Annotated in this window: 40 protein-coding genes, 1 tRNA gene, 1 rRNA gene and 2 pseudogenes (1 of these 44 running past the window's edge); 11 read left to right on the top strand and 33 right to left on the bottom strand. The window is 72.4% G+C overall.

The window, feature by feature from the left end:
* The 4 genes from ABZX65_RS14335 to ABZX65_RS14320 all read right to left on the bottom strand — a co-directional run.
* Window positions 1-1,237, bottom strand: the 5' portion of a protein-coding gene (locus tag ABZX65_RS14335; protein WP_355338212.1) for an IucA/IucC family siderophore biosynthesis protein. It extends 530 nt beyond the left edge of the window; the window shows 1,237 of its 1,767 coding nt (coding positions 1-1,237); its start codon is at window positions 1,235-1,237; its stop codon lies off the left edge, out of view.
* A gap of 123 nt (window positions 1,238-1,360) precedes the next feature.
* Window positions 1,361-2,065 (bottom strand): GNAT family N-acetyltransferase, encoded by a 705-nt coding sequence (locus tag ABZX65_RS14330; RefSeq protein WP_355338209.1) that lies wholly within the window; start codon window positions 2,063-2,065, stop codon window positions 1,361-1,363.
* Between the two features lie 124 nt (window positions 2,066-2,189).
* A complete protein-coding gene (locus ABZX65_RS14325) occupies window positions 2,190-4,025 on the bottom strand; it encodes an IucA/IucC family protein (protein ID WP_355338206.1) in 1,836 nt (611 codons plus the stop codon).
* Window positions 4,026-4,087: 62 nt separating this feature from the next.
* Window positions 4,088-5,437, bottom strand: coding sequence for a diaminobutyrate--2-oxoglutarate transaminase (locus ABZX65_RS14320; RefSeq protein ID WP_355338789.1), 1,350 nt, complete (start codon window positions 5,435-5,437; stop codon window positions 4,088-4,090).
* Between the two features lie 292 nt (window positions 5,438-5,729).
* Between ABZX65_RS14320 and ABZX65_RS14315 the strand changes: the two genes are divergently transcribed.
* Window positions 5,730-6,893 (top strand): hypothetical protein, encoded by a 1,164-nt coding sequence (locus ABZX65_RS14315; protein WP_355338203.1) that lies wholly within the window; start codon window positions 5,730-5,732, stop codon window positions 6,891-6,893.
* 105 nt (window positions 6,894-6,998) lie between these two features.
* On the opposite strand, the gene hflX is transcribed toward ABZX65_RS14315, so the two are convergent.
* The 5 genes from hflX to miaA all read right to left on the bottom strand — a co-directional run bounded on the left by hflX (window position 6,999) and on the right by miaA (window position 13,705).
* Window positions 6,999-8,495 (bottom strand): GTPase HflX, encoded by a 1,497-nt coding sequence (gene hflX / locus ABZX65_RS14310; RefSeq protein WP_355338200.1) that lies wholly within the window; start codon window positions 8,493-8,495, stop codon window positions 6,999-7,001.
* A gap of 344 nt (window positions 8,496-8,839) precedes the next feature.
* Window positions 8,840-11,011 carry an HD domain-containing protein gene (locus ABZX65_RS14305; protein WP_355338197.1) on the bottom strand — a complete coding sequence of 724 codons (2,172 nt, stop codon included), beginning with the start codon at window positions 11,009-11,011 and terminating at the stop codon, window positions 8,840-8,842.
* 185 nt (window positions 11,012-11,196) lie between these two features.
* Window positions 11,197-12,114, bottom strand: coding sequence for a diaminopimelate epimerase (gene dapF, locus ABZX65_RS14300; protein WP_355338194.1), 918 nt, complete (start codon window positions 12,112-12,114; stop codon window positions 11,197-11,199).
* Window positions 12,115-12,166: 52 nt separating this feature from the next.
* Window positions 12,167-12,685 (bottom strand): hypothetical protein, encoded by a 519-nt coding sequence (locus ABZX65_RS14295; protein WP_355338786.1) that lies wholly within the window; start codon window positions 12,683-12,685, stop codon window positions 12,167-12,169.
* A gap of 105 nt (window positions 12,686-12,790) precedes the next feature.
* On the bottom strand, window positions 12,791-13,705 hold the full coding sequence (miaA, locus tag ABZX65_RS14290; protein WP_355338191.1) for a tRNA (adenosine(37)-N6)-dimethylallyltransferase MiaA: 915 nt from the start codon (window positions 13,703-13,705) through the stop codon (window positions 12,791-12,793).
* Window positions 13,706-13,825: 120 nt separating this feature from the next.
* Between miaA and ABZX65_RS14285 the strand changes: the two genes are divergently transcribed.
* Complete coding sequence (locus tag ABZX65_RS14285) at window positions 13,826-14,062, top strand: antitoxin (RefSeq protein WP_355338188.1); 237 nt, start codon at window positions 13,826-13,828, stop codon at window positions 14,060-14,062.
* Window positions 14,063-14,148: 86 nt separating this feature from the next.
* On the opposite strand, the gene ABZX65_RS14280 is transcribed toward ABZX65_RS14285, so the two are convergent.
* Entirely contained in the window at window positions 14,149-14,898 is a 750-nt protein-coding gene (locus ABZX65_RS14280; protein WP_355338185.1) for a class III extradiol dioxygenase subunit B-like domain-containing protein, read from the bottom strand.
* Between the two features lie 99 nt (window positions 14,899-14,997).
* Window positions 14,998-16,485, bottom strand: coding sequence for a tRNA (N6-isopentenyl adenosine(37)-C2)-methylthiotransferase MiaB (gene miaB, locus ABZX65_RS14275; protein ID WP_355338182.1), 1,488 nt, complete (start codon window positions 16,483-16,485; stop codon window positions 14,998-15,000).
* Window positions 16,486-16,597: 112 nt separating this feature from the next.
* Between miaB and ABZX65_RS14270 the strand changes: the two genes are divergently transcribed.
* Window positions 16,598-17,614 carry a TAXI family TRAP transporter solute-binding subunit gene (locus ABZX65_RS14270; RefSeq protein ID WP_355338179.1) on the top strand — a complete coding sequence of 339 codons (1,017 nt, stop codon included), beginning with the start codon at window positions 16,598-16,600 and terminating at the stop codon, window positions 17,612-17,614.
* Window positions 17,615-17,711: 97 nt separating this feature from the next.
* Here the strand turns inward: ABZX65_RS14270 and ABZX65_RS14265 are convergent, their stop codons facing one another.
* The gene (locus ABZX65_RS14265; protein ID WP_355338176.1) at window positions 17,712-19,202 is read right to left on the bottom strand and encodes a HAMP domain-containing sensor histidine kinase; all 1,491 of its coding nucleotides are present in this window, start codon (window positions 19,200-19,202) and stop codon (window positions 17,712-17,714) included.
* An 18-nt stretch (window positions 19,203-19,220) separates the two neighbouring features.
* Complete coding sequence (locus ABZX65_RS14260; RefSeq protein ID WP_355338173.1) at window positions 19,221-19,988, bottom strand: response regulator transcription factor; 768 nt, start codon at window positions 19,986-19,988, stop codon at window positions 19,221-19,223.
* A gap of 299 nt (window positions 19,989-20,287) precedes the next feature.
* Here ABZX65_RS14260 and ABZX65_RS14255 point away from each other — a divergent pair, with 299 nt between their 5' ends.
* The gene (locus ABZX65_RS14255; RefSeq protein ID WP_355338170.1) at window positions 20,288-22,000 is read left to right on the top strand and encodes an FAD-dependent monooxygenase; all 1,713 of its coding nucleotides are present in this window, start codon (window positions 20,288-20,290) and stop codon (window positions 21,998-22,000) included.
* A gap of 273 nt (window positions 22,001-22,273) precedes the next feature.
* Here ABZX65_RS14255 and recX read toward each other — a convergent pair.
* The 3 genes and pseudogenes from recX to ABZX65_RS14240 form a co-directional block, all read right to left on the bottom strand.
* Window positions 22,274-22,858: pseudogene (gene recX, locus ABZX65_RS14250) on the bottom strand (recombination regulator RecX); the annotation flags it as partial.
* Complete coding sequence (recA, locus tag ABZX65_RS14245; RefSeq protein ID WP_355338167.1) at window positions 22,767-23,900, bottom strand: recombinase RecA; 1,134 nt, start codon at window positions 23,898-23,900, stop codon at window positions 22,767-22,769. The pseudogene recX and the gene recA, both read right to left, overlap by 92 nt.
* Window positions 23,901-24,137: 237 nt before the next feature.
* Complete coding sequence (locus tag ABZX65_RS14240) at window positions 24,138-24,332, bottom strand: DUF3046 domain-containing protein (RefSeq protein WP_188286122.1); 195 nt, start codon at window positions 24,330-24,332, stop codon at window positions 24,138-24,140.
* A gap of 100 nt (window positions 24,333-24,432) precedes the next feature.
* Here ABZX65_RS14240 and ABZX65_RS14235 point away from each other — a divergent pair, with 100 nt between their 5' ends.
* On the top strand, window positions 24,433-25,341 hold the full coding sequence (locus tag ABZX65_RS14235) for a hypothetical protein (protein ID WP_355338164.1): 909 nt from the start codon (window positions 24,433-24,435) through the stop codon (window positions 25,339-25,341).
* 94 nt (window positions 25,342-25,435) lie between these two features.
* Here the strand turns inward: ABZX65_RS14235 and ABZX65_RS14230 are convergent, their stop codons facing one another.
* The 3 genes from ABZX65_RS14230 to ABZX65_RS14220 are packed head-to-tail and all read right to left on the bottom strand — an operon-like array spanning window position 25,436 to window position 27,499.
* A complete protein-coding gene (locus ABZX65_RS14230; RefSeq protein ID WP_355338161.1) occupies window positions 25,436-25,762 on the bottom strand; it encodes an AzlD domain-containing protein in 327 nt (108 codons plus the stop codon).
* On the bottom strand, window positions 25,759-26,646 hold the full coding sequence (locus ABZX65_RS14225; RefSeq protein ID WP_355338158.1) for an AzlC family ABC transporter permease: 888 nt from the start codon (window positions 26,644-26,646) through the stop codon (window positions 25,759-25,761). Before ABZX65_RS14225 ends, ABZX65_RS14230 begins: the two co-directional genes overlap by 4 nt.
* Window positions 26,647-26,650: 4 nt before the next feature.
* Window positions 26,651-27,499 carry an AraC family transcriptional regulator gene (locus ABZX65_RS14220; protein WP_355338155.1) on the bottom strand — a complete coding sequence of 283 codons (849 nt, stop codon included), beginning with the start codon at window positions 27,497-27,499 and terminating at the stop codon, window positions 26,651-26,653.
* A gap of 96 nt (window positions 27,500-27,595) precedes the next feature.
* On the opposite strand from ABZX65_RS14220, the gene ABZX65_RS14215 reads away from it, so the two are divergent.
* Window positions 27,596-32,248 (top strand): ATP-dependent helicase, encoded by a 4,653-nt coding sequence (locus ABZX65_RS14215; RefSeq protein ID WP_355338152.1) that lies wholly within the window; start codon window positions 27,596-27,598, stop codon window positions 32,246-32,248.
* A 235-nt stretch (window positions 32,249-32,483) separates the two neighbouring features.
* Here ABZX65_RS14215 and ABZX65_RS14210 read toward each other — a convergent pair whose 3' ends face one another.
* Window positions 32,484-33,080 carry an ankyrin repeat domain-containing protein gene (locus ABZX65_RS14210; protein WP_355338149.1) on the bottom strand — a complete coding sequence of 199 codons (597 nt, stop codon included), beginning with the start codon at window positions 33,078-33,080 and terminating at the stop codon, window positions 32,484-32,486.
* Window positions 33,081-33,239: 159 nt separating this feature from the next.
* Window positions 33,240-33,806 (bottom strand): heme-binding protein, encoded by a 567-nt coding sequence (locus ABZX65_RS14205; protein ID WP_355338146.1) that lies wholly within the window; start codon window positions 33,804-33,806, stop codon window positions 33,240-33,242.
* 254 nt (window positions 33,807-34,060) lie between these two features.
* Here ABZX65_RS14205 and ABZX65_RS14200 point away from each other — a divergent pair, with 254 nt between their 5' ends.
* The 4 genes from ABZX65_RS14200 (at window position 34,061) to ABZX65_RS14185 (ending at window position 37,942) form a co-directional block, all read left to right on the top strand.
* Window positions 34,061-35,482, top strand: a complete 1,422-nt coding sequence (locus ABZX65_RS14200) for a histidine kinase (RefSeq protein ID WP_355338143.1) — start codon at window positions 34,061-34,063, stop codon at window positions 35,480-35,482.
* Window positions 35,483-35,544: 62 nt separating this feature from the next.
* Window positions 35,545-36,207, top strand: a complete 663-nt coding sequence (locus tag ABZX65_RS14195; protein WP_355338783.1) for a response regulator transcription factor — start codon at window positions 35,545-35,547, stop codon at window positions 36,205-36,207.
* A gap of 100 nt (window positions 36,208-36,307) precedes the next feature.
* Complete coding sequence (locus tag ABZX65_RS14190) at window positions 36,308-37,111, top strand: DNA-formamidopyrimidine glycosylase family protein (protein WP_355338141.1); 804 nt, start codon at window positions 36,308-36,310, stop codon at window positions 37,109-37,111.
* 33 nt (window positions 37,112-37,144) lie between these two features.
* Entirely contained in the window at window positions 37,145-37,942 is a 798-nt protein-coding gene (locus ABZX65_RS14185; RefSeq protein WP_355338138.1) for an SDR family NAD(P)-dependent oxidoreductase, read from the top strand.
* Between the two features lie 683 nt (window positions 37,943-38,625).
* On the opposite strand, the gene ABZX65_RS14180 is transcribed toward ABZX65_RS14185, so the two are convergent.
* The 9 genes and pseudogenes from ABZX65_RS14180 to ABZX65_RS14140 all read right to left on the bottom strand — a co-directional run bounded on the left by ABZX65_RS14180 (window position 38,626) and on the right by ABZX65_RS14140 (window position 53,434).
* A complete protein-coding gene (locus ABZX65_RS14180; RefSeq protein WP_355338135.1) occupies window positions 38,626-39,096 on the bottom strand; it encodes a DNA starvation/stationary phase protection protein in 471 nt (156 codons plus the stop codon).
* Between the two features lie 279 nt (window positions 39,097-39,375).
* Window positions 39,376-39,768: a helix-turn-helix transcriptional regulator gene (locus ABZX65_RS14175; protein ID WP_355338132.1), complete on the bottom strand. Its 393-nt coding sequence runs from the start codon at window positions 39,766-39,768 to the stop codon at window positions 39,376-39,378.
* Between the two features lie 94 nt (window positions 39,769-39,862).
* On the bottom strand, window positions 39,863-40,414 hold the full coding sequence (locus tag ABZX65_RS14170; RefSeq protein WP_355338129.1) for a CinA family protein: 552 nt from the start codon (window positions 40,412-40,414) through the stop codon (window positions 39,863-39,865).
* On the bottom strand, window positions 40,411-41,199 hold the full coding sequence (gene pgsA / locus ABZX65_RS14165; RefSeq protein ID WP_355338126.1) for a CDP-diacylglycerol--glycerol-3-phosphate 3-phosphatidyltransferase: 789 nt from the start codon (window positions 41,197-41,199) through the stop codon (window positions 40,411-40,413). Before pgsA ends, ABZX65_RS14170 begins: the two co-directional genes overlap by 4 nt.
* 155 nt (window positions 41,200-41,354) lie before the next feature.
* Window positions 41,355-42,878 (bottom strand): annotated as a pseudogene (rimO, locus tag ABZX65_RS14160) (30S ribosomal protein S12 methylthiotransferase RimO); the annotation flags it as partial.
* A gap of 83 nt (window positions 42,879-42,961) precedes the next feature.
* A complete protein-coding gene (locus tag ABZX65_RS14155) occupies window positions 42,962-43,771 on the bottom strand; it encodes a helix-turn-helix domain-containing protein (RefSeq protein WP_188286150.1) in 810 nt (269 codons plus the stop codon).
* Window positions 43,772-44,090: 319 nt separating this feature from the next.
* A complete protein-coding gene (locus ABZX65_RS14150) occupies window positions 44,091-46,871 on the bottom strand; it encodes a DNA translocase FtsK (protein ID WP_355338123.1) in 2,781 nt (926 codons plus the stop codon).
* Window positions 46,872-46,998: 127 nt separating this feature from the next.
* Complete coding sequence (locus ABZX65_RS14145; protein ID WP_355338120.1) at window positions 46,999-47,697, bottom strand: response regulator; 699 nt, start codon at window positions 47,695-47,697, stop codon at window positions 46,999-47,001.
* Window positions 47,698-47,950: 253 nt separating this feature from the next.
* On the bottom strand, window positions 47,951-53,434 hold the full coding sequence (locus tag ABZX65_RS14140) for a HAMP domain-containing protein (protein WP_355338118.1): 5,484 nt from the start codon (window positions 53,432-53,434) through the stop codon (window positions 47,951-47,953).
* 325 nt (window positions 53,435-53,759) lie between these two features.
* Here ABZX65_RS14140 and ABZX65_RS14135 point away from each other — a divergent pair, with 325 nt between their 5' ends.
* Entirely contained in the window at window positions 53,760-56,432 is a 2,673-nt protein-coding gene (locus ABZX65_RS14135; protein ID WP_355338115.1) for a SpoIIE family protein phosphatase, read from the top strand.
* Between the two features lie 129 nt (window positions 56,433-56,561).
* Here the strand turns inward: ABZX65_RS14135 and ABZX65_RS14130 are convergent.
* From ABZX65_RS14130 to rrf, 3 genes are all read right to left on the bottom strand, one after another.
* Window positions 56,562-56,634: transfer RNA gene (locus tag ABZX65_RS14130), tRNA-Thr, on the bottom strand.
* A gap of 89 nt (window positions 56,635-56,723) precedes the next feature.
* Window positions 56,724-57,452, bottom strand: a complete 729-nt coding sequence (locus ABZX65_RS14125; protein ID WP_355338780.1) for a DegT/DnrJ/EryC1/StrS family aminotransferase — start codon at window positions 57,450-57,452, stop codon at window positions 56,724-56,726.
* A gap of 133 nt (window positions 57,453-57,585) precedes the next feature.
* Window positions 57,586-57,671 (bottom strand): 5S ribosomal RNA (rrf, locus tag ABZX65_RS14120); the annotation flags it as partial.

The following is a 57,671-nucleotide window of genomic DNA, read 5'->3' as shown; positions in this document are numbered from 1 at the left end:
GCGCCGCGAAGAGGTGGCGCAGCCATACGCGGGGCGCGAGACCGGACCGGTCGACGAGTTCGGCGGTGAAAGATCGCCCGTTCGGGTCGGTGTGCAGCAGCGCGGCGAGGGTACGGGCGTGCTCTCCCGGTTCCAGGTGGGCGGCCAGCGGCTCGCGCCAGATGCAGCCGAGCAGTTCGCGGTACTGGTACGGGACGGTGGGCAGCCGGTCGTACTGCGGGTGTTCGACGGTGACGGAGGCGACCTCGCCGAGCAGGATCACCCGCGTCTCGTCCCGCAGGAAGGGGTCGGCGTCCCGCAGTCCCCGCACCCAGGCGGTGACGGCCGGGGCGGCCAGCGTGCGTTCGGTCGGCAGGCCGCGCCAGACCAGGGTGTTGAGGACGGACAGCGGGAGCTTGACGGTGCGCCGGTGCGGGCGGCTGGTGTTGAGGAAGGTGCGGATCGACTGCTGGGGCAGCCGCAGGTCGTTGTCAGTGGTGAGGTGGAGGATGGATCCGTCGCTGATCGCGGGGGCGAAGAGCGGCGCGATCACCTGGTCCCACTGCCAGGGGTGGACGGGCAGCAGCAGGTAGTCGGCGGGGTCGCGGTTCCGGTCGGCGATGGTGTGCCGGAAGGTGTCGAGGGTGCCGGGGGTGAGTTCTTCGGCGTAGAGGAGATCGGGGGTGGCGAGCGTGGAGATACCGCGGTATTGGGCGAGGTCGCGGTGTACGGCGATCCAGGGCAGGCGCTCCGGCTTGCGCGCCTCGGGTGCCCAGCGGGCGGTGTCGGCGGCGGAGAAGCCGATACGTCCCTTGTTGGCGACCAGCCAGGGGTGGCCGGTCTGGTGGCCTTCGAGGTCGGCGTAGTCCAGGTCGGCGAGTTCGGCCGCCGTCAGCGCGGTGCTGTCGAGCCGCACGTCGGCGCGGAGCGTCGCGAGGAGTTCCTGGATCAGGTGCCCTGTGGTGTCGCCGCTCAGGCCGAGCACGCTCTCGTGGCCGTGCAGCAGGAAGTGCAGCGGGTCACCGGTCGGCGTGACGCTGTCCGCGTCCACGTACCAACTGCCGTACGCGCCGCGCCGGGCGCGGAAGCGGTAGGTCACGTCCGGGCTGAGCCATAGCCGGTACGCGGTCGGGCCCTCGGCGGGCTCCGGTTCGGGGACGATCACCTCCTCGTACGCGAACTCGGCGAGCATCTTGGCCAGCAGGCGCCTGGCCGCGTGCTGCCAGGCGGCGGAGTCGGATACGGAGGGGGTGAGCACAGTGGGGCTCCTGCGGTGGGGACCTGGTGACCTGGAAGGCAGGGGTGAGGAGGGTTCGGGGAACCGCCGTCGAGGCAGCGCCCGAAGGACGCGGTGTCGGGGCGCAGGCGTTGCCGGCCGGGCTCAGAGCCGGTGGCGCAGCGAACGGTCGCGGATCATGAGGGCCGCCCGCTTGCCGGGCAGTTCGAGTTCCGCGGACAGGCGGAAGCCCGCGGTGAGGAAGGCGGCGACGGAGGGAGTGTTGCGCAGGTCGGGTTCCGCGATCACTCGTGGGCAGCCGGGGCGGTGGTCCAGAACGATGTCGCACACGGCGCGCAGCAGCGTGCCGCCGAGGCCGCGTGCCCGGTCGGCGACGCCGCCGATGAGCAGGTGGACGCCGATGTCGTGCGGCCGGGCCGGATAGAAACGGGCGACCGGGTCCAGATCGGCGCGGTAGATCTCCCAGTAGCTCATCGGCGTGCCGTCCAGCACGCCGAGGCAGGGCACGCTGCGTCCGTCACCCTCGGTCTGGCCGCGCAGGTGCCGCTCGGTGACGCGCTCGTCGCCGGCCAGTTCCCAGAATTCGGCGACGGCCGGGTCGTTCATCCAGCGAGTGAGCAGCGGCAGGTCGCGGTCGACGCGGACCGGCACCAGCCGGAAGGAGCCTGCGGGGGTCTCGACGGCCGGCCAGGAGGCGGCCGCGCCGAGGAGTCCTGGCCTCGCGGCGCCCGCCGGGTCCTCGGTGTCCGGTTCGGCGGCGTCGAACGCCGTCGCGGCGAAGAGGGCCAGGACCTCGGGCGGCAGCTTCAGGTCGAGGGTGTCCTCGGTACTGGAGTCGGCGGGTGTCACGGGAGCTCCTTCCTCTCCTGAGCGGGGTCCGGTCCTCGTCGGGGATCCGGGCCGGTTCCCGGCGGGGATCCGGTGCGGGTCCGAGGGCGAGGACCGGGGACGGGCGCGCGGCCGGACGGTCCGCTCAGACGGTCAGCGGGTTGGGCATGGTGATGTAGACCGACTGGGTGTCGACCGGTCCGACGAGTTCGTCCATTCCGTGCAGCCTGGTCAGCAGATTGGCCTTGCTGCGCAGTTCCGGGGCGTCCAGCAGCCGGGCGGGAAGGCTGCTGCGGCCTCCCGCGGCGGCGGCCAGGAAGCGGCGGAACGCGGCGAGCAGCACCTGCTCGTCCGCGAGCCGCTGGGAGCCGAAGGCGCCGATGAGGCCGAGGACGTTGTTGACGCCGAGGTAGTAGGCGATCCGCTCGTCCGCGATCTCGTCGGCGACGAAGGTGTCGCTGTCGGCCCCGATGCCCGGCTGCTGGCGTTCCAGCTCCGCGCGGTGCGACTCGCGGAAGTAGTACCCCTGGTTGTCTCGGTAGCGCCCGCCGCAGGGCCAGCCGGAGGCGTCGAGCAGGACGAGAGTGTTCTGCTGATGCGCTTCCAAGGCGATGCCCGCCTCGCCGTCGAGCCACAGCACCGGCCGTACGACGGCGTCGAGGTAGCGCAGGAACCACTCGGTGGCGACCGCCGTCGCGGGCCTTCCGGTGCGCTCCGCGAGGCGGGTGACGAGCATGGCCAGCCGGGAGCGCAGCGCGGGCGCGGGAACGCCGGGCCACGGGCGCGGCGAGGTGAGTCCCGCCACGCAGTGCGCCTGGTCGCCGGGGCCGAACGGGCTGTGCCTGAGCACGACGTCAAGGCCGGGCACCGGTGTGCCGTCCGGCGTGTCCACGCCCAGCCAGGCCGGGTCGCGGACGATGTCGAAGCCCGGGTGGGCGGCGTGCCAGCGCGCGACGAGCCCGCTGCGCAGCAGCCGGTGCACCTCGGTGCCGCGCCTCAGCTCCTTGCGGAGATTCTCCCTGCGGGAGTTGGTGATGCGCAGCGCCAGGGAGAGCTTGAGCATCGCGGGCGCGTCGGGACGGTAGACGGTCCGCACGGAAGAGGTGGCGTACCACGGGTCGCCGACCGGGCCCAGGTCACGCAGCAGCCCGGCGTCCAACAGCCGCTGGACGGCGGGCCGGTGCAGGATGTCGCGCGCCTGCCAGGGGTGCAGCGGGAGCGGCGCGGTGCCTGCGGGGCACGCGAGTTCTGGCCCGGCCATCGCGGTCAGCAAATCGGCGGCCGGTACGGGTCGGCCGCGGTCGGTCCACGCGGAGTCGGTGGCGAGGACGGCGGCGTCCACGGCGAGCCAGTGCAGCGCGAAGGAGCCGCGCGTCTCGGGCGAGTACGCGGCGCTCTCGCTCTCGCTGAGCCCTTCGCGGGCCTTGGGCGCGGGATGCGTCGGGTGACCGAGGAGCAGGGCCTGTTCCGACTCCAGGAAGGGCAGCTCCGGCTCGGGCCTGCCGGGCCGCGCACGCCGCTCGCTGACGAATACGGCGGTCCTGCGTACCGAATCGGCCACCCTCGCCACCAGGTCGTCGCCCTCGGCCGCCGCACCGCCGCCTTCACGGGCCAGCAGCGCGGCGAGCGCGACCGCGGTCAGCGGGCGGCTCGGGGCGGTTGTGAGGCGGACCGGTCCGAAGCGGTGGTGACCGGTGGCCGACCAGTGCAGAACAACCGCCTGGGCCTGCGTGCCGCTGGCGGGCAGAGAGATCCGCAGCAGGCTGTCGGCGGGCTCCGTGAGGACCGTCTCGCGGACCCAGCAGCGCAGCAGATTCTCGGCGCCCGCCGCGTCGGCGACGCGGTACGGGTCCGGGTGCTCCAACGGGTCCGGATCCTGGTCGGCCGCGGCGGCGCGCGGTCGCTGCACCGGTACGGCGGCGGCCAGCGGCACCGCCGCGCCGGGCGGCATGGGGGTGCCGGGGTCCACGGGTGCGGTCATGCCAGGGCTCCACTCGTCGGTACCGCGCGGCGGCACGGCTTCTCGCGGTCGGTCCGCCGGGGTCATGCCGGGCCGCCTCGCGTCGCGGTCCGCGCGGCGTCGATGGCGGCGGCCAGCCGGTCGAGCACGGCTTCGGCCTGTTCGTCGGTGATGGTCAGCGGCGGCAGCAGCCGGATCACGGCGCCGTGCCGTCCGCCCAGTTCGACGATGAGTCCGCGGCGCAGGGCCTCCTGCTGGACGCGGGCGGCGAGCCGGGGCGCGGCGGGAAGCGCTCCGTAGTCGTCGGGCTCGGCTTCGGTGTCGACGAGTTCGACGCCGATCATCAGACCGCGTCCTCGGACGTCGCCGATGCAGTCGTGGTGCGCGGCGAGTCCGCGCAGGCGGCTGAGCATGCGCGCGCCGACGGTCTCCGCGCGCTCGTGCAGCGCGTGCTGCCGTACGAATCGGAGCGTGGCCGTGCCGGCGGCCATGGCCAGTTGATTGCCGCGGAAGGTGCCCGCGTGGGCGCCCGGCTGCCAGGCGTCGAGCTCTTCGCGGTAGACGATCACGGCCAGCGGGAGGCTGCCGCCGATGGCCTTGGACAGCACCATGACGTCGGGCACGATTCCGCTGCGCTCGACGGCCCAGAAGGTGCCGGTACGGCCGACGCCGGTCTGCACCTCGTCGACCACCAGCGGGATGCCGCGCGCTGCCGTGATCTCACGCATCCTGCGCAGCCAGGTGTCGGGTGCCGGGATGACGCCGCCTTCGCCCTGCACCGGTTCGAGGAGCATCGCGGCGGGCGGCTGCACCCCGCCCTTGGGGTCGTCGAGGAGATGCGCGGTCCAGCGCGCCGAGAGCTCGGCCCCCCGGTCGCCGCCGATGCCGAACGGGCAGCGGTAGTCGTACGGGTACGGCAGACGGGTGATCCGCGCGTCCGCTTCGCCGACGGCGCCGCGGACCGCCGTGTCACCCGTAGCGGCGAGCGCGCCGGCCGTCATGCCGTGGTAGGCGCCGGAAAAGGCGAGGAGTCCGCCGCGCCCGGTGGCGATACGGGCGAGCTTGATGGCCGCCTCCACCGCGTCGGTCCCGGCGGGCCCGCAGAACTGGATACGGCCGTGCTCGGCGAGTTGAGGCGGCAGTGTCTCGAACAGCTCGGTGGTGAAGGCGTCCTTGACCGGGGTCGCGAGGTCCAGGACGTGCAAAGGAGCGCCCGAGTCCAGGACGCCCCTGATGGCTTCCAGGACGACGGGGTGATTGTGGCCGAGAGCGAGGGTTCCCGCACCGGACAGGCAGTCGAGATACCGGCGGCCGTCGGCGCCCTCCACGGTCATCCCGCGGGCGCGGACGGGTACCACCGGCAGGGACCGCGCATAGGTGCGCGCGGCCGATTCGCGCTGCGCCTGCCTGCGGAGAATCGCCTCCCCCGTCATGGATTCGTCGGCCGGTCCCTCGGCGGACACCTCGGCCGATGCCGCCAGTCGTTGTCCCGGCGCGCTCGAAATGGCGGCCACGTGCTCACTCCTCCGGGTCGGCGTCCAGGCAGTCGTCCCCCGTCCGTACTAACGACTGGGTGACGGCTCGATCACGGGCGGCCCGGAGACTTTCGGCGCGGAACCGGCGAACACCCCCGGCCGTCCCTCACACCAGCGGCATAGTGGTGGCCACCGCGCATCGGGGACGGCAACTGCCGTACAGCCGAAGACATCTCAGGGGGAGCAGTCCATGTCATCCATACGAAGGCCCTTGGTGGCCGCGGCGGCGGCAGCCGTTCTCCTCGCGGGCACCGCCACCGCGTGCGGGTCGTCCGGTGACTCCGCGGACGCCAAGCCCAGTTCGTCGGTGACGGCGGGCAACAACCTCGGTCTGCCGACGTCCTTCCCAACCAGCCTCGACGACCTGAAGAAGTGGGAGCAGGCGTACAAGAAGGGCGGCTGGAAGAACTGGGACAAGGCGAAGTGGCTGCGCAAGGCGGCGGATTTCGTCAACCCGGTGATCAACGGGCTGTGGAGCGACGACCGCATGAAGGGCGCGGACCAGAGCGACAAGAAGGTGCCCACCAACGTGTCGGCCGACCAGGGCGAGAGCGACCCTGCGCCGGATCCGGTGCAGGCGAGCCGGGTCACGGCGCCGTACCACGAGGCCGCACCTGGTGTCGGAAAACTCTTCTTCGACGGGCCCAAGGGCTCGATGGTCTGCTCGGCGACGGTGGTCCGGGATCCGGCGCATCCGGGAAAGTCGAATCTGGTGTGGACGGCGGGCCACTGCGTGCACGCGGGTGCCTCCGGCGGCTGGTACCGCAACATCGCCTTCGTCCCCGCCTACAACGACACGGGCAAGAGCGCCGCGGCCCTGGAGGGCGCCTCGCGTGACGTGCTGGCGCCGTACGGCGTGTTCTGGGCCGACTGGGCCAGCACCTCCGACCAGTGGATCAGCACGGGCGCCGAGTCCGGCGGCAGCGGTTCGCCGTACGACTTCGCCGTGCTGCATGTGAAGCCGGAGGAGGGCGCGGGCGGCAAGTCGCTGGAGGAGACGGTCGGTACGGCGATGCCGGTGTGGTTCGACGCGCCGTCCGCGACGCGGATCGGGACGATGGGCGCCTGGGGCTATCCCGCGGCGCCCCCCTTCAACGGGCAGCAGATGTACGACTGCGTGGGCAAGCCGGGCCGGCTGTCGCTGAACGCCCAGGCGCCGACGGAGTACCGGATCGGCTGCACGATGACGGGTGGTTCGTCGGGCGGCGGCTGGTTCGCCAAGCGGCCGGACGGGACGACGGCGCTGGTCAGCAATACGTCGATCGGGCCGGTGACGAACACCTGGCTGGCGGGGCCGCACTTGGGTTCCGAGGCGAAGAAGGTCTTCGACGGGGTGAGCCAGAAGTTCAGCTAGCGGACGACGCATGGGTAAGGGGCCACCTCCAGGAGGCGGCCCCTTACCCATATCAGTGCGCGCGGCGGCGACCCGGCGTCGAACTGCCGTAGCGCCTCAGCCCTGTCAGGTCCTGGCGACGAGCGTGAACGGGGCCAGTTCCGCGGCCAGTTCCTCGTGCACCCGCACCTTGAGCAGCGTGCCGTCGCCGGTGTGCTCCTCGGAGAGGACCTCACCCGCGGCGTGCACCCGGGAGACGAGACCGCCGTGCGTGTACGGCACCAGCGCCTCGACTTCCACGTCGGGCCGCGGCAGTTCCTGGTCGATGATCTCCAGCAACTCGTCGATGCCCATGCCGCTGCGGGCGGAGACCGCGATGGCGTGCTTCTCGTTGCGCAGCAGACGCTGGAGGACCAGCGGGTCCGCGGCGTCCGCCTTGTTGACGACCACGATCTCGGGCACGTCCAGCGCGCCGACATCGCGGAACACCTCGCGTACTGCCGCGAGCTGCTCCTCGGGCACCGGGTGCGAGCCGTCCACCACGTGCAGGATCAGGTCGGCGTCGCCGACCTCCTCCATCGTGGACCGGAAGGCCTCGACCAGGTGGTGCGGCAGGTGCCGCACGAACCCGACGGTGTCCACCAGGGTGTAGAGCCGTCCGCTGGGGGTCTCCGCGCGGCGCACGGTCGGGTCCAGGGTGGCGAACAGCGCGTTCTCCACCAGGACGCCCGCGCCGGTGAGCCGGTTGAGCAGCGAGGACTTGCCCGCGTTGGTGTATCCGGCGATGGCGACCGACGGCACCTTGTGCCGCTTGCGCTCCTGACGCTTGAGGTCGCGGCTGGTCTTCATCTCCGCGATCTCCCGGCGCATCTTGGCCATCTTCTCGCGGATACGCCGACGGTCGGTCTCGATCTTGGTCTCACCGGGACCACGCGTCGCCATGCCGCCGCCGGACGAACCGGCGCCACCGCCACCCATCTGCCGGGACAACGACTGACCCCAGCCGCGCAGCCTCGGCAGCATGTACTGCATCTGTGCCAGCGAGACCTGCGCCTTGCCCTCACGGGACTTGGCGTGCTGAGCGAAGATGTCGAGGATCAGCGCGGTCCTGTCGACCACCTTGACCTTGACGACGTCTTCCAGATGGATGAGCTGGCCGGGGCTCAGCTCACCGTCGCAGACGACGGTGTCGGCGCCGGTCTCCACGACGATGTCGCGCAGCTCCAGTGCCTTGCCGGATCCGATGTACGTGGCCGGGTCCGGCTTGTCGCGGCGCTGGATGACGCCGTCGAGGACGAGTGCTCCGGCGGTCTCGGCGAGCGCCGCCAGCTCGGCCAGCGAATTCTCGGCGTCGTCGACGGTCCCCGTGGTCCAGACGCCCACGAGCACCACGCGCTCCAGTCGGAGCTGCCGGTACTCGACCTCGGTGACGTCCTCGAGTTCGGTGGAGAGTCCGGCGACCCGGCGGAGCGACGCACGCTCGGAGCGGTCGAATTGGTCGCCGTCCCGGTCCTCGTCGATCTCATGACTCCAGGCGACGTCCTCTTCCATCAGGGCGTCGGCCCGAAGGCTCTCGGGGAGGCGCTGGCGGTTGTTCGAAGAGGAAGAAGAAGAGGAGGTCATTGGATCCTTTGGTCGAGCGGTCAACGAATCGGCGGTGTTTCTGCCGTTACTACGATGGTCGCACGCCGGACACTCGCGGTCACGCGAGTTTCGCCGCGGATACCCGCGCGGGCTGTCCGCCGGCCGACAGGACCGGATCTCCTGCGGCCGTCGCCGGAATCACTCGTGTGGGTGACGATCACCCCGGAACCTACGATCTGCCACCAGGCGTTCACTGGGAGTAATGATCGAAGGAGACAGTGATGACCTACTTCCCGAAGTCCCCGCAGGTGCGCACCCGGGCTTCCGCGCCCGCGTCCTCACGAGAGTCCTCGCACGCGTCCAAGCGTGTGTACGCCCTGGTCTCAGGGCTGCGCCGCCGTGACGGCCAGTCGCGCGCGGTACACGTCATAGACACCCGGCACCGACCGCATCGCCCGCATCAGGACCGCCAGCGCCTGGGGGTCGGGCAGCTCCACCGTGTACGTGTGCCGCACCCGGTGCTCCTGCGGGGGCTCCACCGCGGCCGAGACGATCCCGACGCCCTGGGCCGCGATGGCCTCGGTGAGGTCGGCGAGCAGGCGCGGGCGGCTCAGCGCCTCGGCGAGGATCGTGGCCCGGAAGCCGTTGGCGGGGCCGTCGTCGCGCCAGCGGACGGGTACGGGCGCCCGTCCCGCCGTGACCATCCGGGCGGTGCTCGGACACTCGACGCGGTGGACGGCGACGGTGCCGCCGCGGATGACGAATCCGGTGAGGCCGTCCGGAGGCACCGGCGTACAACAGCGGGCCAGCCGTACGGTCGCGTGCGGCAGGTCGGTGACCGCCACCGGTTCGGCGGCGCGCGCCTGGCCCGCGGCGTGGGTCGGGCGTACCGCAGGGGCCGACGCCGGCTTGTCCTCGTCTGCCGTCGCCGGGTTCTGGGTCAGCCACCTGGTGATGGCGATCCGGGCGGCCGGGGTGATGGCGTGCTCCAGCCAGTCGGCGTCGGGGCCGGAGGTGGCGGAGTCGTCCATCAGGAGCTGGAGGGTGTCGCCGTCGCGCAGCCGGGTCCCCAGCGGCGCCAGCCGCCCGTTGACGCGGGCGCCGACGCACTGGTGACCGGCCTCGCCGTGCACCGCGTAGGCGGCGTCCACGCAGCTCGCCCCGGCGGCCAGCCGCATCGTGCCGATGGACTCGCCGGACTCGGTGGCGAAGACGGTGATCTCGCGGTCCTGGGCGAGGTCGTCCCGCAGAGCGGACCAGAAGGTGTCGGGGTCGGGGGCGTCGCGCTGCCACTCCAACAGCCGGGCGAGCCAGCCGGGTTGGGTCGGGTCCACCCTCCCCCAGGTCTCCGCCGCGCTCGCCCCCTGCTCGGCCTCGGCGGCCTGCGGAGTCTCCTCCACGGCGTGCGGGTCGCCGAGCGCGATCACCCCGGCCTCCGCGACCCGGTGCATCCGCCGGGTGCGGACGAGGACTTCGGCGATCCGGCCGCGCTCGTCGGCGACGGCGGTGTGCAGCGACTGGTACAGGTTGAACTTGGGGGCGGCGATGAAGTCCTTGAACTCCGCGATCACCGGGGTGAAACAGGTGTGCAGCTCACCGAGCACGGCATAGCAGTCGGCGTCCTCGGCGACCACGACGAGCAGGCGGCCGAAGTCGCAACTGCCGAGTTCCGCGCCGCCGCGCTTGAGCAGGACGCGGTGGACGGAGACCGCGTGCCGCGGGCGGATGGCGACCTCGGCGGCGATGTCCGCCTCGCGCAGCACCTTGCGCAGGTCCTCGGCGACAGCCGCGAGGAGGTCGGGTCCGGCGGCGTTCGCGGCGATCATGGCCCGGGTCCTGGCGTGCTCCTCGGGGTGGAGGATCGCGAAGACCAGGTCTTCGAGCTCGGTCTTCAGTGCCTGCACGCCGAGGCGTTCGGCGAGCGGGATCAGCACATCGCGGGTGACCTTGGCGATCCGCACCTGCTTCTCGGGGCGCATCACCCCGAGGGTGCGCATGTTGTGCAGCCGGTCGGCGAGCTTGATCGACATCACGCGTACGTCGTTGCCGGTGGCGACGAGCATCTTGCGGAAGGTCTCCGGCTCCGCGGCGGCGCCGTAGTCGACCTTCTCCAGCTTGGTGACGCCGTCGACGAGATAGCTGACCTCCTGGCCGAACTCCTCCCGTACCTGATCGAGCGTCACATCGGTGTCCTCGACGGTGTCGTGGAGGAGGGAGGCGGTCAGGGTGGTGGTCTCCGCGCCCAGTTCGGCAAGGATCAGCGTGACCGCCAGCGGGTGGGTGATGTACGGCTCGCCGCTCTTGCGCATCTGACCGCGGTGCGAGGACTCCGCGAGCACATACGCCCGCCGCAGCGTCTCGATCGCTTCGGGGCCCGCTTCGGGGTGGCGCGCGCGGTGCACCTTGGTGAGGTGCTCGATGGCGTCGGGCACGCGATCCCGGCCGCTGGGGCCGAGCAGCGCCGCGCGGCCGAGCCTGAGCAGGTCGATCCGGCGCAGTCCACGGCGCGGGGCCCCGGCACTGCGGTCGGCGTCCACCGCGTTGTCTGCGCTCATCGGGCACCTCCAGCAGCCTGAACCGGCTGCGGACGCTCTCCACGCCCCGTGGGGCCGCGCCGGTGATTGATGCTACCGAGCCCACCACGTGCGGCAGTCACGCTCTCGCCGAGAGTGATCCCCATCACCCGTTCGAGGGAACGTGTGCGGGAATCCCGGTCGGATACCGCCGGAAAGGTGGTGGTTCAGGCACCGGGGTCGGCGGAGGGACCGCCGCGCCAGGCCGGGTCGATGACGCCCTCGGCGACGATCACCGCGGGTCCGGTCATCTCGATCTGTCCGTCGGCGGTCTCGGTGATCACCAGCCGGCCGCCGGGGACGTCGACGGTGTACGTGACCGGGCGGCCGGTGACGGCCGGGGCGGCACCGTCGCGGCGGGCCGCGGCGACCATCACGGCGCAGGCGCCCGTGCCGCAGGAGCGGGTCTCGCCGGAACCGCGCTCGTGGACGCGCAGAGCCACGTGGCGCGGCCCGCGGTCGACGACGAATTCGACGTTGGTGCCCGCCGGGTAGGCGTCGGCGGGGGCGACCTCGGGGGCACGGAGGAGGTCACCGGCGTGGTCGAGGGTGTCGACGAAGGCGACGGCGTGCGGGTTGCCCATGTCGACGTGGAGCGCGGGCCAACTGCGGTCGCCCACGGTGACGGTGACGGCGCCCTCGGGAAGCGTGGCGCGGCCCATGCGGACCGTGATGTCGCCGGGAGTGCCGTCGTCGGCGTCCTTGGCGATGTGGACGTCGCGGACGCCGGCGCGGGTGGCGACGGACAGGTCGCCCGCGTCGGTGAGGCCGGTGCGCTGGAGGTAGCGGGCGAAGACGCGGACGCCGTTGCCGCACATCTCGGCGATGCTGCCGTCGCTGTTGCGGTAGTCCATGAACCACTCGGCCCGGTCGGAGAGTGCCGCGGCCTCGGGGTGGCAGGCGGAGCGGACCACGCGCAGCAGGCCGTCACCGCCGATTCCGGCGCGCCGGTCGCACAGGCGGGTGACGTCGGCCGGGGACAGGTCGAGCAGACCGTCCGGGTCGGGGACGATCACGAAGTCGTTCTCGGTGCCGTGGCCCTTGAGGAAGGCGAGCGGTGCGGTGTCGTGGCGCGCGTCAGTCACGTCATCGATCGTACGCGGGCGACGGAGGAGGACGGGCTGGTGGGCGGGGCCGTCAGCGCAGCCGGGCGACGCGCCAGACGGCGAGCACCGCCAGCAGGGCGATCAGCGCGGTGTATCCGGCCACGTAGCGCCAGTCGACACGGGCGCCGGAGCCGCGGGCGGGCAGGCCGGGCCAGGTGTAGCCGACCCGGCGGGCGGCCATCAGGCCCCACCCGGCGGAGCAGCAGCACAGCAGCAGGCCGAGCATGGCGACGACAGGTCCCGCGTCGCCGGATTCGAAGGCGAGGGGGAAGGCGAACATCAGCGATCCGCTCACCGCGAGGGCGATGATCGGGGCGAGTTGCCAGATCCGCAGTCGCCGCTGGGGGCGCAGCTCGCGGAAGGACTGGCCCTCCTCCATCGGCGGAAGGGGCTCGATCGCTTCCAGGGAGCCGAGGGAGTCCAGGGGCTCGAAGGGCTCCAGGGTGTTCCTCGACTCGGGGATCGCGCCATTGCGCGGAAACTCCGGGGGAATCTGGGCTTCCGCCGCGGGGTCGCGCCCGGCTGGGGTGTCGCGTGGGCCGGCTTCCATCGCCACGCGCCCTCCCGATTCTCCGACACCGTAGCTAGATGCTCGATGATGGCACGGTCGACCGGCAGGTCCGGGACGCCGGAGCGTCCCGATGCCATCACGTGATCAGGCTGTAACCGCTTCTTGGAGCAACGTCAGCGCCTGGTGCGCGAGTTCCGTGCCGCGGGCCGTGAGCCAGTGCACACGCGGGTCGCGGCGGAACCACGAGTCCTGACGGCGTGCGAAGCGCTTGGTGGCGCGTACGGTCGTGGCGCGGGCCTCGTCCTCGGTGCACTCACCGGCCAGTGCGGCGAGCACCTGTTGGTAGCCGAGCGCGCGGGAGGCCGTACGTCCTTCGCGCAGCCCCGCGGCCTCCAGGGCGCGGACCTCGTCGACCAGACCGGCCTCCCACATGCGGTCGACGCGCAGGGCGATGCGTTCGTCGAGTTCGGGCCGGGGGACGTCGACGCCGATCTGGACGGTGTCGTAGACGCCCTCGGGGCCGGGGAGGTTGGCGGCGAAGGGGCGGCCGGTGATCTCCACGACTTCGAGGGCGCGGACGATCCGGCGGCCGTTGCTGGGCAGGATGGCGCGGGCGGCCTCGGGGTCGACCGCGGCCAGCCGGGCGTGCAGGGCGCCGGAGCCGCGCATGTCGAGTTCGGCCTCCAGGCGGGCCCGGACGGCCGCGTCCGTGCCGGGGAACTCCAGGGCGTCGATCGCGGCGCGTACGTACAGGCCGGAGCCGCCGACGAGCACCGGGACCCGGCCCTCGGCGTGCAGCCGGTCGATCTCGACGCGGGCGAGGCGCTGGTAGTCGGCAACGTTGGCGGCCTGTGTCACGTCCCAGATGTCCAGCAGGTGGTGCGGCACGCCCTGGCGTTCGTCCGGGCTGAGCTTGGCGGTGCCGATGTCCATACCGCGGTAGAGCTGCATGGAGTCGGCGTTGATCACCTCGCCGTCCAGGATCCGGGCCAGGGCCACGCCCAGATCGGACTTCCCGGCTGCGGTCGGGCCGACGACGGCGATCACACGGTTCTTCACGTGGCCAGTCTCGCAAACATTGGCCGCTGACCTCGATCGATTGGCGTGAAGCAGGCCAGGGCGGGCACAGGTATGGTCGGAAACAGGGCGGAGGATTCACGATGCTTGGGAAGGTGCCGCATGGGCCTCAAGGACACGTTCAAGGACAAGCTGGGCTTGGCGAAGAGCAAGGCCGGCGACTTGGCGCAGCAGCACGGCGGCAAGATCGAGTCGGGGCTGGAGAAGGCGGCGCACACTGTCGACTCCAAGACCGGCGGCAAGTACAGCGACAAGATCGGCACCGGGGTGGACAAGGCCAAGGGCGCCTTGGGCAACCTCAAGGACAAGAGCGGCAAGGACGGCGACGCGACCGTCTGAGCGCTCGCGCGGCGCCCTGCCGTAGGACGTCCGAGTCGCGCGTCCGGACGGGGGCTCCGGGTCAGGTATCCGCGTAGCCCTCCGGCTCAGGTCCAGGTCGCCACGGCGTAGCCCACGCCGTATGGCGCCGCCTCGTACAGCAGCTCCCCCGCCAGGCCCGCGCCCTGTGCCGCGCCCGCGAGCACCTGCCACGGCGCCCGGCCGGACACCTTCAGCGCATCGGCCAACCCCGCGTCCAGCGCGGTGAGCGCGTCGGTGTCGGCCGCCGCCAGGGCCGCGGTCACGGCCACGTCGAAGGGCTCGGCGCGCTCGTCCAGGTAGCCGGGCGCCTTGACCGTACGGCAGGCGCTGCCGTCCCCCATCACGAGCAGGGCGACGCGTCCCGCGGCCTCGGCGACAGCGCGGCCCGCGGCGGCGCAGCGCGGCTGTTCCAGTTGCTCGCCGACACCCAGCCCCTCGACGGGTGCGGCGTGCCAGCCGCGCAGCAGCCAGGCGGCCACGGCAAGCGAGGGCGGCAATGTGCGTGCGGGCTCAGCGGCGGCCTCAGCAGCGGGCTCGGCCGTGACGTCGGCCTCCGCGCTGGGTTCCGATCCGAGGCGGACGTCCAGCGCGACACCGAACGGCCGGAAAGAGCCTGTGGCGCCCTCGGCGAAAGCACCGCGGTGCGGCCGGTCCGCCGGACCGATCACGACCAGCCGGTCGGGCCGGGAAGCGGCCAGGACGCCGATCGCGTCGGCGCAGGAGGCCCGCAGAGCGTCGAGTTCGGGTGCGGCGCCTGCCGCCACCTCCGGGACCAGCAGCGGCGGGCAGGGACAGACGGCAGCGGCGACCAGCATGATCGAAACCTTACCGGCGCGGCCTCACGGATAGACGGCCGTCGCCGGACAACGGCGTCGGCACGTTCGGCCGCGCACCGGTGTCCGGGACCGCGCGCGTCACTGGACGCTGCATCCGCCCAGCGACGCCGGCTCCGTCACGGCGGGCGCGCCGATCGTCGGCAGACCCAGCATCACGCCCGTGCCGGTTGCGGCCGGGGCCGCGTTGCGCCGCTCCCACGCGTCGCCCGCCCGCGTACGGCGTACGGCGGCGGCGGGCTTCTCCGCGAGCAGATGGTGCGGCGCGGCGTAGGTGATCTCGACGGTCACCATGTCTCCGGGCCTGACCGGCTCGGCCGGGCGCTCGAAGTGCACGAGGCGGTTGTCGGGCGCGCGGCCGGACAGCCGCCGGGTGGCGTCGTCCTTGCGGCCCTCGCCCTCGGCGACCAGCACCTCGATGGTGCGGCCGACCTGCTTCTTGTTCTCCTCCCAGGAGATCTCCTCCTGGAGCGCGACCAGCCGCTCGTACCGCTGCTGGACGACGGCCTTCGGGATCTGGCCGTCCATCTCGGCGGCGGGGGTGCCGGGCCGCTTGGAGTACTGGAAGGTGAAGGCCTGCGCGAAGCGCGCCTCGCGCACCACGTGCAGGGTCTGCTCGAAGTCCTCCTCGGTCTCGCCGGGAAAGCCCACGATGATGTCGGTGGTGATGGCGGCGTCCGGCATCGCGGCGCGCACCTTCTCGATGATCCCGAGGTAACGATCCTGCCGGTACGACCGGCGCATCGCCTTCAGCACCGTGTCGGAGCCGGACTGGAGCGGCATGTGGAGCTGGTGCATCACATTGGGCGTCTCGGCCATGGCGGCGATGACGTCGTCGGTGAAGTCGCGCGGGTGCGGCGAGGTGAAGCGGATCCGCTCCAGGCCGTCGATGGTGCCCGCGGCGCGCAGCAGCTTGCCGAACGCCTCGCGGTCGCCGATGTCGGAGCCGTACGCGTTCACGTTCTGGCCGAGCAGGGTGACCTCGACGACGCCCTCGGAGACCAGGGCCTCGACCTCGGCGAGCACGTCGCCGGGCCTGCGGTCCTTCTCCTTGCCGCGCAGGGCGGGGACGATGCAGAAGGTGCAGGTGTTGTTGCAGCCGACGGAGACCGCGACCCAGGCGGCGTACGCGGACTCGCGGCGCGAGGGCAGCGTCGAGGGGAAGGTCTCCAGCGACTCGACGATCTCGACCTGGGCCTCTTCGGCGATCCTGGCCCGCTCCAACAGCACCGGGAGCTGCCCGATGTTGTGGGTGCCGAAGACGACGTCGACCCAGGGGGCCCGCTTCACGATGGTGTCGCGGTCCTTCTGCGCCAGGCAGCCGCCGACGGCGATCTGCATGCCGGGCCTGGCGGCCTTCTTCGGTACGAGCTGGCCGAGGTTGCCGTACAGCCGGTTGTCGGCGTTCTCCCGCACCGCGCAGGTGTTGAAGACGACGACATCCGCGCCGTCGGCGTCGGAAGGCGCGCGGACATACCCCGCGTCCTCCAGAAGGCCGGACAGCCGCTCGGAGTCGTGGACGTTCATCTGGCACCCGTAGGTGCGGACCTCGTAAGTACGCGCGCTCATAACAATCACCCAGAGTACGTGGTCGCCGGGGCCCGGCGCCCCCGCCTTCCCGGGACCGGCCGCCGCCGACCGCCCTTCCCCGATTCCCGCCCGGCTGGCAGGATCCCCATGCATGGACCTCCCCCGCCCCGTCGTACGCCTGCGCGATGCCGCGCTGGGCAGGCGGCGGCGCGTGCTCCAGGCGCTGCTGGCCGGGGTCTCCGTGCTCGCCCTCCTGCTGTGGTGGCTGCTGCCGAACGCGGGGCCTTCGTATCCGCGGGCGCCGATGTCGCTGGCCACCGGGGTCGCCAGCGGGGTGTACGAGAAGTACGGGCTGCTCCTCAAGGGCGATCTGCACACCGCGCTGCCGGGAGTGCGGGTCAATCTCGTGCACACCGAGGGCTCGGTCGACAACATCAAGCGGGTGGCGTCAGGACGGGCGGACTTCACCATCGCCGCGGCCGACGCCGTCGCCGATTACGACGGTCCCGGCAAGGACCAGTTGCGCGCCTGCGCCCGGCTCTACGACGACTACATGCAGCTTGTCGTACCGAGCGATTCCACGGTGCGGTCCGCGCGCGATCTGCGCGGGCTGCGGGTCGGGGTCGGCCAGGCGGACTCCGGGGTCAATCTGATCACCAGGCGGCTGTTCGCGGCGGCGGGCCTGGACATCACCAAGGATGTGGACGCGATACCGGTCGGCATCGACCAGGCGCCCGCGATGCTGCGCGACAAGCAACTGGACGCGTTCTTCTGGTCGGGCGGGCTGCCGACCGCCGCCGTGGCCGAGATGGCGCACTCCTCGCCGGGCATCAAGCTCGTCCAACTCGGCGACCTGGTGGCGAAGCTGCATTCCATGGGACCGCAGATGGCGTACTACCGGCAGGCCGTGATGCCCGCCGACGCGTATCCGCAGGCGCAGAAGGGGCAGGCGATCGCCACCATCGCCGTCGCCAATCTGCTGGTCACCACGGACCGCGCGAACACCGGCCTGGTCGAACGGCTCACCCGTGCGGTGATCGACAGCCGGGACGCGATCGGCAAGGAGGTGCACGCCGCGCAATTGGTGGACCTGCGGACCGCGGTGTTCACCGATCCGCTGCCGCTGCACGTCGGCGCGGAGCGGTACTACCGGTCGGTGAAGCCGTAGCGGGTGCTCCGCCGCGACCTCGGCCGCGCCGCGCGCTCACCCCGCCGCGCACTCCGTGGTCATGATCAGACGGTCGTACGATCCGACAACCGGACGGTCACACCCCGACCGGCGCCGTCCTCGGCACCGTCAGGATGACCTCCAGGCCGTGCGGGTCGCGCCGCCCGTAACTGATGGCGCCGCCGCCCTGGCTCAGCAGGGCGCGGGCGATGGACAGGCCGAGGCCGGAGCCGTGCACATTCTGGTGGCGGGCGCTGCGCCAGAAACGATCGCCGATCCTGGCGAGTTCCTCGTCCGTCAGACCGGGGCCGCTGTCGGCGACGGAGATCGCGGTGCGCTGGTCGTCCGCCGCCACGCGCACATGGACGGCCTCGCCGCGCGGGGTGAATTTGATCGCGTTGTCGATCACCGCGTCCAAGGCGCTGGACAGCGCGACCGCGTCGGCCCACCCGGTCACCTTGAGCGCCGCCCGCTCCCCCGGGCTCTCGCCCGCCCGCTCCCCCGCGCTCTCACCTCCCCGGTCCTCCGAGTCCTCCCCCTCCACTGTGAACTCCACGGAGATTCCCGCCTGGTCGGCGACGGGTCGCCAGGCCGCCGAGCGGGTACGGGCGAGCGCGGCGAGATCGGTGACGGCCAGATGACTGCCGGAGCGTTCGGCGAGCGCCAGGCCCAGCAGGTCGTCGAGCACCTGGGCGAGCCGGTGCCCCTCCTCCTTCACCGCCTCGGCCTCGTCGTGGCCGTCAGGCAGTTCCAGGCCGAGCAATTCGATCCGCAGCAGCAGTGCGGCGAGCGGATTGCGCAACTGATGCGACGCGTCCGCCACGAAGGCCCGCTGCTGGTCGAGGACTTCCTCGACGTTGTCGGCCATCTCGTTGAACGAACGGACCAGGCGGCGGAGTTCCGGCGGGCCGCCCGCCGTTCCGACACGCGACTTCATCCGGCCGGTCGCGATGTCGTGGGTGACGCGGTCCAAGGTGGCGACCGGAAGCAGCACCCAGGCGGTCAGTCGGACGGCGAAGAGCACGGCGATGGCCATCGCCGCCAGCTCCCCGGCCGCCAGCAGCAGCCAGCCGTGCAGGATGCGGGAGCGCAGCGCGCCGGTCGGCGAATCGGTCACGACGACGGCGACGACGTCCCCGTCCCGGACGATCGGCGAGGCGATGGCGAGTTTGCGGGTCTGCCACGGCCACACCTGGCGGGGGTCGTGGGTGCGGCGGCCGAGCAGCGCCGAGTTGTAGGCGTCGAACAGCTCGCCCTCGTCCGGCACCTTCCAGTCGCCGGGCGCGGCCGCCATCGCGGTGCGGTCGCGGTAGAAGACTCCGGCGTCGATGCCGTACAGCTCTTTGTAGCGGGTGAGTTCGGTGCGCAGGGTGTGCAGCCGCTCGTCGTCGGCGCTGTCCACGGCGGTCTGTTCGTCCCGCGCGGTGACGTACTGCGCGAGCGCCGCGAAGCGCGTGGTGTCGTCGATGCGGTCGACCACGACGCGCTGCTGCTGGGACGCGGCCTGGCTGGCGGCCAGCGGGAAGCCGAGGGCCAGCAGGACACCGGCCATCAGCACGATGAGCAGCGGGAGCAGGCGGGAGCGCAAGGTGGTGGCCTCGACGGGTCAGCCGACGGGGACGACGAGCCGGTATCCGACCCCGCGCACCGTCTCGATCATCGCCGGGGTCCGCAGCTTGGAGCGCAGGGACGCCACATGGACCTCAAGGGTGCGACCCGTACCCTCCCACGCGGTGCGCCACACCTCGCTGATGATCTGCTCCCTGCGGAAGACGACACCCGGCCGCTTGGCGAGCAGCGACAGCAGATCGAACTCCTTGCGGGTGAGGGCGATCAGATCGCCCTCCACGGTGACGCGGCGGGTGGACAGTTCGATGGTGACCGTGCCGAGCAGCAGTTTGGCGCTCTCCTGCGGGCCGGTCTCGCCGGTCCGCGCGGCGGCCAGCACTCCGGTGCCCGCGACGGTCGCGCCGGTGGCCGTCGGCCCGGCGGCGCCTTGCGCGTTCAGCGGCGGGCGGCGGCTCACGGCGTGGATCCGCGCCAGCAGCTCGCCCGTGTCGTACGGCTTCACCACGTAGTCGTCCGCGCCCAGGTTGAGGCCGTGGATCCGGGAGCGTACGTCGGCCCGCGCGGTCACCATGATCACCGGGGTCGCGGTACGGCGGCGTATCCGGCTGCACACCTCGAAACCGTCCTGGTCGGGCAGCCCCAGGTCGAGCAGGACACAGTCGTACGCGGGGCCGTCGCCGGGCAGCAGCGCCTGGATCGCCTCCTCGCCGCTGCGGGCGTGCCGCACGTCGAAGCCGTGCTTGCCGAGGACCGCGGAGAGGGCGGAGGCGACCCTGTCGTCGTCCTCCACGAGGAGCAGTCGCATCGTCAACCTCCCTGTTCATCCGGTCTTATGATCATTTCGGCTGATCGTGTTGTTCGTGTGCGGTAGCGGTACCTGTGGACCGAATCCACGCCGATCGGCACGGGGTGCGTCAAGGCCCTACCGGCTCGCGCGGTGGACCGTTACCGACCCGGTACGCACCGGAGGTGCCCGAGGGCGCGCACGGGGCACGGAGGGCGCGTGGAGCGGCGCACCGCGCCGAGGCGGGACCGTCGCTTGACGTGGGAAGGCGCAGTGGGTTGCATACGCTTTGTGACCGCACTTCTTCCGGGGGCCTCTCCATGGACCCGGTGATCGTCGCGGGGGCGGGTCCCGTGGGCCTGGCCCTCGCCCTCGCTCTGGCCCGCCGCGACGTCCCCGTCATCGTCCTCGACGAGGCGGAGGCGCTGACCGATGCCGACGGGTTACGGCGCCCACGCACCGCGGTCCTCGGCCCCGACACGGTCGCGTTCGTCGAACGGCTCGGCTACGCCGGTGTCCGCGGCGACGGAGCCTCCTGGTCGGCCTGGCGCACATTGCGCCGTCGTACGGAAGTGCTGCGCGTCGAATTCGGACCGCAGGACTCCCCCACGCACATCGCGCAGCACCAATTGGAGCGCGGCCTGCGCGACGCGCTGCTCGCCTGCGGGTCGGTGCGAATCGTGCCGGGCTGCCGGGTGGACGCCTTCGAGCAGGACGGTCTCGGGATCACCGTGCACACCCGCGGGTCGCACGACACCTGGTGGCGCGGCAGTTTCCTGGTCGGCTGCGACGGTCCCCGTTCGACGGTCCGCAAGCTGACGGGCGTACGTTTCCCCGGCCGCACCGCCGTCGACCGGCACGCGGTGGCGGTGATCCGCGCGGAACTCCCCGAACCGGGTGTGGCGTTGCTGCACCGCGACCCGCCGGGGGCGCCCGCGGGCCAGGAGGTGACGGCCCGTCCGTTGCCGGACGGCCTGTGGCGGCTGGACTGGCTGCTGCCCCCGCAGGGACGGCTGCTCACGTCCGACGCGCTGGTGGAACGGCTTCGGTCCACGCTCACCGCCTGGTGCGGCAGCGTCGTCCCGTACGAACTCGTCGGCTCGGCCGACTACCCGGTGCACCAGCGGCTGGCCAGGCGCTGGCGCAGGGGGCGGGTCTTCCTCGCCGGGGACGCCGCACACCTGATGGGCGCGCTCGGCGCGCAGAGCGTCGAGGAGGGGCTGCGGGACGCGGAGAATCTGTCCTGGAAGCTCTCGCTGGCCTGGCACGACGGCGCGTCGAAGATACTGCTGAACAGCTACGAGGCGGAGCGGCGCGGGGCGGTCGGCGCCCGGTTGCGCGCCACCGACCAGGCGCTTCCGCTGCTGCGGGCCAGTGGCGCGTGGCAGACGGTACGGCACGCGGTGCTGTCGGGCTCGGCGCGCGGCCAGGCGGAGCTGCTGACCGACAGCCATCTCGGCCGGGGGTCCGCCGCCGCGTCCTCGGTCTACGGGCGCTCGCCGCTCGCGCTGCCCGCGCCGCGCTCCGGAGGCGGCAAGTCCGGGCCGTCGCCGCTGGTCGCCGGGTGCGACACGCCGCCGGGCGGTGCGGTGACCGATGTGTCGGTGACCGCGCTCGACGGCACCGTCGGACGGCTGCGGGACCGGCTCGGCCGGGGGTTGATCGTGGTGCTGATCGCGCCCGGTACGGGGGTGTGGGACAGCCGTCACTGGCTGACCGCCGGGCTCATGCCCCGGCTCGCCTCCGCGGTCGCCGCGCTGCCGACCCGCGCGGAGCTGGTCGTCGCCGAGACGTATCCGGGGGCGACCGCGCACAGTGTGCTGCTGATCCGGCCGGACGGGCGCCTGGTCACGGCGATGGTGGGCTGCCGCCCCGCGGAGCTGTACTCGTACGCCGACCTGGCCCGCGGCGGTCCGCCGGTGCCGGCGGGCAGCGAAGGTACGGAGCCGGACTCCGACGACGGTGACGGTGACGGTGAAGGCGGCGGGCCCGGCGGCGCGGCGGGCACGCGGGTCAGCGGGCACACCCGGTAGCAGCCGGGCCGGGCACGCCCTGCCGGACGGTCACCGTCAGCCCGCCGGGGCTGCCGGTCACCGGCACCGTCTCCCTTGGCGGATGGTCCCGGTGCCGGACGGCGGGGCGGTTTTCGGAGGCCCTGGCGGCAGGGCGACGTCCGGTGGCGGGGCCTTCGTACTCCCTCGCCTTCCAGGATTCCGCCGTCCTCGCCGCCGTCACTCCCACGGCTCCTCTTCGAGCTCCTCCTCGACGCCCTCGGCGGCGAGCGCTTCCCGCACCACCCGGAGGGCCAGGCCCTCGGAGTAGCCCTTGCGGGCGAGCATGCCCGCGACGCGGCGGATCCGCTTGTCGCGGTCCAGCCCGCGGGTGCCCGGCAGCCTGCGGCGTACCAGCTCGCGGGCGGTCTGCTCCTCCTGGTCGTGGTCGAGCAGTCCGACCGCTTCGTTCACCAGCTCCGCGTCCACTCCGCGGTGGCGGAGCTCCTGTGCGAGGGCACGGCGGGCGAGACCCCGGCCGCGGTGCCGGGACTCCACCCAGGAGTTGGCGAACGCCTGGTCGTCGATCAGCCCCACGTCCTGGAAGCGTTCCAGGACGTGCTCGGCGACCTCGTCCGGGATCTCGCGCTTGCGCAGGGCGTCGGCGAGCTGCCTGCGGGTGCGGGGCGTCCCGGTGAGCAGGCGCAGGCACAGCGCCCGCGCCTGCTCCTCGGGATCGAGCGGCGGCTCTCGCGAGGCCCTCGACTCGGAAGAGCCGCCGCGCTCAGGGGACCTGCGCGCCACGGCGTCAGGCCTTGGCGGCGGTCGCCTTGGTCGCCTTCGCGCCCTTGGGCGCGGGGACCTCGGCCTTGGGCGCGTCGGTCTTGGCCACGGCCGCGGGCCCTGCCGCGTCCGCCCCGGGCTGTGCGCCCGGCGCCTCGACCTTCGGCACGCCGACGCCGAGCTTCTCCTTGATCTTCTTCTCGATCTCGTCCGACAGGTCGGGGTTGTCCTTCAGGAAATTGCGCGCGTTTTCCTTGCCCTGACCGAGCTGGTCGCCCTCGTACGTGTACCAGGCGCCGGACTTGCGGACGAAGCCGTGCTCCACGCCCATGTCGATCAGGCCGCCCTCACGGCTGATGCCGTGGCCGTAGAGGATGTCGAACTCGGCCTGCTTGAAGGGCGGCGCGACCTTGTTCTTGACGACCTTGACGCGGGTACGGTTGCCGACCGCCTCGGTGCCGTCCTTGAGGGTCTCGATCCGGCGGATGTCGAGCCGGACGGAGGCGTAGAACTTCAGCGCGCGGCCACCGGTGGTGGTCTCCGGCGAGCCGAACATCACACCGATCTTCTCGCGGAGCTGGTTGATGAAGATGCAGGTGGTCTTGGTCTGGTTGAGCGCGCTGGTGATCTTGCGGAGGGCCTGGCTCATCAGGCGGGCCTGGAGACCCACGTGCGAGTCGCCCATCTCGCCCTCGATCTCGGCCCGTGGCACGAGGGCTGCCACGGAGTCGACCACGATGAGGTCGAGAGCGCCGGAGCGGACCAGCATGTCCACGATCTCCAGCGCCTGCTCGCCGGTGTCCGGCTGGGACAGGATCAGATTGTCCGTGTCGACGCCGAGCGCCTTGGCGTAGTCGGGGTCCAGCGCGTGCTCGGCGTCCACGAACGCCACCGTGCCGCCCGCCCGCTGGGCGTTGGCCACCGCGTGCAGGGTGAGGGTCGTCTTACCGGAGGACTCCGGGCCGTAGACCTCCACCACTCGGCCGCGCGGCAGTCCGCCGACGCCGAGTGCCACGTCAAGAGCGGTCGATCCGGTGGGGATGACTTCGATGGGTTCGTTCGGCCGGTCGCCCAGGCGCATGACCGCGCCCTTGCCGAACTGCCGTTCAATCTGCGCGAGCGCGGCGTCGAGCGCCTTCTCGCGGTCGTTTCCTGCCATGGGCTCCACCCGGGATGTCTGGTTCGATCGCTTCACGTCCACGACGCTAGCGCCTGGCACTGACAACGCGCCCGGCCGTCGCCCCGTGCTGTGGATAACTCCGGCGGAAACACGCTTCGTCACCACGGAAATCCACCCGGCACAAGCCATAAGAATGGATGTTCGAATTTGATGTCAAGCGACCCGCCGGGGGTGTCGGGCCACTCCTGAATCCGTCGCTCCGCTCGCGACGCCGCGTCAGCGCTTGGCGGCGGGCACGTCCATCGAGGCGCACACCGCGCGCCAGACGTCCTTGGCCTCCCAGCCGTCGTCCAGCGCCTGATGCACCGTACGGCCGCCCAATTCGGCCATCACATGGTCCCGCGCGAAGGAATCGGCGTACGCGTCGCCGAAGTGCGCGCGCATCCGCTCCCAGAAAATCGTCAACCGCATGACTGCCAGTATCCCGCGCCCGCACGCGTACCGTCACACAGCCGGGTGGCTCCTCGGCTCAGCCGTGTTCAGGCCGCCGCGCACGCCCTAGGGTGCGCGCATGCCAGCAACCCCGCTAGGTCGCGCCGAGCAGTTCGTGTGGCTCACCGCCCGTGTGCTCGAGCAGCGCAGGTTCGCCTTCCACTTCCTCGACGGCGACGGCGACGGCGACGCGGTCGAGACCGCGCTCGACGCGTACCGCAATGACGACGCCGGATACGGCCACGCGCTGGAGCCCGACCTGCGCGGCCCGGTGAGCCAGCCGCTGCACGTGGCGTACGCGCTGCGGGTGCTGGACGAGATCGACCGGTGCAGGGGCGGCAGGGCCGAGCGCATCTGCCGCTATCTGACGGCGTGCTCGACGGCGGAGGGCGCGCTGCCCGCGGTCGACGCGTCCTTGCGCGGCTATCCGTACGCGCCCTGGATGCGGATCTCCGACGACCCGCCCGGTGACCTGCTCGCCACCGGGCCCGTGGTGGGGCTGCTGCGCCGCAACGAGGTGTGGCACGCGTGGCTGTTCAGGTCGACGGACTTCTGCTGGGCGGCGATCGACGCCCTGGACCGGACGCATCCCTACGAGGTGCTGGCCTCGCTGGCGTTCCTGGCCTCGGCGCAGGACCGGCCGCGTGCGCAGGGCGCGGTGGAGCGGCTGGGACGACTGGTGCGAGAGCAGGGTCTGGCGCTGCTGGAGCCCGAGCGCGCCGGGCGGGTCGCGCCGCCGACCGGATACGCGCCGGGCGAACACCACTTCGCCCACGACTTCGCGCCCTCCCCCGACTCGGCCGCCCGGTCGTGGTTCACCGACACCGAGATGGAACGGTCGCTGGACCATCTCGCGGGGCAGCAGGGCGACGACGGCGGCTGGCCGATCACCTGGCGCGAGTGGGCGCCGGGCTCCGCCCTCGAAGGGCGGCCCATGGTGACGATCGAGGCGCTGCGGACGCTGCGCGCGTACGGCCGTCTGGGCTGACGGCGAGGCCGCGCGGGTAAGGGGCGCTGATCCAGGTGCCCGGTCCTTACGCCGGTGACCGGGCACCGGATGTCGCGGAGGACCGGCCCGTGGCTCACATGCCGGAAACGGCCCGTACGGCCGCGGTCACGACGACGGCCGCGGCCACCACCACGAGGAAGGGCGCCCGCAGCAGGAGGGCGACGGCCGCTGCCGCGAGCCCGGCCGAGCGCGCGTCCACGGCCAGCCGCAGTCCGCTGGTGCCGAAGGTCTGGAGGGCGGTGAGCGCGGCGAGGAGCGCGATGGGCACGAGCGCGGCGAGGCGCTTGACCACGGGGCGTTCCAGCAATCCCGCCGGTACGGACAGGCCCAGCAGTTTGACCGCGTAGCAGCCGAGGGCCGTCACGATGACGGCGATCCAGGTACTCGCTCCTGTGCTCATTCCGCTGTCTCTCCCTCTTCGCGTGCCGGTGCCGATGCCGATGCCCGTGCTGGTGCCTTTGTTGGTGCCTTTGCTGGTGCCTGTGCTGGTGCCCGTTCCGGCTTCCGTACGGTTCCTGACGCGTCCTTTCCGGTGCGCTTCGCGCGGGTGACGGCCAGGACGAGGGGCGCTGCCAGGGCGGCGACCAGGACCGGGACTCCGGCAGGCAGGAGTGGCAGGCAGACAAGGCCGAGGAGGACGGCGACCGCGGCGACCGCCCGTTCGGCGCGCCCCTTGACCATGGGGGCGAGGAGCGCGAGGAAGACGGCGGGGCCTGCCGCGTCCAGCCCCCAGGAAGCGGGGTCGCCGAGCGCCGAGGCGCCCAGGGCGCCGATGAGGGTGGTCAGATTCCACAGGGCGTAGAGGCTGCCTCCGGTGACGGTGAAGCCCAGCCGCGCGGAGGCGCGGTCCTTCTGCGCCAGCGCGACCGCGGAGGTCTCGTCGATGACCCACTGCGCGGCCAGCGGCCGTATCGCGGCGGGCAGGCGGAGGAGCTGGGAGAGCCGGAGCCCGTAGAAGGCGTTGCGGGTGCCGAGGAAGAAGGCTCCCGCGGCTGCCGCGAAGGGGTTGCCACCCGCCCCCAGGGCGCTGACCAGGGCGAATTGCGACGCTCCGGTGAACACCAGCAGGGACAGGGCGCAGGTCTGGGCGAGTGCGAGCCCGGCTCCGGCGGAGGTCACGCCGAAGGCGAAGCCGGAGAGCCCGACGGCGACGCCCACCCCGAGGGCGTCGCGGACGACCTGGGCGCGCGCGGAGCGTGGCTGCCGGTCCGCCGGCCCGGTGGATTCTCTGCGGTCGGCGGATTCCGCGGGTTCTGTGGCTATCGGATGTCCCGTCACCCGCATGAGGCTAGGGACGGCGGGACGGCGGGTCTTGTACGTTCTTGCGCTCGCGTTGGTAGGCGCCGGGCGGGACGCCGACGATCCGGGCGAAGTGCCGGTTGAGGTGGGGCTGGTCGGTGAAGCCGACGGCGGCGGCCGTGTCGGCCGGGCTGACGCCTGTGTCGAGCAGGCGGCGGGCGGCCCTGACCCGCTCGCTGGTCAGCCAGGCGTGCGGCGGCAGCCCGTAGGCGGCCTTGAAGGCGCGCAGCAGGGCGAAGGGGCCGGTGCCGACCTCACGGGCCAGTTCCTCCAGGCTCGGCGGGGCCGCCAGGCGGGTGGCCAGCAGGTCGCGGGCGCGGGCCGCGACGCCCGCGCCCGCGACGGGCGCGGGTCCGAGGGCCGCGGAGTTCGCGTGGCGGGCGAGCATCCGGGCGACGACGAGGCGCAGCTGCGTGTCGGCGGCGAGCGCGTTGTCCCCTTCGGCGGCGCGGTGGACGTCGGCGATCATGCGGGCGGTCACGGGGTCGTCGAGCACCGAGGCGTTGAAGGAGGGGGTGCCGCGCAGCGCCGTGGTCTCCGCAGCGACGGCGGCGACCACGGCGGGCGAGGGGTAGAGGACCCGGTAGCTCCAGCCCTCCTCGACGCCCGCGTAGGCGGTGTGCGGGGTCTCGGGGTTGATCAGGACGACTCCGCCCGCGCCCGCCCGCTCGGCTCCGCCGGGCAGCCCGATGCCCTCGACGCCTCCGGTGACCGCCGCGATCACGTAGCTGTCGTGGGCGTGCCGGGTGAAGGTGTGCCGGACATAGCGGGCACGCAGCAGGTCGACTCCGGGCAGTCCGGGGTGTTCCCAGTACCTGGCCTGCTCTCGCACCGTCACACGGCCATTGTGGACCGGTGGCGGGCCGGGGCGTCCAGCGAGTTATCCACAGGCTGAGGGGTCGGCCGCCGCGCGGTGTCGGTGCGGCGAGGCAGGATGGATGCCATGTCCAGTCGCAGCAGTCTCGACGCGTTCTCCCCGGCCACCCGCGCGTGGTTCACGGGGGCGTTCAGCGAGCCCACCGACGCCCAGGCCGGGGCGTGGTCGGCCATCGCCGAGGGCTCCGACGTGCTGGTCGTCGCGCCGACCGGCTCCGGCAAGACGCTGGCGGCCTTCCTCGCCGCCCTGGACCGGCTGGCCAGCACCCCGCCGCCCGCCGAGGCCCGCCGCAGGTGCCGGGTGCTGTACGTGTCGCCGCTGAAGGCGCTCGCGGTGGACGTCGAGCGAAATCTGCGCAGCCCGCTCGCCGGGCTGCGGCAGGAGTCGGTACGGCTGGGACTGCCGGAGCCCGAGGTCCGGGTCGGCATCCGCTCGGGCGACACGCCTCCGGCGGAGCGGCGGGCGCTGGTGACCAGACCGCCGGACATTTTGATCACCACCCCCGAATCGCTGTTCCTGATGCTCACCTCCGCCGCGCGGGAGGCGCTGAGCGGGGTCGAGACGGTGATCCTGGACGAGGTGCACGCGGTCGCGGGCACCAAGCGCGGGGCGCATCTGGCGCTCTCCCTGGAGCGGCTGGACGAGTTCCTTGACCGGCCCGCCCGCCGGATCGGGCTGTCGGCGACCGTCCGGCCGGTGGACGAGATCGCCCGCTATCTGTCGCCGCGCCGCAAGGTGACGATCGTCCAGCCGCCGTCGCAGAAGCGGTTCGACCTGTCGGTGGTCGTGCCGGTGGAGGATCTGGGCGAGCTGGGCGGCTCCCCGGTGGCCGAGCACACCGGGCCGGCGGCGGGTCCCGCCGAGCGGGCCTCGATCTGGCCGCATGTGGAGGAGCGGATCGCCGACCTGGTGCAGGCGCACCGCTCCACGATCGTCTTCGCCAATTCGCGCCGTCTGGCGGAGCGGCTGTGCAATCGGCTCAATGAGATCGCCTACGAGCGGGCCGAGGGCGAGGCCCTGCCCGAGGCGCATTCCCCCGCCGAGATCATGGCCCAGTCCGGCGCGGCCAAGGGCACGCCGCCGGTGCTGGCCAGGGCACACCACGGCTCGGTGTCCAAGGAGCAGCGGGCCCTGGTGGAAGAGGATCTGAAGGCGGGGCGGCTGCCGGCGGTCGTCGCGACCTCCAGCCTTGAGCTGGGGATCGACATGGGCGCGGTCGATCTGGTGGTGCAGGTGGAGTCGCCGCCCTCGGTCGCCTCCGGTCTGCAACGGGTCGGGCGCGCGGGGCACCAGGTGGGAGCGGTCTCCACCGGGGTGGTCTTCCCCAAGTACCGCGGTGACCTGGTGCAGTCCGCCGTGGTGACCGAGCGGATGCGGCAGGGCGCGATCGAGTCGCTGCGGGTGCCCGCGAATCCGCTGGACGTGCTGGCCCAGCAGATCGTGGCGATGACCGCGCTCGACACCTGGGACGTGGACGACCTGCTGGCCCTGGTGCGGCGTGCGGCGCCGTTCTCGGCGCTGCCCCACTCCGCCTACATCGCGGTCCTCGACATGCTGGCCGGGCGCTACCCCTCGGACGCCTTCGCCGAGCTGCGCCCGCGCCTGGTGTGGGACCGGGTGGCGAACACGGTGACCGGACGCCCCGGCACCCAGCGGCTCGCCGTCACCTCCGGCGGCACGATCCCCGACCGCGGGCTGTTCGGGGTGTTCCTGGCGGGCTCCGACCCGAAGAAGGGCGGCGGCCGGGTCGGGGAACTGGACGAGGAGATGGTGTACGAGTCCCGGGTCGGGGACGTCTTCACCCTGGGCACCACCTCGTGGCGCATCGAGGACATCACTCGCGACCGGGTCCTGGTCTCGCCCGCGCCGGGAGTGCCGGGACGGCTGCCGTTCTGGAAGGGCGACCAGCTCGGCCGCCCGCTCGAACTCGGCCGTGCGCTGGGCGCGTTCCTGCGCGAGGTGGGCGCGCTGGCACCGGAGCGGGCCAGGGAGCGGCTGACGGCGGCCGGTCTCGACACCTGGGCGACGGACAATGTGCTGTCGTATCTGGCCGAGCAGCGGCAGGCGTGCGGTCATGTGCCGGACGACCGGACGATCGTGGTCGAGCGGTTCCGCGACGAGTTGGGCGACTGGCGGGTCGTCATCCACTCCCCCTTCGGCGCGCAGGTGCACGCGCCGTGGGCGCTGGCGCTCGGCGCGCGGCTCCAGGAGCGCTACGGCCTGGACGCCCAGGCGATGCACGCCGACGACGGGATCGTGCTGCGGCTGCCGGACGCCGACTTGATGGGCCTGGACCTGCTGGACTCCGATCCGGTGCTGCGCGGAGCGGAGTTCGACCCCGAGCAGTCGCCGGTGGGCGCGGCGGATGTCGCCTTCGACAAGGGCGAGGTCGAACAGCTCGTCACCGATCAGGTGGGCGGCTCGGCCCTGTTCGCCTCCCGGTTCCGCGAGTGCGCCGCACGCGCCCTGCTGTTGCCGCGCCGCGACCCCGGAAAGCGCACCCCGCTGTGGCAGCAGCGCCAGCGCGCCTCGCAACTGCTCCAGGTCGCCTCGGAGTTCGGCTCCTTCCCGATCGTCCTCGAGGCGGTCCGCGAATGCCTTCAGGACGTCTTCGACGTGCCGGGTCTGGTGGAGCTGATGGGCGACATCGAGGCCCGCAGGGTGCGGCTGGTCGAGGTGACCACACCCGAGCCCTCGCCCTTCGCCCGCTCGCTGCTGTTCGGCTATGTGGCGCAGTTCCTCTACGAGGGCGACTCGCCGCTGGCGGAGCGGCGGGCCGCGGCGCTGTCGCTGGACTCGCGGCTGTTGGCGGAACTGCTGGGCCAGGCGGAGCTGCGCGAGTTGCTGGACGCCGATGTCCTGGCCGAGTTGGACACCGAATTGCAGTGGCTGACCGAGGACCGGCGGGTGAAGAGCGCCGAGGGGGTCGCGGATCTGCTGCGGGTGCTCGGACCGCTGACCGGCGCGGAGTTGGCCGCGCGGGGCGCGGAGCCGGGGTGGGCGGAGGAGCTGGAGACGGCAAGGCGGGCGATCCGGGTGCGGATCGCCGGGGCGGAGCACTGGGCGGCGGTCGAGGACGCGGGGCGGTTGCGGGACGCGCTCGGTACGGCGCTGCCGGTGGGCGTGCCGGTGGCGTTCACCGAGCCGGTGAAGGACCCGCTGGGGGATCTGCTCGCCCGGTACGCGCGCACGCACGGGCCGTTCACGACCAAGGAGGCGGCCGGGAGATTCGGCCTGGGCGCCGCGGTGGCGGACGGGACGCTGCAACGGCTGACGGCGGCGGGCCGTACGGTGCAGGGCGAATTCCGGCCGGGCGGCGCGGGCCAGGAGTGGTGCGACGCGACGGTGCTGCGGCGGTTGCGGCGCCGCTCGCTGGCCGCGCTGCGGCAGGAGTTGGAGCCCGTGCCGCCCGCCACGCTCGGCGTCTTCCTCCCGCAGTGGCAGCACGTGGGCACGCACAGCCTGCGCGGTCCGGACGGGCTGGTGCGGGCCGTGGAGCAGTTGCAGGGCGCGTCCGTACCCGCGTCGGCGCTGGAGAAGCTGGTGCTGCCGTCCCGGGTGACGGGCTACAACCCGGCGATGCTGGACGAGTTGACGGCCTCCGGCGAGATCCTGTGGGCCGGGGCGGGCGCCCTGCCGGGCAAGGACGGCTGGGTGTCGCTCTACCTCGCCGACAGCGCCCCCCTGCTGCTGCCCGCCCCGCAGCCGTCGGAGCTGTCCCCGCTGCACGAGGCGGTGCTGGCCGCGCTGTCCGGCGGCTACGGTCTCTTCTTCCGGCAGATCGCCGAGCAGGTGCGCGCCGCGGGGCAGGACACCACCGATCCCCAACTGGCCGACGCCGTCTGGGACCTGGCCTGGTCGGGACGGCTCACCAACGACACCCTGTCGCCGCTCAGGGCGCTCCTCGGCTCGGGCCGCACGGCGGGTTCCACCGCGCACCGGGCACCGCGCTCCGTGCCGCGCGGTCGGTACAGCTCGCTGGCGACCCGCGCCCCGCGTGCGACGGCGTCCCGTTCCGGTCCGCCGACCACCGCGGGCCGCTGGTCCCTCGTACCGTCCGCCGAGCCCGACCCGACGCTGCGGGCGCACGCCCTCACCCACACGCTGCTCGACCGGCACGGCGTGGTCACCCGGGGCGCGGTGGCCGCCGAGGGCGTCGCGGGCGGCTTCTCCGCGGCCTACCGGGTGCTCGCGGCCTTCGAGGAGACCGGGCAGGCCCGGCGCGGCTATGTGGTGGAGGGACTGGGGGCGGCCCAATTCGCCATGGACGGCGCCGTCGACCGGCTGCGCGCCCTGAGCACGGCGCGCGACCGCGAGGAGGAGCACGCCTCCCGCGCCCGTACGGTGGTGCTCGCCGCCGCCGACCCCGCGAACGCCTATGGCGCGGCCCTTCCCTGGCCCGAGCAGCCTGCGGGCGTCACCCACAAACCGGGCCGCAAGGCCGGCGCCCTGGTCGTTCTCATCGACGGAGAGCCCGCCCTCTACGTCGAGCGCGGCGGCAAGACGCTGCTGGCGTGGCCCGACGACGAGATACGTCTCCAGGCCGCCGCGGACGCGCTGGCGCTGGCTGTCCGCGAGGGCGCGCTGGGCCGCCTCACGGTGGAGCGGACCAACGGTGAGTCGGCCCTCACCTCGCCGCTCGGCCGTGCTCTGGAAGCCGCGGGCTTCCACGCCACTCCGCGGGGCCTGCGCCTGCGGGACGGCGGATAGAGCCCGGTCGGACGCAGGGCGGCGGAAGCAGCGGGCAACTGGGAGGGGCAGTCGTGGCGGGCCGGGACCTCGACCTGGCCCCCCAGGGAGTCGCCCCGGTCTGCGGGCCGCCCGGACGCACCCGCCGTCGGGTGCGTCTCGCCCCGCCCTGGGCGACCGGTCGCGGGCTCGCCTCAGCCGGTCGCCCGCCCCGGCGGGGCGGGGACCGGCGAGGGGGCTGGGGCCGGGGCCTGCGTCAGGTCGCGGCGCGGAGTTGTTGGGCGATGGCGTCGAAGCCACGGCGTTCGGCGTGCTGGAGAGGGGTGACGCCGTCGGTGTCGGGGAGGGAGGGGGAAGCGTGGGCGGCGAGGAGGAGTCGGACGATTTCCTGGTGGTCGGCCCCGCCGTCGCCGAGGATGACTGCTTCGAGGAGGGCGGTCCAGCCGAGGCGGTTGACGTGGTTGACGTCGATGTCGGTCTCGGCGAGGACGGCGCGGACGTAGGCGACGTGGCCGCGTTCGGAGGCGGGGATGACGGAGACGCCGCCGTAGCGGTTGGTGAGGGTCAGGTCGGGGTGCGCGGGCAGCAGGGCGCGCATCATCTCGACGCTGCCGGTCACGCCGGTGACCAGCCAGGGGGTGTCCTGGCGGTAGTCCCGCGCGTTGGGATCGGCTCCGGCGGCGACCAGCCTGCGGGCCGCTTCGGGGTGGTCGGCGAGTGCGGCGAGCAGCAGCGGGGTGCGCCGTTGGTCGTCGCGGGTCTCGATGTCCGCGCCCGCGTCGAGCAGGGCGGTCACCTGCTCCGCGTCGCCGCAGTGGGCGGCGTCCAGCAGCCTGGTGTTCAGGTCGGCCATGCCGGTGTCTCCTCCTTCTCCGGAAAGCTTCTCCGGGTTTTCCGGGTTTTCCCGCTTCTCCGGGTTCTCCGGCTTCTCCGGCTTCTCCGGTGCTTCGGGCTTCCCGCACGTCTCATGTCTGTCGGGCGCCGGGGTGAGTGTCCCCCCGCCCGTCGGCCTTCAATGGCCGAGCGTTGCCGCTCCCGCCCGGGCGAACTGCTCGTCCTGGTCCCCGCTGGGCGCGCCCGCGACGCCGACGGCCGCGACGGGCCCGCTCGTGGCCGTGACCGGAACGGCGCCCGCGAGGAAGAGCGTGCCGGGGATGTCCTTGAGCTGCGGAGTCTGCTGGAGGCGCTGGGAGAGTTCGGAGGTGGAGGCGTTCCAGGACACGGCGGTGTACGCCTTGCGCTCGGCGGACTCGTACGACTGCGGTCCCGCGCCGTCGCCGCGCAGGGTGACGACGATGTTGCCGTCCCGGTCGACGACGGCGACGGTGACGTGCTGGCCGGCGCGGTTCGCGGCGTCGAGGGCCGCCTGCGCGGCCTTCGTCGCGGCGGCGGTGGTGAGCCGGTCGACCTGACGGGTGTCCTTGCTGTTCGCGGCGGCGCTCGCCGAGGCGGGGGCGGCCTTGCCGGACGCGGCCGGGGCGGCGGCGGTCGCAGAGACGGCGCCGAAGGTGGCCGCGCCGACGGCTGCGACGGCCACGGCACCGGTCAGGACGCGGGTACGGGAGGACATCTTCTTCATGGACGTTCCAACTCCTCGGGTCTGCGGGACCGCCTTCGCGTTCCCGCCTCTGCCTTCGATCCTCGGGCCGGACCGGGGCCGCGCCGGTCCGCGATACGGCTCGCCCGCACGGGCATGATGGAGGACAGGCGGGTCATCCGATCGGTCGATGCGCGGGCCGTTCCGGCAGGTCACGCTGCGAATGGCGGCCGGTCACCGGGTCGCCTCCCGCACCGCTCGCAGCGCACCGACCCCGCCCTCGACCAGGAGCCCCGATGCACAGCTCGCCGCCGCCCGGCCAGGACCGGGACGCGCCCCCGGTCCCGAGCCCAGAGCCGAACCGGACGCCGGAGCCGAACCGGCGGCCGGAGCCGCAGCCGGAGCCGGAATCGGAATGGGAGCTGAGGCCGGAGCCCGCATCGGAGCGGGACCCGGAGCCGAGCCCCGATCCGGACGGCTGGTGGCTGGCGGCGGTCATGAACGGCGCCTTCGTCGTCCTCCTCGCGGGCGCCCTCATCCGCTTCGTCGACCGGCACCCGGACAGCGGTCGCCTGCCGTGGGTGATCGGGCTGAGCGTGGCGCTCACGGTCCTCCAGTTCGCGGGCCGTCGGCCCGGACGGCGACGCGAACCGCTCCCCCGCAGGTGGGAGCTGGCACGCCTCGCCGCCCTGGTCGCCTGCTGGACCGTCGTCGTCCTGCTGGCGCCGAGCTTCGCCTGGTGCGCCGTCCCGCTCATCTACACGGGCCTGCGGTCGCTGCCGACCCGGGCGGCCGTGGCGCTCGTGGCGGTGCTCGCCGTACTCGTCGTCATCGCGGAGTTGCGGCTGGCGGACGGGACGGACCCCAATCTGGTGCTGCTGCCACCCGCCGTCGCCACCCTCGCCACCGCCGTCTTCGTCCACATGCGGCGGCAGACCGGCCGTCAGCAGGCCCTCATCGACGACCTGGTGCGCACCCGCCGCGAACTGGCGGCCACCGAACGGCGCGAGGGCACCCTCGCGGAACGGCAGCGGCTGTCGATGGAGATCCACGACAGCCTCGCGCAGGGCCTGTCCAGCCAGCGGATGCTGCTCCAGGCCGCGGACCGGGTCTGGGAGACGGCACCGGACGCCGCCCGCGGCCACGTCCGTACCGCCACCGCCGTGGCTGAGCAGAATCTCGCCGAAGCACGCCGCTTCGTGCACAACCTCGCGCCCGCCGCGCTCGTCGGACAGGACCTGGACAACGCCCTGCGCGCGCTCGCCGCGCAGCACTCCGAAGACTCTGACCGCTCCGGAGACTCCGACCGCTCCGAAGGCTCTCACGACTCCGAGCACTCTCCGCGCTCCCGGCCGTCGGCCCTCACGGTCCGCTGCCACGTGGAGGGCGCGCCCGTACCGCTCCCGGACCGTACGCGGTCGGCGCTGCTGCGGATCGCGCAGGGCGCGCTCGCCAACACCGCGGAGCACGCCGGGGCCGCCCACGCCACGCTCACGCTGACGTACCTCGACGACCAGGTGCTGCTCGACGTCTCCGACGACGGGCGCGGCTTCGATCCGGCCGCCGTCGCCGCCACCGGGGTACGCGGCCACGGGCTGCCCGCGATCCGCGCGCGGGTGGGCCAGCTCGGCGGCACCCTGAGCATCGAGTCAGCCCCCGGCGAGGGCACCGTGCTGTCCGTCGCCGTCCCCCTCGAAGCCCTGGAGGCCGCGCCGTGACCGAGATCCGACCCGTCCGTCTCGTGGTCTGCGACGACCACGCCGTGGTGCGTGCCGGACTGATGGCGCTGCTGGCCAGCGCGGACGGCATCGAGGTGGTGGGCGAGGCGGGCAGCGGCGAGGAGGCCGTCGCGATGGCCGCGAAGACGCGGCCGGACGTGGTCCTCATGGACCTCCAGCTCGGTCCGGGCATCGACGGCGTCGAGGCCACCCGCCGGATCGCCGCCGCAGCGGCCCACGCACCGGCCGAATCCGTTCGGCCGGAGACGCCCGGAGCAGCCGCCACGCCCGGGACAGGCACGGCGCCCGGAACAGGCACGGCGCACGGCGGCCCGTACGTCCTCGTCCTCACCACGTACGACACCGACGCCGACATCACCCGCGCCATCGAGGCGGGCGCGACCGGCTACCTGCTGAAGGCCGAGCGCCCGGAGGAGCTGTTCTCGGCGATCCGCGCCGCCGCGCAGGGCCGCACCGCGCTGTCGCCGCCGGTCGCGGGGCGCGTGATGGCCCATATGCGCGCGCCGGGACCGCAGTTGACCGCCCGGGAGCGCGACATCCTCGGCCAGCTCGCCCGCGGCCTCGGCAACCGCGACATCGCCCGCGCCCTGTTCATCAGCGAGGCCACCGTCAAGACCCACCTCGGCCGGATCTACGACAAGCTCGGCGTCGACACCCGCGCGGGCGCGGTGGCCGCGGCGACCGAACGCCGCCTGCTCGGCTGATCCCGCACCAGAACCCCCAGGCACCCCGCCCCCAGGGGCGCGCCGAAACCGCCGCCGCCCCGACGTGACCCCCGCCCCCGCCCCGCGTCATCATGGACAGATGCCCGAGGGAGACACGGTCTGGCTGACGGCCCGCCGACTGCATGACGCGCTGGCGGGGCGCGCCCTCGTGCGGGCCGACCTGCGGGTGCCGCAATTGGCCACAGCCGATCTGACCGGCCGCCGGGTCCTCGAAGTGGTGAGCCGCGGCAAGCACCTCCTCACCCGGCTGGACGGCGGCGCGACGCTCCACTCGCATCTGCGGATGGAGGGCTCCTGGCACCTGTACGCGCCCGGTGAGCGCTGGCGCGGCGGTCCCGCCCACCAGATCAGGGCGGTGCTGGAGACGGAGCACAGGACGGCCGTCGGCTACCGGCTGCCGGTACTGGCGCTGCTGCCGACCGCGCAGGAGTCCGAGGCCGTCGGCCACCTGGGCCCCGATCTGCTCGGGCCCGACTGGGACCCGGCGCGGGCGCTGGCGCGGCTGGTCGCGGAGCCGGAGCGGGAGATCGCCGAGGCGCTGCTCGACCAGCGCAATATGGCGGGGCTCGGCAATGTGTACGTGGTCGAGCTGTGTTTTCTGCGCGGGGTGACACCGTGGACGGCGGTCGGCGACGTCAGGGCGCCGGAGAAGGTGGTCGCGCTGGCGAAGCGGCTGCTGGAGGCGAACAAGGAGCGCCCCGGCCACATCACCACGGGCGATACGCGGCGCGGCCGTACGCACTGGGTCTACGACCGGGCGAACCGGCCGTGTCTGCGCTGCGGCACCACGGTCAGGACCGACCGGCACGGCAGAGCGGACCAGAGCCGGGTCGCGTACTGGTGCCCGAGCTGCCAGAAAGGTCCGCCCCCGCACGACAATTGACGCACCGTCAGATGCGGTCGTACGGTCGGACGCATGACGGTCACGGCGTACGACCTCAGCGGGCGGGTCGCCCTGGTCACCGGAGCGGCGAGCGGGATCGGCCGGGCCAGCGCGCGGTCGCTGGCGTCAGCGGGCGCGGTCGTGGTGTGCGCGGACCGGGACGAGCCGGGGGTACGCGAGACGGCGGCGCTGATCGATGAGGCCGGCGGGCGGGCTGAGCCCAGGGCGCTCGACGTCACCGACAAAGCGGCTATCGCCCGGACCGTCGCCGGCATCGTCCGGGACCACGGCGGCCTCGACATCTTGGCGACCGTCGCCGGGATCATGCACAGCAGCGGCGTCCTCGACACCAGCGACGACGACCTGGACCGCGTCCTGGCGGTGAATTTCCGCGGGGTGCTGCACTGCGCCCAGGAGGCGGCCCGCGCGATGGCCGACCGCGGCGGCGGCAGCATCATCACGATGTCGTCCAGCGCGATCGACACGGGCGCGCGCGGCCTGCTCTGCTACAGCGTGTCCAAGGCGGCCGTCGTCCAGCTCACCAAGACCCTCGCCACCGAGCTGGGCCCGCTCGGCGTCCGCGCCAACACCGTGGCTCCCGGCTTCATCCGCACCCCGATGACCGCGCACTACGGCACCGGCGCGGACGGGGTGTTCGACGAGAGGGCGCAGGCCCGCGCCGAGGAGTCGCTGGCACGCATGTCCCCGCTGGGCCGGGTCGGCAGGCCCGAGGACGTGGCCCCGGCCGTGCTCTACCTCGCCTCAGACGCCTCCGCCTTCGTCACCGGCCAGATCCTCCGCCCCAACGGCGGGGTGGCCATGCCCTGGTAGGACGCATCCCCGGAATCCGGCGTCGGGCGACAGCCGTCCGGTCCGCACCCGTTCCATCGGCCCCCGCGGAAAGGACGGCCCGTCCGCGTCACCCGCCACGGCCGCCCGCATCCGCCGCTTCACCGTCGGCACCGCGTGCAGCGGTATGAGCCCGAGGCTCCAACCGCCCGCGGCCATCGCGCCCTCCCACGACCCGACGGCCTCCGGCCGTATCCACAGCCGCAGCACCGCCCACCACCACAGCAGCCCGCAGGCGAGCGCGAACACGACGGCGGCGGAGCGTACGCCCCGGCCGGATCCCGTACGGCGGACACCGGATTCAGCACCGCGGCCCGCGAATCCCCTACCGCGGACCGGAGAACCGTCCGGCGTCTCCCGGCCCGGCGGCCGCACCGATGTTCGGCGCCATGACCGACCCCGTGACCCGTCCCATGACCAGCCCCCCACCCGGTCCGTGGCCTGGAGCACGAAAACTCGCAGTGCGCGCATGGCCGCCTCCTTCGGACCCCCGAGGTTGCGGCGGGAGGCCGCCCGCGGCGGGTCCCGTACTCAGGTGCGATGCCCTGCCGCCAAGATCGCTAGCCGCGCGCCGGCAGGCCCCAGGCAACGTTCACCCGAAAGGGTCGCCGCACGGCCACGACCAGCTGCGACATATGCACGCAAAGCGACATTCCGGCCGTGCGTCAGACGTTCTCGGCCTGGAACATCCAGTGGAACTTCTCGATGTCGGCGGTGATCCCGATCAGGATGTCCTGGCTGACCGGATCGGGCTGCTCGGTGGTCTCGATCCGCTCGCGCATCCGCACGATCACGGCGTCCAGCGCGGCGACCAGGATCTCGACGACCTCGGTGTCCTTGACCCAGCCGTCGGTCACCGTGTCGATCCCGCTGGTCTCGGCGACCGTGCGGGCCCGCCCGTCAGGCGTCACGCCGATCGCGGAGGCCCGCTCGGCGACCGTGTCGGAGTGCAGCCGGGCGGTGTCGACGACCTCGTCGAGCTGGAGATGGACGGAGCGGAAGCGCGGGCCGACGACATTCCAGTGCACCTGCTTGGCGAGCAGCGACAGGTCCAGGAGGTCCACCAGGGCGCCTTGCAGCGCGTCTCCGACGGTCTTCCGGTCCGGCTCCGACAGCGGGCTCTTGACGACAGTCATGCGGTTCTCTCCTAGCGGATCGACACCATGAGGTCCGTTTCGCCCCCCTTGACCCTCCCCGCCTACCCTGCCTCGGGCTCGCACACATGGCAAAAGCACGAACAACAGCGCGGACGAAAGCGCGGCCCGAAGCTCGGCGGGAGAAGGGCGAAGGGCGGCCCGAACCACACCGGGAGAAGGGCAGCGGAACGGCCGAAGCCCGGCGGACGTCGGGCACACGCCGACGGCCCCGACCGGGAGCGAGCCGGTCGGGGCCGTCGGAACAAGCAGGTCAGAAGGCTAGGCGGCGACCACGTCGACAGCCTCGGCAGACTTCTTGGGCGCCTTGATAGTGATCCGTTCGTCCGGTGTGGACGTCATGGACGTGACAGAAGTGACCGCACCCAGCAGGGGCCGCATCGGCGCGGCAGTGGTCTCGGACGCCGCCGACTGTGCCAGCTCGGCAAGCGACAGATCGTCACTGACCTCCCGCATCACCTCGGACATAGGAACGTCCAAGGCGTCGCAGATCGCCGAGAGCAGCTCGGATGACGCTTCCTTCTGCCCCCGTTCGACCTCTGACAGATAGCCCAGGGAAACCCGGGCGGACGAAGAGACCTCACGCAGGGTGCGGCCCTGGCGCTGGCGCTGCCGACGCAGCACGTCACCAAGCAGGCGACGGAGCAGGATCATCGGTGGCTCCCTCCTCGGACCGCGAATCCGCATCCTCTTCGCCCCACCGTACCGCCTCGGGCACCGGCCGTGCGGGGAGCGATGTCGTGTTCACTCAGGGCTGCAAACATCCCTTCCCCCCGTGTTCTTCCCTATCCTTCGCCTCCGGACTCTTCTCGGGGCGGGTCTTCCTCAGCTCCGAGGTCAGCAGTTCGAATACGGCGGCCACGGTCGCCCGCCGGATCTCCGTACGGTCGCCCGACAGCCTGAGCGCGGCGCCCACCGCACCGCCGGGACCCGCGACGGCCACGAACACCGTGCCCACCGGCTGCCCGTCCTGCGGGTCCGGTCCCGCCACCCCGGTCGTCGCGGCGCCCCAGTCGGCGCCGAGCCGGTCCCGTACGCCCTCGGCCATCTCGCGGGCCACCTGGGCGTCCACGGCGCCGCGCGCGGCCAGCAGGGCCGCGTCCACGCCGAGCAGCTCGTGCTTGAGGGCGGTCGCGTACGCCGTCACCGAGCCGCGGAAGGTCCGGGAGGCGCCGGGCACCCCGGTCAGCTCCGCGGCCACCAGACCGCCGGTCAGGGACTCCGCGACGGCCAGCGTCCGGCCGCGCTCGTCCAGCAGCCGCAGTACCTCCGCCGCGTCCGCCCGCCCAGCGGCGGTCATACGCCCTGCGGTCGCTCGGCCCCGGCCTCGGCCTCCAGCTCGACGCCGGCCACGGAATCCGCCGCGGTCGCGCCCGCCGGAGCGCCCGCCGGAGCTTGGGCCGGAGCGGCGGCCGCTTCCGCGACCGCCTCGGAGGCCGCCGCGACCGCGGCGCGCTCCGCCGCCAGTCCCGCGCGGCGCAGGACGACCGCCTGCCGTACGTAGTCGAAGCCGGTGGCGACGGTCAGGACGACCGCGGCGCCCATCATCCAGGCCCGTACGGTGGCCAGCGGGCCGGTCAGGATCAGGACGTACATGCCGACGGCGATGCCCTGTGTGAGCGTCTTGAGCTTGCCGCCCCGGCTGGCGGGGATCACGCCGTGCCTGATCACCCAGAACCGCATGGCGGTGATGCCCAGCTCGCGGAAGAGGATGACGACGGTGACCCACCAGGGCAGGTCGCCGAGGGCGGACAGGCCGACGAGCGCCGCGCCCATGATCGCCTTGTCGGCGATGGGGTCGGCGATCTTGCCGAAGTCGGTGACCAGGCCGTAGCGGCGGGCCAGCTCGCCGTCGAAGAGGTCGGTGATCATCGCGACGGCGAAGGCGGCCCAGGCGAAGGAGCGCCAGGCCGGGTCGTGCCCGTCGCCGTGCACGAGCAGCAGCACGAAGCCGGGGACCAGGACCAGCCGGGCCATCGTGAGCATGTTCGCGATGTTCCACAGGTCGGCCTTGGGCAGCACCGGGTCCCCGAGGTGGTCGGGGGTCGAGGAGGCCGGGGCGGCGGGCGCGGGGGCTCCGGTCATCTGCCCACCTCCTGCAGGCCGCGCGGGGCGTCGGTCACGCCCCCCGCGGCACTCGCGGTCCCGGTCGTATCCTCAGGAATCTCAGGAACCTCAGGAACCGCCGGAATCTCAGGAACCGCACGGCTCGCCGGAACCGCCGGAACCGCCGGGACGTCCAGCGGCTCCGCGATCAGGTCCACGCCCTCGGTCGCCGTCACCTTCGCCATGACGAAGGTCCCCGGCAGCGGGGCGGGAGCGCCGTCGGGCACCGCCAGCACGACCTGCCCGTCGGTCTCCGGCGCCTGGTGGTCGGCCCGGCCGGTCACCTCGCCGGTCTCCTCGTCCACCGCCTCGACCAGCACCCGTACGGTCGCGCCCAGCCGCTCCTCCGCGCGCTGCGCGGTCAGCTCCTCGGCCAGCCGCGAGACCCGCGCGAGCCTGGCGGCGACCACGTCCTCGTCGAGCTTGTCGCCGAAGGTCGCCGCCTCCGTACCGTCCTCGTCCGAGTAGCCGAACACGCCGATGGCGTCCAGCCGCGCGGAGCCCAGGAACCGTTCCAGCTCGGCCAGATCGGCTTCCGTCTCGCCGGGGAAGCCGACGATGAAGTTCGAGCGGACACCCGCCTCCGGGGCCTTGGCCCGGATGGTGTCCAGCAGTTCGAGGAAGCGGTCGGTGTCGCCGAAGCGGCGCATGGCGCGCAGCACGGCGGGCGCGGAGTGCTGGAAGGACAGGTCGAAGTACGGGACGACGCCCGGAGTTCCGGTGAGCGCGTCGATCAGGCCGGGACGCATCTCGGCGGGCTGGAGGTAGCTGACCCGGACCCGCTCGATGCCGTCGACCGCCGCCAGCTCCGGCAGCAGCGTCTCCAGCAGGCGGATGTCGCCGAGGTCCTTGCCGTACGAGGTGTTGTTCTCGCTGACCAGCATCACCTCCTTGACGCCCTCTCCGGCCAGCCAGCGGGTCTCGCCGAGGACGTCGGAGGGGCGGCGGGAGATGAAGGAGCCGCGGAAGGACGGGATCGCGCAGAAGGTGCAGCGGCGGTCGCAGCCGGAGGCGAGCTTCACGGAGGCGACGGGTCCCGAGTCCAGGCGGCGGCGCAGCGGCGCGCGCGGGCCGGAGGCGGGCGCGACGCCCTCGGGCAGATCGGCGGGCGCCTGGGCCGAGAAGTCCTCGGAAGCCTCAAGAGCGCTCGCGGCGGCCTCGACCGGCTCCTCGCCCGACGTCCCGTGCCCCTGCGCGTGCCCCGGCAGCGCCACACTCGCCGCCTGCCGCTCGGCCGGGCTGATCGGCAGCAGCTTGCGCCGGTCGCGCGGGGTGTGCGACGCGTGGACGCCGCCGGCCAGGATCGTCCGCAGCCGGTCGGAGATGTCCGCGTAGTCGTCGAAGCCGAGTACGCCGTCCGCCTCGGGCAGCGCCTCGGCCAGCTCCTTGCCGTACCGCTCGGCCATGCAGCCGACCGCGACGACGGCCTGGGTGCGCGCCTGCCCCTTGAGGTCGTTGGCCTCCAGCAGCGCGTCCACCGAGTCCTTCTTGGCCGCCTCGACGAAGCCGCAGGTGTTCACGACCGCCACATCGGCCTCGGAGGCGTCGTCGACCAACTGCCATCCGTCCGCCGCCAGCCGGCCGGCGAGTTCCTCGGAGTCCACCTCATTGCGGGCGCAGCCGAGCGTGACAAGAGCGACGGTACGGGGTTCGGGCATACGCTCAGCGTACCCGGCCATGTCGCCGCCGCCCCCGCGCCACCGGTGCTCGCGGTGGTGCCGGGACGGCGGGGAAGCACAATTCAGCCCTGCGTGGGGTCACCCGGCGTGTAGGTGAGACGCACCACCTGACCGTCGGTGCCCGCGGCGCCGAGGTCCTTGCCGTTGACGAAGAGCTTGACGGCGCCCGCGTTGCCGACGACGAGCTTGATCTTCTTGTCGTCGGTGAAGGTCTGGGACTCGCCCTTCTTCAGCGACTTCTGGAAGAGCTGCTTGCCGTTGCCGTCACTGGCCTGGACCCAGCTCGTGCCGCTCTCGGCGCTGATCTTGACGGTGACCTTGCCGGGCGGGGCGGCGGCGATGGCGCTGTCGGTCGGGTCCGTCTTCGGATCGGCGCCGTTGCTCTGCGGCGACTGGGTGACGGCGGGCGCGCTGGTGGTCGCGGACGGGCTCGGGGAGTTCGCCGCGGTCTTGTCGCCGCCGCTGCCGCCGGTGAAGACCGTGAAGCCGACGAAGCCCACCACGGCGACGATCGCCGCGACCATGGCCGCCGTCCAGTTCGCCCGGCGCGGCTCCGAACGGATCTTCTGCGCCTCGTAGAGCGGCGCGACGGGAGCGGGCGCCTCCTCGCCGATGTGCTCGGCGACGTACTGCTCGACCAGCGGTTCGGGGTCGACGCCGACGGCGCGCGCCAGGGTCCGGATATGCCCGCGGGCGTAGACGTCGCCGCCGCACCGCGAGAAGTCGTCCTGTTCGATCGACTGCACGATCGGGACGCGCACCCGCGTGCTGGTGCTGACCTCGTCGATGGAGAGCCCCGCCGCGATACGGGCCTGGGCGAGGGCGTGACCGACCGAAGGCCGGTCTTCGGAGGGCGAGTTGCCGACGGACACGAGGGCGCCTTTCGAGGGTGCAGCCACCTGCTGGAAGTTCAGTCTAGGGGGGGTACGAAACGCGGCGGCAACCGGACGATCACTTTTTGTCCGCCATCAGGATTGCCATCGGGATCGCGGTCGGGGTTGCCATCGGGATCGCGGTCAGGATCGTCGTCGGAAGCCGACAGGTTCACCCGTGTGCATCGATACGAGCCCCCCTGTATCAACTTGACGTACGAACAGGAGAAACGGTTGCCCCAACACATTCCCCGAGTCCCGTGACTTACGCATTTCCGTGGGCCGTCCGGGCCCCCGGTACGTACAGGACCGGCCGCTCCTACGCTCCCCCGCCGCGGATCTCGGCGAGGACGTCGTCCAGCTCGTCGGCCTTCACCATCACGTCGCGCGCCTTGGAGCCCTCGCTGGGGCCGACGATGCCGCGCGACTCCATCAGGTCCATCAGCCTGCCCGCCTTGGCGAAACCGACCCGCAGCTTGCGCTGGAGCATCGACGTGGAGCCGAACTGGGTGGAAACCACCAGCTCAGCGGCCTGGCACAGCAGGTCCAGGTCGTCGCCGATCTCCTCGTCGATCTCCTTCTTCGGGCCGCTGCCGACCGTGACGTCGGAGCGGTAGCTGGGCGTGAGCTGCGCCTTGCAGTGGTCGACGACCTTGGCGACCTCGTCCTCGGTGACGAAGGCGCCCTGCATACGAATCGGCTTGTTCGCGCCCATCGGCAGGAAGAGCCCGTCGCCCTTGCCGATCAGCTTCTCGGCGCCGGGCTGGTCCAGGATGACGCGGCTGTCGGCGAGCGAGGACGTCGCGAAGGCGAGCCGGGAGGGCACATTGGCCTTGATCAGACCGGTCACGACATCGACGCTGGGCCGCTGGGTGGCCAGCACCAGGTGGATGCCCGCGGCCCGCGCGAGCTGCGTGATGCGGACGATGGAGTCCTCCACGTCACGCGGCGCGACCATCATGAGGTCCGCCAGCTCGTCCACGATCACCAGCAGATACGGATACGGCGTCAGCTCGCGCTCGCTGCCCTCGGGCGTCTTGGCCTTGCCCGAGCGCACGGCGGCGTTGAAGTCGTCGATGTGCCGGAAGCCGTACGCGGCGAGGTCGTCGTAGCGCAGGTCCATCTCGCGCACCACCCACTGGAGGGCTTCCGCGGCCCGCTTGGGGTTGGTGATGATCGGGGTGATCAGGTGCGGGATGCCCTCGTACGCGGTCAGCTCGACGCGCTTGGGGTCGACCAGCACCATCCGGACCTCGTCGGGGGTGGCGCGGGCCATCACCGAGGTGATCAGGCAGTTGATGCAGGAGGACTTGCCGGAGCCGGTGGCGCCCGCGACCAGGACGTGCGGCATCTTGGCGAGGTTGGCCATCACGTAGCCGCCCTCGACGTCCTTGCCGAGCGCGACGGTCATCGGGTGGTCCTCGCCCGCGGCCTCCGCGGAGCGCAGCACGTCGCCGAGGTTGACCATCTCGCGGTCGCTGTTGGGGATCTCGATGCCGACCGCGGACTTGCCGGGGATCGGGCTGATGATCCGGATGTCGGGGCTGGCGACCGAGTATGCGATGTTCTTGGCGAGCGCGGTGATCCGCTCGACCTTGACCGCGGGGCCCAGCTCCACCTCGTAGCGGGTGACCGTCGGGCCGCGGGTGAAGCCGGTGACCACCGCGTCGACCTTGAACTCCTTGAAGACCTGGCCGAGCGCCGCGACCACCGCGTCGTTGGCGGCGCTGCGGGTACGGCCGGGGCCGCCGCGCTCCAGCAGGTCCAGGGAGGGCAGCGCGTAGGTGATGTCGCCGGAGAGCTGGAGCTGTTCCGCGCGGGGCGGCAGCGGCGGTCCCGTGGTCTCGGGCGACTTCTTGGTGAGGTCGGGGACGCCGCCGGACTCCGCGGGGGCAGCGCTCGAATCCTCCGGGGTGTCCTCGGCGCGCGCGGCCGGCACCGGCTTCCTGATCCGGCTGGTGAGGTCGGCGACCAGCGGGGAGGGCTGCACACCGTGCAGCACCGCGCCGTCCAGCGCGGCGGCGGCAGCGGCGGCCACGTCCACCGCGTCCCTGCCGTCCTCGTCCCGGTCGCCGGGCAGCGCCTCGGAGCGACGCCTGGGGCGGCGGCGCGGCTTGGGCTCGTCGGCGCCCGGGTCGCCCCCGGCCGCGGACGCGACGGCGGAGCGCTCGTCCGGGTCGGTGTCGCTGTCGACGTCGTAGGGCTCCGCGGCCGATTTGCCGAAGCGGATCGGCAGCCGCCGTACGGGCGACTCGTCGGTGGTGTCGGCGGTGCGGGGGTCGTCCTCGTCCTCGAAGAACTCCTCCAGCGGGACCGCCTCGGGGCCCGCGGGCGCCTCGTACACGCCGAGCCGGGTGGCGGCCTGGCGCAGCCGCTGCGGGATCGCGTTCACCGGGGTGGCGGTGACCACGAGCAGGCCGAAGCCGGTGAAGAGCAGGAGCAACGGGACGGCGAGCACCGAGCCGACGGTGTAGACGAGCGGGGAGGCGGCGGCCCAGCCGAGCAGGCCGCCCGCGTCGCGCATCGCGGTCGCGCCCTCGCCGCGGCCGGGGGCGCCGCAGGCCAGGTGGACCAGGCCGAGCGCGCCGATGACGAGGGCGGACAGGCCGATCACGATCCGGCCGTTGGCCTCCGGCTGTTCCGGGTGGCGCATCAGGCGTACGGCGACCGCGCCGAGCAGGAACGGCACGAGCAGGTCGAGGCGGCCGAAGGCGCCGGTGATCAGGATCTCGACGAGGTTGCCGACCGGGCCCTGGAGGTTGGACCAGGTGCCCGCGGCGACCACCAGGGTCAGGCCGAGCAGAAGCAGCGCCAGGCCGTCCTTGCGGTGCGCGGGGTCCAGGCCGCGCGCGCCGCGCCCTATGCCGCGGAAGACGGCGCCCACGGTGTGCGCCAGGCCGAGCCACACGGCGCGCGCCATGCGGAAGAGCCCGCTGGTCGGCGACGGTGCGGGCCGGGGCGCGGGTCTGGCCGCCGCAGCCTTCTTGGCGGGCGGTCTCCCCGCGGCGCTCTTCGCGGCGGCGGGCTTCTTCGCCGCGGTCTTCTTGGCCGCAGGCTTCGCCGGGGCTTTTTTGGCGGTGCCGGACGTACGTGAGGCCATGGTGCCGAGGTTACCGCCCTTGTGATCGGGTGACACGCGTGCCTGAGAGTACGCCCGTTCGTGTCGTCCGGCCGGGGCCGGGGACTGACGCGACGTCAAAAGCGGCGCGCGGCCGTCCCCGTACGGCTCACTCCTGATTCGGCAGCTTGACGACGCCGTTGCCGGTGCCCGGTTCGAGCGCGTCCAGGGCGCGGCGCAGGCCGGTCAGCTTGCGCTCCAGGTGGGCGGCGGTGGCGACGGCGGCGGCGTCCGCGGACTCGTCGAGCTGCTTGGTGAGCGCCTCGGCCTGCTCCTCGACGGCGGCCAGCCGCGCGGACAGTTCGGCGAGCAGCCCCGCGGGTTCGCCCGCGCCACGTCCCCTGCCGTTGGTGCCCGCGGCGGACGGCACGCCCTGTTCCAACTGGAGCCGCAGCAGCGCCGCCTGCTCCCGGAGCTGACAGTTCTTGGTGTAGAGGTCGACGAAGACCGACACCTTGGCGCGCAGCACCCACGGGTCGAACGGCTTGGAGATGTAGTCGACCGCGCCCGCCGCGTACCCCCGGAAGGTGTGGTGCGGGCCGTGGTTGATGGCGGTGAGGAAGATGATCGGGATGTCCCGGGTCCGCTCCCGCCGTTTGATGTGCGCCGCGGTCTCGAACCCGTCCATGCCCGGCATCTGGACATCGAGCAGGATCACCGCGAAATCATCGGTGAGCAGCGCTTTCAGCGCTTCCTCCCCGGACGATGCCCGTACCAGCGTCTGATCGAGCGCAGAGAGGATCGCCTCAAGCGCCAGCAGATTCTCCGGCCGGTCATCGACCAGGAGGATCTTGGCCTTCTGCACCATGGCCCGCCCTCCTCGCCCCGGCACTACACCGGTCGCCGCCCCCGGGGACGACTCCGTCGTGCCGCCCGTCCTTGTGCCGGTCATGGTAGCCGCACCCCGCCGTTCGCCACACCCTGTCACCGCCAGGTCACTCAACACGTACCGCAAACGTAGGCGGAGACCAGAAGGTTCCCCTTAATCGGCACCCTCACACCTCATCGGGCGCACGATCCCGGGCGCGGGCCCATGGCGTCGCCGGGCCCGCGCCCGGCCGTCACCGGGCGTGCATCCACTCCTCCATCAAGGTGAGCAGATGGTCGGTGTCGACCGGCTTGGTCACGTAGTCCGACGCCCCGGACTCGATGCTCTTCTCCCGGTCGCCCTTCATCGCCTTCGCGGTGAGCGCGATGATCGGCAGCCCGGCGAACTGCGGCATCTTGCGGATCGCCGTGGTCGTCGCGTAGCCGTCCATCTCCGGCATCATGATGTCCATCAGCACCACGGCGATGTCGTCGTGCTGCTCCAGGACCTCGATGCCCTCGCGGCCGTTCTCGGCGTACAGCACGGTCAGGCCGTGCTGTTCGAGGACGCTGGTGAGGGCGAAGACATTGCGGATGTCGTCGTCCACGATCAGCACCTTCTCGCCGCTGAAGCCGCCGGAGAAGCCGGTGTACGCGTCGGGGTGCCCCTCGTCGGACCAGGTGTCCTCGGTGCCCGCTCCGCCCGGACCCCGCGACTGCGCGGAGCCGTTGGCCGAGCCGTTCGCGGACCCGCCGCGCGGACCCGACCCGTTCGAGGGCGCAGAGCCGTTGGACTGGCCGCCGCCCTCGGGCAGTTGCGGGGGCTGCGCGGAACGGCGGCGCAGCCGGGCCAGGCTGCTGCCCGGGCGCGCCCGGTCGCCGGCCGAGCCCTGCTCGAAGTCGCCGCCGTGGCCGCCCGCGGGCAGTTGCGGCAGCGCCTGCGGGAAGTCGCCCAGGGACAGCGGCAGATACAGCGTGAAGGTCGAGCCGCGTCCCGGCTGGCTGTCGGCGTGGATCTCGCCGCCGAGCAGCCGGGCGATCTCGCGGCTGATCGACAGACCGAGGCCCGTACCGCCGTACTTCCGGCTGGTGGTGCCGTCGGCCTGCTTGAACGCCTCGAAGATCACCCGCATCTTGCTGGCCGCGATGCCGATGCCCGTATCGGTCACGGAGAAGGCGATCAGCGGCTGGTCGGGCTCGCGCATCGTGCCCGCTTCCAGCAACTGCTCCTTGATCGACTGCGGCACCTCGGTGCCCGCGGGCCTGATCACCAGCTCCACCGAGCCGCTGTCGGTGAACTTCACCGCGTTCGACAGCAGATTGCGCAGCACCTGGAGCAGCCGCTGCTCGTCGGTGTGCAGGGTGACCGGCAGTTCGGGCGAGACCCGGACGGAGAAGTCCAGGCCCTTCTCCGCGGTCAGCGGCCGGAAGGTGGCCTCCACGTAGTCCACGAGCTGCACCAGGGCGATACGGGTCGGCGAGACGTCCATCTTGCCGGCCTCGACCTTGGACAGGTCCAGGATGTCGTTGATGAGCTGGAGCAGGTCGGAACCGGCGCCGTGGATGGTCTCGGCGAACTCGACCTGCTTGGGCGAGAGGTTGCCGTCCGCGTTGTCGGCGAGCAGCTTCGCCAGGATGAGCAGCGAGTTGAGCGGGGTGCGCAGCTCGTGCGACATGTTGGCGAGGAATTCCGACTTGTAGCGCATCGAGACCGCGAGCTGTTCCGCGCGCTCCTCCAGCACCTGGCGGGCCTCTTCGATCTCGGTGTTCTTCACCTCGATGTCGCGGTTCTGCCGGGCCAGCAGTTCGGCCTTCTCCTCCAGCTCGCCGTTGGACATCTCCAGGGCGGCCTGCCGGTTCTCCAGCTCCGCCGAGCGCTCCTGGAGCTGTTCGGTCAGCTCCTGGGACTGCTTGAGCAGTCCCTCGGTCTTGGTGTTGACCGAGATGGTGTTGACGCTGATCGCGATGATGTCGGTGATCTGATTGAGGAAGTCCTTCTGGATCTGGGTGAACGGCTGGAAGGCGGCCAGTTCGATCACGCCGAGCACCCGGCCCTCGAAGAGCACCGGCAACACGATGACGTGCGACGGAGGTGCCTCGCCGAGCCCCGAGGTGATCTTCAGATAACCCGGCGGCACGTTCTCGATCAGGATCGAGCGCTTCTCCACCGCGGCCTGGCCGATCAGCCCCTCCCCCGGCAGGAAGACCGACGACATCGTCCGCTTGGAGAAGCCGTACGCGCCGATCAGCCGCAGCTCGTACTCCTCGCCGACCTCCTGGGTGTCCTCGGCGAGGAAGAAGGCGCCGTGCTGCGCGGAGACGACCGGGGTCAGCTCGCTCATGATCAGCGCGGCCACGTCGCCGAGGTCGCGGCGGCCCTGCATCAGGCCGGAGATCCGGGCCAGGTTGCCCTTGAGCCAGTCCTGCTCCTTGTTGGCGAGCGTGGTCTCGCGCAGACGGACGATCATCGTGTTGATGTAGTCCTGGAGTTCCAGGATCTCGCCCGCCGCGTCCACGTCGATCCGCAGATTGAGATCGCCGCGGGTCACCGCGGTCGCGACCTGCGCGATGTTGCGGACCTGGCTGGTCAGGTTGTTGGCCATCAGGTTCACGGACTCGGTGAGGTCCTTCCAGATGCCCGAGACGTCGGGCACCCGCGCCTGACCGCCCAGACGTCCCTCCGTACCCACCTCGCGGGCGACGCGGGTCACCTCGTCACCGAAGGCGGAGAGCTGCCCGACCATCGTGTTGATGGTCGTCTTCAGCTCCAGGATCTCGCCGCGCGCGTCCACGTCGATCTTCTTGGACAGGTCACCGCGGGCGACCGCCGTGGTCACCTGCGCGATCTGCCGCACCTGACCGGTCAGATTGGACGCCATGCCGTTCACCGACTCGGTGAGGTCCTTCCAGGTGCCCGCCACGCCCGGCACCCGCGCCTGGCCGCCGAGGATGCCCTCGGTGCCCACCTCGCGGGCCACGCGCGTGACCTCGTCACCGAAGGCCGACAGCGTGTCCACCATCGTGTTGATGGTCTCGGCGAGCTGCGCGACCTCGCCGCGCGCCTCGACGGTGATCTTCTTCGTCAGGTCGCCGTTGGCCACGGCCGTGGCGACCGACGAGATCGAACGCACCTGGCTGGTCAGGTTGTTGGCCATCAGGTTGACGTTGTCGGTGAGGTCCTTCCAGATGCCCGACGCGTCACGGACCCGCGCCTGGCCGCCGAGCTGGCCCTCCGTACCGACCTCGCGGGCCACGCGCGTGACCTCGTCACCGAACGCGGACAGCGTGTCCACCATCTGGTTCACCGTCGTCACCAGCGCCAGGATCTCGCCCTTGGCGTCGACGGTGATCTTCCGGGACAGGTCGCCCTGCGCCACCGCGTTGGTGACATCGGCGATGTTGCGGACCTGACTGGTCAGGTTGTTCGCCATGAAGTTGACGGACTGCGTCAGGTCCTTCCAGGTGCCGCTGACGCCCTGCACCTCGGCCTGCCCGCCCAGGATGCCCTCGGTGCCCACCTCGCGGGCCACCCGGGTCACCTCCGCGCCGAACGCGGAGAGCTGGTCGACCATCGTGTTCAGGGTGTTCTTCAGCTCCAGGATCTCGCCCCGGGCGTCCACGTCGATCTTCTGCGACAGGTCACCGCGCGCCACAGCGGTGGCGACCTCGGCGATGTTGCGGACCTGGGCCGTCAGATTCCCCGCCATGCCGTTCACGGAGTCGGTCAGGTCACGCCACACACCGGCGACGCCTGGCACCTGCGCCTGGCCGCCGAGCCGCCCCTCCGTACCCACGTCACGGGCCACGCGGGTCACCTGCTCGGCGAACGACGAGAGCTGGTCGACCATCGTGTTGATGGTGTTCTTCAGCTCCAGGATCTCCCCGCGCGCGTCCACGTCGATCTTCTGCGACAGGTCACCGCGCGCCACAGCCGTCGTGACCTGCGCGATCTGCCGCACCTGGGACGTCAGATTGCCGGCCATGAAGTTGACGGAGTCCGTCAGGTCCTTCCAGGTGCCGGCCACACCGTCCACCCGCGCCTGACCGCCCAGCCGCCCCTCCGTACCCACGTCACGCGCCATCCGCGTCACCTGGGCGGCGAAGGAACCGAGCTGGTCGACCATCCGGTTGACGGTGTTCTTGAGCTCCAGCATCTCGCCGGAGACGTCCACCGTGACCTTCTGCGTCAGGTCGCCGTTGGCGACCGCCGTCGTGACCTGCGCGATGTTACGGACCTGGCCCGTCAGGTTGCGGAAGGCCGTGTTCACGGAGTCCGTGAGGTCCTTCCACGTACCCGCCGCGCCCGGCACCTGCGCCTGACCGCCCAGCACACCTTCGACGCCGACCTCGCGGGCCACCCGCGTCACCTCCGCGCCGAACGCGGAGAGCTGGTCGACCATCGTATTGACGGTGTTCTTCAGCTCCAGCATCTCGCCGGAGACGTCCACCGTGACCTTCTGGGACAGGTCGCCGTTGGCGACCGCCGTGGTCACCTGGGCGATGTCGCGCACCTGGCCGGTCAGGTTGCGGAAGGCGGTGTTCACCGAGTCGGTGAGGTCCTTCCACGTACCCGCCGCTCCCGGCACCTGCGCCTGACCGCCCAGCAGACCCTCGGCGCCGACCTCACCGGCGACCCGCGTCACCTCGTCGGCGAACGTCCGCAGCGTCTCGGTCATCGCGTTGATCGTCTCGGCGAGCTGCGCGACCTCGCCGCGCGCGCCGATGGTGATCTTCTGCGACAGGTCGCCGTTGGCGACCGCCGTCGTCACCTGCGCGATGTCCCGCACCTGGGCCGTCAGATTCCCGGCCATCAGGTTCACGGAGTCCGTGAGGTCCTTCCACACACCGGCCATGCCCGGCACCTGGGCCTGGCCGCCCAGCTCGCCCTCGGTGCCCACCTCGCGGGCCACCCGGGTCACCTCGGAGGAGAACGAGGAGAGCTGGTCCACCATCGTGTTGACGGTGTTCTTCAGCTCCAGCATCTCGCCGGCCACGTGCACGGTGACCTTGCGGGACAGATCGCCCTTCAGGACCGCCTGCGTCACCAGCGCGATGTCCCGCACCTGGGCGGTCAGCCGGTACGCCATGGTGTTGACCGAGTCCGTGAGGTCCTTCCAGGACCCCGCCATGCCCCGGACCTTCGCCTGGCCGCCCAGCTTGCCCTCGGTACCGACCTCGCTGGCCACCCGCGTCACCTCGTCGGTGAACGCGGAGAGCTGGTCCACCAGCCCGTTGACCGTCCGGCCGACCTTGAGGAATTCGCCGCGCAGCGGGTGCGCCGACCCGTCCGCGTTCTGCGACCGCAGGTCCATCCGCTGTTCCAGGTCGCCCTCGGCCACCGCCGACAGCACCCGCCCGACCTCCGACACCGGCCGTACGAGATCGTCCACCAGCGCGTTGGACGCCTCGATCGCGGCGGCCCAGGCGCCCTCGCAGGCACCGGTCTCCAGCCGCTCTGTGAGTTTTCCCTCCCGGCCGACGACCCGCCGGACCCGGGCCAGCTCACCGGTAAGGTGCTGGTTACGGTCCGCGACCTCGTTGAAGACGGCGGAGATCTCCGCCATCACGCCGTCACCCGACACCGTCAGCCGCTTGCGGAAGTTCCCGTCCCGCATCGCGGCCAGCGCTCCGAGGAGCTTGACCAGCGCGGCCGAATCGACCTCTACGGTCCCACTGGCGCGGGATCGCCCGTTCTTCGTGCGCGTGCTCGTGCCCCGCGCCGATGCGCCAGACTCCACCGTGTCCCTCCTGGAGGGTCGACCGACCTGCAAAAGTGCAAGATTGCTGCCTTGAGAGCATGCCCAGTGTTTCACCATGGCCCCACCCGGCCATAACAGTTCGGCGGCAACGCTGATAACCCGTGGCACGTTCGGGGTGGAAACACCCGCAACCGGCGCACGCGGTGTCCGCGTGGGTAAGTAACCTGGCTCTTGTGTCGGCGGCGCCGCACCTTGCCAGGCGTACACCTCAGGGGGCCGCCGACGAGGACCGGGCAGGACGGCGGCGGCACGGGCGGCGGGACCGGTCAGCGGACCCGCCCACGGACGAGCAACGAGGAGACCGGTGATCACGGCGCGCGCTGCGGCCAGCTTCGAACCGGTGGGGCGGTCGGTCGCCGTCGCGCGTGCCTTCGTACGCGACACCCTGCACGGCTGGGGCTTCGCCGACGTCGTGGACGACGCGGTGGTGCTCACCAGCGAACTGGTGACCAACGCCGTCGTGCACGCGGGCACCGCCGCCGACGTGCAGTGTCTGCGGTACGAGACGGCCGTACGCGTCGAGGTCGCCGACCACTACCCCGACCGCGAGATCCCCATCCAGGGCAGAGGCCGCCAGTTCCGCGACCCCGACAACGAGGGCGGGCGCGGCCTGCTGCTGTGCGCCGCCCTGGCCAGCCGCTGGGGCGTGGAGTACACCGGCGCGGGCAAGCACGTCTGGTTCCAGCTCGACCTGCCCGAGCGCCCCGCGGGCACCCGCTCCGCGGGACCCGTCCTGCCCGCCGCCGACCTCCCGCTCACCGACGAGAGCGTGCGCGTCGCCGTCGTCCAGGTCGACCGCATGGGCTCGATCACGCGCTGGAACGACGACGCGGCCGAGCTCTTCGGCCACCCAGCCGCCGACGTCGTCGGCAAACCGCTCGCCGACCTCACCGCCTGGCCGCAGACCCCCGGCACCGGCATCGGCCTCGCCGAGGCCCTGCTGCACTCCCGCTGGGAAGGCACCTACGGCCTGCGCGACGCCGACGGCCGCGTCCTGCCCGTGTACGGCTCCCACCTGCGGGTCCGCGACAGCGAGGGCGAGCCCTCCACCGTCATCCTGCTGGTGCGCGCCGAGGAGCGGGCCGTGCTCCAGACGCCGTCCCGCGGCTCCGGCAGCGCGGAATCCGGCCTCGGCCAGCGCGGCAAGACCACGGACGCCTTCGAGGTCTTCATCGGCTCCCCCGCCCCCGACGACCTCGACAGCCTCCTCCAGCGCACCGTCGAACGCGCCCGCGACATGCTCGACGGCGACGCCGCCTACCTGCTGCTCGCCACCGACGACGAGACCGAGCTGGAAGTACGCGCCTCCACCGGCCTGCCGTCCGCCCGCCAGCGCTTCGCCCGCGTCCCCGTCGAAGCGGGCACCGGACGCTACGGCAGCGCCCGTATGCCGGCCGTCCACGAGGACCTCACCGCGGTCCCCGGCGCCGTACCGCTGCTGTCCGGCACCGGCATGCGCTCGGTGGTCACCGTGCCGCTCAAGGTCGAGGGCCGCCTGACCGGCTCGCTGGGCGTCGCCGCCGAGGCCCCCGGCCGCTACAACAACCAGGAAGCGCTGCGGCTCCAATTCGCCGCCGACCGGATCGCGCTCGCCGTGGAGAGCGCCCGGCTCACCGAGCTGGAACGGCTGCGCCGCGGCTCGCTGTCCTTCCTCGTCGAGGCGTCCGACCTGCTCGCGGGCACGCTGGAACGCGACCAGACGCTGGCCCTCATGGCCCAGATGACGGTTCCGACGCTGGCGAGCTGGTGCGCGGTCTACACGATCGCCGAGCAGTCGGAGCCGGAACTGGCTTTCGTCCTGCACGAGGACGAGGACCGCATCGACGGCATCAAGGCGCTGCTGTCCCAGGTACGGCCTCCGGAGCCCGACCCGACACCCGGCGCCCGCATGTGGACCGCGCCCTCCGACGCGGCCCACTCCAGCGCCCTGCGGGCCTCTCTGCGCAGCCTCGGGGTCGGCGCGCGCTCCGCGCCCTCCTCGTCCGCGCCGAACGCCGCCACGCCCACCTCGGGCAAGGGCGGGCGCGCGCCGAGCGCCCCCGGTGTCGCGCTCGCCACCGCGGCGGCCGTCGGCGGCGAAACGGTCGTCCTGCCGCTGGTCGCCCGCAACCGGGTCATCGGCATGCTCACCCTCGGCAAGCCCGCCGACGAACGCTTCCGCCAGGAGATCCTCGAACTCGCCGAAGACCTCTCCCGCCGAGCGGCCCTCGCCCTGGACAACGCCCGCCTCTACAGCGAGCGCACCGCCATCAGCCAGGCCCTCCAGCGCAGCCTCCTGCCGCCGGAGCTGCCGCACATCCCCGGCGTCGAGGTCGAGGTCGTCTACCGCGCCGCGGGCGAGGGCAACGAGGTCGGCGGCGACTTCTACGACCTCTTCCCGATCCGCGACGGCTGCTGGGGCTTCGCCATCGGCGACGTCTGCGGTACGGGCCCGGAGGCCGCCGCCGTCACCGGCCTCGCCCGGCACGCGCTGCGCCTGCTGGCCCGCGAGGGCTTCGGCGGCCCCGCCGTCCTCGAACGCCTCAACGCCGCCATCCTCGACGAGGGCGCCCGCAGCCGCTTCCTCACGCTCCTGTACGGCGAGTTGTGGCCCCAGCACGACGGCAGCGCCGTCCTGCGCATGGTCTGCGCCGGCCACCCGCTCCCGCTGCGCCTGCGCCCTGACGGCACCGTCGAACCCGCCGCCGAACCGCAGCCGCTGCTCGGTGTGATGGACGACCTCGAACTGTACGAGCAGACCGTCTCCCTCGACCCCGGCGACGTCCTGCTCTGCGTCACCGACGGCGTCACCGAGCGCCGCGAGGGCACCCGCATGCTCGGCGACGACGGCCTCGCCGACGTCCTGTCCACCTGTACGGGCCTGACCGCGGGCGCCGTGGCCGCCCGTATCCAACGGGCCGTTGAGCGCTTCGCTTCTGACGCGCCGTCCGACGACATGGCGATCCTGTCGATGCGGGTTCCGAAGAAGTCCGAGTAGCGCGGGTTCTTCGCACGGGGATTCTTCGCGCGGTCCTCGGTGCGGGTCCTGGTGCGGGTCCTGGTGCGGGTCCTGGTGCGCGACGACATGAAGAAGGCCCCCGCCTGACGGCGAGGGCCTTCTGTGCCGAGCCCCAATACGGAATCGAACCGTAGACCTTCTCCTTACCATGGAGACGCTCTACCGACTGAGCTATTGGGGCGCGTCGATGGGAAGATCCTATCCCATGAACGCGGGTGCTCGAATGAACGCGGGTGCTCGAAGCACGCTCAGGGGTCGTTCAGCGGCGGTTCACAGCAGCCCGCCGAGCGCGTTGCAGGCGTCCGCGATGTGCGTCAACTCCCGCTGGGTGATGCCGGGGTGGACCGGCAGCGACAGGCTGTCCGCGGCCACCAGTTCGGTCTGCGGCAACACGGCCCCCGACCGGTGCGCGGGCATCCGGTGCACCGGTACGGGCACGCTCACGGTCGCCCGCACGCCTCGTGCCGCCAGGGCCGCGGCGAAGGCGTCCCGGTCCGGCCGGCCGTTGCCGGGAATCCGTACCGCGTACTGCCGGTAGAGGTGGTGCGCCCCCGGCTCGGTGTACGGCACGACCACGCCCTTGAGCGCCGAGTCCAGGAACCGCGCGTGCGCCCGCCGCCGGGCGACCACTCCCGCGTCCTCCTCGACACCGCCCTCGGTGCCCTGCTCCACGAGCGCCAGACCACGGCGCGACGCCAGGTCGTCGAGCCGCGCCATCGGCGCGGGGTGCCCGAATACGTGGACGGGTACGATCGCGGCCGTCCGCGCCGTGACGCCCGCGGCGACGGCCTCGGGGGCCAGGCAGAACGTCCGGGGGTCGATGTCCGCGAACACCGGTGTGGCGCCCGCGAGTCGGACGGCGTCGGCCGGCGCGCCCGGTCCGAACGACGGGACGATGACCTCGTCCCCTGTCCCGATACCCAGCTCCTCGAGCGACGTGCGCAGCGCGGCGGCCGTCGCGTCCGAAGCGATCCTGTGCCGTCGTCCGGCAGTCGTCATCTGCTGCACGTCTCCACACCTCCGCCTATCGGGAGGCCCAGAGTCTCGGAGCGACGTGAACAGAGGGTAACGGAAAACAAAAATGCCTTGGCCCCCGAGTCGAAGCTCGGGGGCCAAGGCATTGATAAAGATTGTTCGGCGGTGTCCTACTCTCCCACAGGGTCCCCCCTGCAGTACCATCGGCGCTGAAAGGCTTAGCTTCCGGGTTCGGAATGTAAC

This window comes from Streptomyces sp. NPDC003300 (assembly GCF_040610915.1).
Lineage (GTDB): Bacteria > Actinomycetota > Actinomycetes > Streptomycetales > Streptomycetaceae > Actinacidiphila.
The sequence above is the reverse complement of the archived record's forward strand: the minus strand, read 5'-3'. Positions and strand labels throughout refer to the sequence as shown.

What these genes read in the sequence shown, in the direction of transcription:
- ABZX65_RS14255 (WP_355338170.1), top strand. Translation starts at nt 20,288, where the DNA reads ATGGACCCGGTGATCGTCGCGGGGGCGGGTCCCGTGGGCCTGGCCCTC.
- recA (WP_355338167.1), bottom strand. Translation starts at nt 23,900, where the DNA reads ATGGCAGGAAACGACCGCGAGAAGGCGCTCGACGCCGCGCTCGCGCAG.
- ABZX65_RS14190 (WP_355338141.1), top strand. Translation starts at nt 36,308, where the DNA reads ATGCCCGAGGGAGACACGGTCTGGCTGACGGCCCGCCGACTGCATGAC.
- ABZX65_RS14185 (WP_355338138.1), top strand. Translation starts at nt 37,145, where the DNA reads ATGACGGTCACGGCGTACGACCTCAGCGGGCGGGTCGCCCTGGTCACC.
- ABZX65_RS14295 (WP_355338786.1), bottom strand. Translation starts at nt 12,685, where the DNA reads ATGGAAGCCGGCCCACGCGACACCCCAGCCGGGCGCGACCCCGCGGCG.
- ABZX65_RS14325 (WP_355338206.1), bottom strand. Translation starts at nt 4,025, where the DNA reads ATGACCGCACCCGTGGACCCCGGCACCCCCATGCCGCCCGGCGCGGCG.
- pgsA (WP_355338126.1), bottom strand. Translation starts at nt 41,199, where the DNA reads ATGACCGGAGCCCCCGCGCCCGCCGCCCCGGCCTCCTCGACCCCCGAC.
- ABZX65_RS14150 (WP_355338123.1), bottom strand. Translation starts at nt 46,871, where the DNA reads ATGGCCTCACGTACGTCCGGCACCGCCAAAAAAGCCCCGGCGAAGCCT.
- ABZX65_RS14225 (WP_355338158.1), bottom strand. Translation starts at nt 26,646, where the DNA reads ATGCGGGTGACGGGACATCCGATAGCCACAGAACCCGCGGAATCCGCC.
- ABZX65_RS14205 (WP_355338146.1), bottom strand. Translation starts at nt 33,806, where the DNA reads ATGAAGAAGATGTCCTCCCGTACCCGCGTCCTGACCGGTGCCGTGGCC.
- ABZX65_RS14175 (WP_355338132.1), bottom strand. Translation starts at nt 39,768, where the DNA reads ATGATCCTGCTCCGTCGCCTGCTTGGTGACGTGCTGCGTCGGCAGCGC.
- ABZX65_RS14235 (WP_355338164.1), top strand. Translation starts at nt 24,433, where the DNA reads ATGCCAGCAACCCCGCTAGGTCGCGCCGAGCAGTTCGTGTGGCTCACC.
- ABZX65_RS14145 (WP_355338120.1), bottom strand. Translation starts at nt 47,697, where the DNA reads ATGGTGCAGAAGGCCAAGATCCTCCTGGTCGATGACCGGCCGGAGAAT.
- ABZX65_RS14285 (WP_355338188.1), top strand. Translation starts at nt 13,826, where the DNA reads ATGGGCCTCAAGGACACGTTCAAGGACAAGCTGGGCTTGGCGAAGAGC.
- ABZX65_RS14305 (WP_355338197.1), bottom strand. Translation starts at nt 11,011, where the DNA reads ATGAGCGCAGACAACGCGGTGGACGCCGACCGCAGTGCCGGGGCCCCG.
- ABZX65_RS14260 (WP_355338173.1), bottom strand. Translation starts at nt 19,988, where the DNA reads ATGCGACTGCTCCTCGTGGAGGACGACGACAGGGTCGCCTCCGCCCTC.
- ABZX65_RS14240 (WP_188286122.1), bottom strand. Translation starts at nt 24,332, where the DNA reads ATGCGGTTGACGATTTTCTGGGAGCGGATGCGCGCGCACTTCGGCGAC.
- ABZX65_RS14270 (WP_355338179.1), top strand. Translation starts at nt 16,598, where the DNA reads ATGGACCTCCCCCGCCCCGTCGTACGCCTGCGCGATGCCGCGCTGGGC.
- ABZX65_RS14200 (WP_355338143.1), top strand. Translation starts at nt 34,061, where the DNA reads ATGCACAGCTCGCCGCCGCCCGGCCAGGACCGGGACGCGCCCCCGGTC.
- miaB (WP_355338182.1), bottom strand. Translation starts at nt 16,485, where the DNA reads ATGAGCGCGCGTACTTACGAGGTCCGCACCTACGGGTGCCAGATGAAC.
- ABZX65_RS14230 (WP_355338161.1), bottom strand. Translation starts at nt 25,762, where the DNA reads ATGAGCACAGGAGCGAGTACCTGGATCGCCGTCATCGTGACGGCCCTC.
- ABZX65_RS14215 (WP_355338152.1), top strand. Translation starts at nt 27,596, where the DNA reads ATGGATGCCATGTCCAGTCGCAGCAGTCTCGACGCGTTCTCCCCGGCC.
- hflX (WP_355338200.1), bottom strand. Translation starts at nt 8,495, where the DNA reads ATGACCTCCTCTTCTTCTTCCTCTTCGAACAACCGCCAGCGCCTCCCC.
- ABZX65_RS14320 (WP_355338789.1), bottom strand. Translation starts at nt 5,437, where the DNA reads ATGACGGGGGAGGCGATTCTCCGCAGGCAGGCGCAGCGCGAATCGGCC.
- ABZX65_RS14195 (WP_355338783.1), top strand. Translation starts at nt 35,545, where the DNA reads ATGGCGCTGCTGGCCAGCGCGGACGGCATCGAGGTGGTGGGCGAGGCG.
- ABZX65_RS14125 (WP_355338780.1), bottom strand. Translation starts at nt 57,452, where the DNA reads ATGACGACTGCCGGACGACGGCACAGGATCGCTTCGGACGCGACGGCC.
- ABZX65_RS14210 (WP_355338149.1), bottom strand. Translation starts at nt 33,080, where the DNA reads ATGGCCGACCTGAACACCAGGCTGCTGGACGCCGCCCACTGCGGCGAC.
- ABZX65_RS14280 (WP_355338185.1), bottom strand. Translation starts at nt 14,898, where the DNA reads ATGCTGGTCGCCGCTGCCGTCTGTCCCTGCCCGCCGCTGCTGGTCCCG.
- ABZX65_RS14180 (WP_355338135.1), bottom strand. Translation starts at nt 39,096, where the DNA reads ATGACTGTCGTCAAGAGCCCGCTGTCGGAGCCGGACCGGAAGACCGTC.
- ABZX65_RS14170 (WP_355338129.1), bottom strand. Translation starts at nt 40,414, where the DNA reads ATGACCGCCGCTGGGCGGGCGGACGCGGCGGAGGTACTGCGGCTGCTG.
- ABZX65_RS14315 (WP_355338203.1), top strand. Translation starts at nt 5,730, where the DNA reads ATGTCATCCATACGAAGGCCCTTGGTGGCCGCGGCGGCGGCAGCCGTT.